The organism is Gemmatimonadota bacterium (assembly GCA_026387915.1).
Lineage (GTDB): Bacteria > Gemmatimonadota > Gemmatimonadetes > Gemmatimonadales > Gemmatimonadaceae > Fen-1231.
Map to the genome: position 1 here is coordinate 57,672 of JAPLKS010000022.1, position 57,671 is coordinate 115,342.

Genomic DNA, 57,671 nt, shown 5'->3' on the forward strand with positions numbered 1-57,671 from the left:
TGAATCACAAGATTTCCGGCCGTCGTGAGGACGCCACCGCCAATGAACTCGGTGAGCCCAATCGGCACACGCCACCGTTCCTTCTGCGCCACCGGATCCCACGCGAGCAGAAACTCTTTCACCGCCATAGACGGTTCCCCGTCCACGGCCTTCCAGAACGCCGCCGCCTGTTCTTTTGAAACCGGAATAGGCATGCCGTGGTTCGCCTTGAACTCGTTCGGCAGATCATTAAACATGGCGCCCGATCCCACATTCGCGTCGCCAGGCATCCAGCGATACGTGTCTTGGCGGAAAATCATCATCCCTTGATCGCGCGCCGGAATGTAGACGAGTCCGGTCTGCGGATTGAACGCCATCGGCTGCCAGTTGTGCGCGCCCGCCTGCGTGGGGAACACCACCTTCGGGTCCTTATTGTAGTTCCCCTTGCCGGTGGGAATCGGGCGCCCAGTCGAATCCACTCCCTTCGCCCAGTTCACGTACACAAAGGGCTCCGCCGAAATGAACTGCCCCGACTCGCGATCAATCACAAAGTAAAAGCCGTTCTTCGGCGCCTGCATGATCACCTTGCGCGGTTTTCCTTTGATCGTGAGATCCGCAAGAATCATGTTCTGCGTGGTGGTGAAATCCCACTCTTCGCCGGGCGTGGTTTGGTAGAACCACTTCATGCGCCCATCATCGGGATTAATGGCGAGGATGCAATCGAGATACAGATTGTCGCCGCCGCTCGGGCTACGGAATGCCATGGGATACGGCGAACTGTTACCGGTGCCAACGTAAAGCAGGTTCAACTCGGGGTCATAATTCATTTCGCCCCAGACCGTGCCGCCCAGCCCCGACGCCCAATCAGACTTGGGATCCCACGTCTTGCGAGCCGTGGTGACTTCGGGATGTTCGTCCGGTCCCTTGGCGGGATCGCCCGGCACCGTGAAGAAGCGCCACTTTTTCTCGCCGGTGTTGAGGTCATACGCCGTGACATAGCCGCGCACGCCGAACTCCGCACCGCTGTTCCCCACCACTACGACGTTCTTCGCCACAATCGGCGGACCGGTGATCGTATAGAAACGCGAATCGCGCTCAATAAACGTGTCCGCGCGCCACACTTCTTTTCCGGTCGCGGCGTCGAGCGACACCAGCCAGCCGTCGAGCGTTGCCACATACACATGGCCACCCCACACCGATAATCCGCGGCTCACCACATCGCAGCAGGCGCGACGGCCATAGCTACCGTCCACCTTGGGGTCGTAGCGCCACTTTTCCTTACCGGTTTTGGCATCCACCGCAAAGGCGCTTCCCCAGGGGCCAGACACATAGAGCACGCCGTCCACGACAATCGGCGTTGCTTCCTGACCGTGATCCACGCGGCCACGATGCGACGGCGCCGAATATTCCCACGCAAAGCCGAGTTTAGTGGCGTTTGCGGCGCTCAGCTGTGTGAGCGGCGAAAAACGGTCGGCCTTGTAGGTACGTCCGAGCCCCAGCCATTGCCCCGGTTCGGCGTCGCCATGCGTCCAGCGGTCGAGGGTCACATTGCCTGGCGCTTTGCCACACGCGGACAAGGCCACCAAGAGCAACATCGTGAACGAGCGTCCGCGCATGGAAGGAACCCCTTGAGGGTGAGGAATGAGCATGGCCGCCAGCAGCTGGCGCCGAACAGCAGGCTCCGGGGGGGGCCGCTACAACTTAGAGTCGGTGGGAATAATGGCGCGATCTGAACTCCACCGCTATACGCGCGGGTAACCGTTACTCCCGCTGGAGGGGTCGTGGCGGAGACGCAGCGGAGCTACATTCGCCTCCAGCCGTTCACTTCCATTCGAGATGAGGCGCTATGCATCAGCCCGGTGTCGTGCTCCGCAGGTTTATCGTCGTGGCAGCCGTTACAATCGCCGGCTGTCAGCCAGCGGCAGCTCCAGCCGGCGGCGGTGATGCGGCCGCGCAGGCAGGCGACATTAAGGCGGTGGAAGCGGTGCTTCACGGCTGGTACGATGCCGCCGAACGCCAAGACTCCGTTGCGTGGAAAGCGGCGATGCTGCCGGAGTTCTTTATTGTCGAAGATACGAACGTGTTCGACAAAGCGGCGATCACCAAGATGGTCGTAGAAGGATTTCCCGTGGGCAGGGCGCGGGCCACGTTGAGTGACTTCCGCACGCAGGTGCGTGGCGACGTCGCGTGGTCGACCTTCCGCAACACGGAAGACTGGACGCCGAATGTCGGAAAACCCGACGCGCCACACCGGTTCATCGAGTCGGTCGTCTTTCGCCGAGTAGATGGCGCCTGGAAGATGGAACGCTACCACGCCACCGCGATCAATCGCCGCTAACCTTCGTGGATCTCGATATGCGAAAACTTTTCATTGCCACTTGTCTGCTTGCGACGAGTTTCTCCCGCGCGGCATTCGCGCAGGCTGCGCCTACAGCGCCGGGGGCACTGGCTCCAGAAATTCTCTGGGATACCTGGGGCGTCCCACACATTTACGCCGCCACCGATGCCGGCGCCTTCAAAGCCTTTGGCTATGCGCAAATGCAAGCGCATGGTGACCTCATCTTGAAACTGTACGGTCAGGCGAGAGGGCGCGCCGCTGAATACTGGGGCGAGTCGCATCTCACCACCGACCGCTTTGTGCGCACGCTGGGAATCACGCAGCACGCTGCGCAATCATATCGCACAATGTCGCCCGCCCTGCACGCCAACGTCGCGGCGTTCGCGGCGGGCATCAACGCCTACGTCGCCCAGCACCCCGACAAGATCGCGGACAGCGTGAAGGTGGTGCTCCCGGTGACGGCCACCGATGTGGTCGCGCATACGGAACGGGTCATCTACTACTTGTTCATGTTACTCGGACAGGTGCAGATGCCCAGCAAGTTCAACGATGCATCCAAGCCCGGTTCGAACATGTGGGCCATCAGTGCCGGTCGCTCCGCGTCGGGGCACCCGATGTTACTGGGCAATCCGCATTTGCCATGGAGTGATCTGTACCTGTTCTTTGAATCGCAGATCACCGCCCCCGGTCGTGATTTCTACGGCACCACGCTCGTCGGCTTTCCTGTACCAGTCATCGGATTCAACAACAACGTGGGCTGGTCGCATACCGTCAACACACAGGACGGCGTGGACGACTATACCCTGACCCCGCGCGGCAACGGCTACTTGCTTGACGGGGCTGAACGGGCCTTCACCACGCGGAACGAGATTCTCAAAATCAAAAGCGCCACCGGCCTGCGCACGGAGACAATGCGCGTCCGCACCTCCGTCCACGGACCAGTATTCGACGACAGCACCGGCACACTCCGCGCCGTGCGCATTGCGGGCCTCGACGACCCGAACATGCTCGAACAATGGTGGAAGATGGGCGCGGCAACCTCCATGAAGGAGTTTGAATCCGGCGTGCGCGGCATGCATGTGCCGTTCTTCAATATCATGGCCGCCAGCCACGATGGTCACATCTACTATTTCTTTGGCGGAAAAACCCCTAAGCGCGTGCGCGGTGACGGCGCTTTCTGGCGCGCTCCCGTACGCGGCGACAGCTCGGCGCTCATCTGGAAAGAGACCCTCGCCTACGATCAACTTCCGCACGTGATGGACCCGCCGTCGGGCTGGCTGCAGAACGCCAACGATCCGCCCTGGACGGTGACCTGGCCCCTCGTGTTCAAGCCGGATGCCTATGCCGCCTACGTGGCGCCGCGTGAAATGTCGTTCCGCCCGCAGCGTTCCGCGGCCATGCTGATGGCCGATAGCAGTATCACTTTTGACGAGCTCGTGCAGTACAAGCACTCCACGCACATGTTGCTGGCGGACCGTGTGCTTCCGGAACTCCTCGCCGCCGTACGCATCACGGGCGACGCCGACGCCAAGCGGGCGGCCGTTGTGCTCGCGGCGTGGGACGGCAACGCGAACGCCGACAGTCGCGGCGCCGTGCTCTTCAGCGCGTGGGTGCAGCAATGGCTCGGACCGGTGGGCGAAAAAGCATTCGCGCGCCCATGGCGACTCGAGGCGGCGGTTTCCACGCCGTCCGGCATCGCCGATCCCGCACGCGCAGTGAAAGCATTGAGCGCCGCCGCGCTCCTCACCGAAAAGAACCACCATGCGCTCGACGTCGCATATGGCGACGTCAACCGCTTGCGCTACGCGGGCAAAGATCTTCCGGGCAACGGCGCAGCGGGTGACCCGTTTGGCGTATTCCGCGTCGGTTACTACGCGCCGCAACCAGACGGCAAGTCGGTGTTCAGCGCGGGGGACAGCTACTATCAGGCCGTGGAATTCGGCACACCCCTCCGCGCGAAAGTGCTCACCGCCTACGGCAACGCTTCGCAACCGAGTTCACCGCACCGCGGCGACCAACTCGAACTCTTTGCCGCCAAGCAAATGCGCGATGCGTGGCGCACGCGGGCAGAAGTGCTCAAACACCTCGAGTCAAAGGACGTGATCCGCTAGGGATAGCGCAAGAACGAATCACCGTCGGGACCGGCTCCGCTGCGATCACACGCTGCGCACGCTGCGCACGCTGCGCACGCTGCGTGTGATCGTCAACGCGACGCTTCAGTTTCCTATGGCACCACGCTGTACAAGAACCGGAGCCCTCGCACCACCGCCGTTCCGTATGAATCGCCGTGCCCCAAGCCGGGGTTGATGTCGCTCTGTAAGCGAAGCCCGGGGTAATGTCGCGACGTGAGCGCCGATGCCAAGCGCATCTGGCCACTCACAATGCGCCCAACGCCCTCAAGAAACGGATCGCTCATCTCAAGACTCCCGGACGCCAAGTAGATCCCAACTTTGAGATCTTTGTGCGAGGCAGCCCATCGCGCTTCCTGCCGGTCCATTTCGCCATCGCCGTACGCCATGGCCGGACTCGAGATGATGTACTTGGTAAAACGCGAGCCCGGCTGAAAAATTACATACGACGCAAAGAAGCCACCGGCTGATACGCCGACCAGCCCGAGCTGTGTGGTGTCTACCGGAAAACGCTTTTGGAGCCCAGCAACAAGTTCGTTATTGATCGCCGCCAGAAACTTCTGTGCGCCACCCGTGCAGGGACCAGACCACGCCGCTTTCATTTTTTCGCACGTCTGTTGCACCACCTCACCGAACGGATCCTTCATCTGCCAGTCCGGCGGCGAAAACTCGTAGACGCGACGGCGCGTAAATACTTCCTCACCCAACGCGAGCGGTGCCCCGATGCTGGCAATCATCAAGTCGCCAATCGCGCCCTGATTTCGGAGCGAACGCACTGCGTCGAGCGTCGCGTTGAATGCATCGTTCCCGTCCGTCACCACTAACAACGGAAGCGTCTTCCCGCCCTCGGCTTTGAAGGTGGGCGGCACCCACACCGACACCTCGTAGCGCACGCCCATGGAGGGCGAATCAAAGACAAATGCTGAGACGCCCGGCACCACATAGGGAACCGACTGCAGCGATTGCGCGGCTACTGGCGTGACGGTCGTCGCGAGTACAAACACCGCGAGTGCGGAGACCCGATAAAACAGACGCATTCGTAAAATGGGCTTGAGGAATGAACGGGAACGACGCAGCGATAACCGCTTCACCAGCATTACGGCTTCGCCGGCTTGATGCGTGTGAAGACGATCGGCTTCACACTCGCCTCGATGGGAACTGACACCGACGTGACGCCTCCCTTTTCATCCAGCGCAAAGGTGACGCGTCCGCTCAGCATAGCCTTCGGTGCAACCGCGAACACATCGTAGTGCACATGCTCAAGCGGCACTTTGATGTCATCAAGCGCCATGTCGAGCCCTTTCGCGCCAGCGTGAATCTCCAGAACGCCGTAGCCGGGGTGCTCATATCGACCCGCAAAGTCCGCCAACGCGCGCGACGGGGTCGTGCCAGCCACGCGTGTCTTGATGTCTGCCGCTCGCATGGCCTTCATCGCAGAGTCGGCCATCTTCGTCTGCTTGCGAGCCGTCCCAGTCCAGTCGAGCGGGGGGAGACCCAACATCCGATCTACCAGATACAGCGCGAGCGCGTTCGGCAGTGGATTCCCGCCACCATCAGTGTTTCCAGTGTTCGAGAGAATCACAAAACCAATCTTGTCGTTCGGCAGCCACCCCATCTGCGAAATGAATCCATCAATACCGCCGCCGTGAATCACCACCTTGTGGCCACGGTAGCCCACCACGCCGAGTCCGAGCGCGTACGTGTCCGGCCCGAGTTCCGGCACACCGGCAAACAGCCATGCGCCGGGCACCACCGCGCGCGACGTCTGCATCACCGAGTCCTGCTTCGCCGAAACGAGTTGCTTCCCTTCCCAAGCGCCGAAGTGCATCCGGAAGGATACGTACTTGAGCATGTCGTCCACGCTCGCATTGATCGATCCCGCCGGACCAACGGCGTCAATCTGACGGAATGGAATGCGCGCCACTTTGCCGTCGGTATAGTCGTAGGGATAGCTGAAATCATCCGCCTTCGTCATCTCGGAAACCGACGTGGTCGAGCGCGTCATCCCAAGCGGCGCAAAGAGGCGCCCACGCACCTGCTCCTCCCAGCTTTTTCCGGTAATGCGTTCGCTGAGCACGCCGGCACTCAAGAACATGAGGTTGTTGTACTGCCACACATTGCGGAATGACGTATTCGGCTCCAAATACTTGAGCCGCTGAAAGATCTGATTGCGCGTAAAGGCACGTCCGTACCACACCGCATCGTGCCGCGGCAGTCCGGAGACGTGCGACACCAAGTCCATTGGCGTCATGTTGCGGCTCGCGTAGTCATCATACAGCTCAAAATCCGGCAACCAAGTGCGCACCGGTTTATTCCAGTCGAGCTTGCCTTCGTCCACCAGCATCGCGAGGAGCGTCGTGGTGAAGGACTTGGAGTTGGAACCAATGGCAAAGAGCGTGCGCGAGGTTACCGGCTTCGCGGCCTCCACATCGCGGAAGCCATAGCCCTTGGCCATCACAATCTGGCCGTCTTTGATAATGCCCACGCCCAGCCCAGGCACGTGGAAGTCGGCCATCATCGTTTCGATGACCTGGTCTACGCCTCTGAGGTCGGGAGCGGCAGCCTTGGACTGCGCCGAAATCGGCGAGACCCATAGCGCGCCCTGAACAACCAATCCAACAGCAACGGACAGTACGCGGGTACTGCGCATGCGCAAACTCCTGTAGTGAACATGACTATTGGGGGGTTGGACGCTGGGAATTGTGGCGCCCGCCCTCACGACACGCTAGCCCTGTCGGCGCGGCGCGTGATTGCTGGGTACACCCCACAGAGACTAGCGAAGAACGGCTCCAACCATCACAATTGCTCCAGCCGCCGCGACCAGTAACCACACCGCCGGAGTGCTTTTGACAATCTGGATCTTCGACGTGATGTGGACCCTGATGCTGTTCGGCGTGGCACTCTTCACCGGCTGCTGCATCGTCTTCAATCCCGCGATTCGCGGCATTCGCACGATGGGCATTCTCTCGTCCTATGCAGTGGGCATTTGGATGCTGATCGTGCTCCCAGCGAAAATCGCGATTGGCACCTGGTGCGTCTTTGCGTCAGCGGGTGGCGTGATCGCCTTTGCGTACGAACTGTGGGCGCGCCGTCGTTATGCCGCGGCCGGACGTAAACCACGGCCGTTGATATTGTTGCAAGGCTTCATCCTCTGGCCTGGGATGATCCCTGATGCCATTGAGGGCGTGCTCGTGGACACCGGTATCCTCGAGCCAAGCGGGCCGAGGGAAGCAAACGGCTCCACGGAAACGAAAGCTTAAGCGCCGCTGTTGTTCGAAACCGGCAAGCACACGACGCCTCGTTTACCGGGCGCAGCGCCACGCACGGCTTCCTCACCCATCATTGTAACGATCGCGTTCTTCCCCCGGAGAGCATTGTGCCAAAACGAATGCAGGTGCAGGGCGTGCATCACATCACGCTCGTCGGTTCCACGCGCCAGAGCGCCATCGATTTCTGGCAAGGCGTGCTCGGCATGCCGTTCATTCTCGAGCAGCCAAACCTCGGCAAGGGCGACGAGAATCACCTGTACTTTGATCCCGGCGACGGCCGATTGATCACCGTCTTTACCAGCGAGAGCACACCGGATGCCCGCCGGCATGCGCCACGCGAGGTGGGGTGCGTGGAGCACATCGCGTTCAACGTTTCACGCGCGACGTTCCTGCAGGCGCCCGCGCGGCTCACCGAGCATGGTATTGAGTTCATTCAGCGCGATCGGGGCTTCATGGACTCGATCTACCTGCGCGATCCTAATGGTCTCAAGGTGGAACTGGCCTGCTACAAGTTCGAGACGCCCGAAGGCTTTCGCGCCGCAGATGTGCTCATGACGGCGCAACGCCTTCGCGTGGAACGCGAACATCATCACATCACCGAGGAGCATCTCGCCGACGCGATCGAACTCCTCATGGCCCAACGCGACCGCCTGCCAGGCTAGTTCGCGCACTGTCTGTAGTGATTGAGGAAATCCGAAAGCACCCCCCACTTTCTCAGGAGATCCGTACGATGATCGAACTCATGATCTTGCGCGTCATCCATATTGTCGGCGCCGTGGTGTGGGCCGGCACAGGCGTGTTCGTCAGCTTCTTCCTTCTCCCCGCCATGGGGATGGCGGGCCCGGCCGGAGCGCCCGTAATGGGCGCCCTCATCAAGCGTCGACTGTTTGTCATTATTCCCAGCATCGCAACCATCACGATGCTCGTCGGCGTGCGCATGCTCTGGTTGGCATCCGCTGGATTTTCGTCGGCCTATTTCATGAGCAACGGAGGTCGCACGTACCTGTTCGGCGCCCTCGCGTCATTGACGGCATTTACCATCTTCATGACCGTCAATCACCAGGCCATCGGCAAGATGGGGCTGCTGCAACAGCAGCTCGCGCAAACCCCGGAGGCCGACCGCGGGCCGTTGATGGCGCAACTCAATGCCGTGCGCGCCCGAGCCACGGTGGGAGCGCGGGCGAGTGCCCTCCTCTTGATCGCCACCGCGATGGCGATGGCTATCGCCCGTTACATCCCGTAAGGCGAGACGGGCGGGCGCGTGGTGTGAGTGGTCAGTTGGTGACGAATCGCGGTTAGCGCTTCGTCACCAACCGCTCGATCGCGCGCAGCCCGTCATCTCCCACATCGAGACTGAACGCATTCACGTAGAGCGCGATGTGCTGCGCGCACACCGCATCGCTCATTTCCTGCGCGTGCGCCCGCACATAGTCGCGGCTCGCCTCGGGATGATCGAACGCATACTGCACCGACGCCCGAATCGCGCGCTCAACGGCGGCAACCGTCTCATCGTCGAGATCGGATCGCGCGCAAATGCCCGCGAGTGGCACGGGCAACCCCGTCTCCTGCTTCCACCAATCACCCAAGTCCACAGCCTTTGACAATCCGTGTTCGGCGTACGTAAACCGGCTCTCGTGAATGATGAGCCCTGCGTTGACGTCACCGTCGGCCACCGCCTTGAGGATGCGGTCATAGCGCAGTTCAACGACTTCGCCGAGCGTAGGCGCCGCGAGCTGTAACAAACGAAAAGCGGTCGTCTCACGCCCCGGAATCGCCACGCGGCCGCGCACCGCATCGGCCAGCGACATCGGCGTGCGCGTGACCACCAGCGGCCCCACGCCTTCGCCGAGTGCGGCACCGCTGCGGAGGAGGCGATACCGCGTCCCCACACCAGCAAAGGCGCCAACGCTCAACTTGGTCAGTGCGAACGCGCCGTCATGTGCGCGCCGGTTCAGTTCCTCGATGTCGAGGAGTACGGGCGTCACGCGGAACGGCAGGTCAATGAGTCCGTGCGTCAACGCGTGAAACGCAAAAGTGTCGTTGGGGCAGGGCGAGTAGCCAAAGGTTAGCTCACGCATGGTCGCCACCTGCCACCGCGCGCATTAATGCTGCCACGAGCGCCGGCGTTGCACGCGTGATCGCCGCGAACGCGTCATCAAAGTGCCAGCGCGCACGGTCAGACTCTTCGACTTCATTGGAGATGGCGCGCACCTCAATGGCGGGTACTCCGGCATGCTGTGCTGCGCGGAGCACGCCAAAGCCCTCCATCGCCTCCACGTCGCACCCGATGCCGCCGCCAATACGGGCACTCGTTCCAATCACGAGCGAACGCGCGGCTGGTAAGACGTGCTGCGCCGCGGCAATAAGCGCTGGCGCGGTGTCCACGGTGTTCGGCGCCCAGTCCGCGGTCACGCCGAGGTCGCAGTAATGTGACGCCGTGCCAATAATCATCGTGGTGGGCGCAATGCCGCTCGCGCGCCGAGCGCCAGCGATTCCCACGTGCAGAATGGCAGACGGCCGAAGCCGTGCGATTTCCGCCGCGGTCGCAGCGGCGGATTCCACCGGCCCGACCCCACACAAGAGCGTGCGCCAACCTTGCGGCGTTGCACATTCGCGCGCGGTGGCGCACACGACTAAAACGGATGGTGATTCGGCCATATGCAAGAAGTCTAGAGACGGTGCCGCTCGCTCACAATCGCGACCTTTTCATCTTGGCGAGACATACCCAGGCAGACCGGTTCCCAGCCTGCGAAACTGGCGCCAGCACGCGTGCGGCGGCATCGTTACCACCGACGACAGCGGACATCACCATCGCCCATCATTTCTTCTCGGAGAATTGCCGTGCGCATCAGCCGTACCGTACCGATATGGCTTGGTGGCACGATGCTGCCGTTGATGTTCGGCTGCGCTCCCTGGCGCGCGCCCGCAGCATCCGCAACGGCGGCAACGGCGGCAACGGCGGTGGAGCCGTTCCGCACCGATCTCGCCGTGAGTGGCGAGGGCGCTCCGCACTATCGCATTCCCGCCTTGATTGTGACCACGGCAGGCACGGTGCTCGCGGCCTACGACGCACGCCCCACACTCAACGACCTGCCAAGCAACATCTCACTCGTACTGCGCCGCTCCACCGACAACGGCCGGACGTGGGGTGTGCCCATCATTGTGCGGCGCGACACGGCACCAAACGGCTACGGCGATCCGTCACTACTTGTTGATGACAGTACGAAACGCATTTTCCTCTTTCACGCGGCCGGTGTGCTCCAAGGCTTCTTCGGCTCCCACACCGGCAACGACGAAGCCAATCCAAACATCTTGCAGGCCGACGTTTCGTTCTCCGATGACGACGGTCTGACGTGGCGCCACCGTCGCATTACCAATCAGATCAAGCGGCCGGCATGGGGCGGCCTCTTCGCTTCATCTGGCGCGGGCATTCAACTGAAGCGCGGTGCACACGCTGGCCGACTCGTGCAGCAGTACGTCATTCGCATCAACGGTGCCGTCTGGGCCGCCAGCGCTTTCAGCGACGATCACGGTGACAGCTGGCGAATGGGCACTCCCATCGGCCCGGGCGCAGATGAAAACAAAGCCGTCGAACTCGCCGACGGCCGTCTGATGCTCAACAGCCGCGCCAAGCCCGTGCGCAAAATCGCTTGGTCCAACGACGGCGGCGAATCGTGGAGTGGCTGGCGCGATGAACCACAGCTGACCGATCCGGCAAACAACGGCGCCATCATCCGCTACGCCCCGGACGGAGCGCCGACCGCGCGGGAGAGCCACTGGCTGCTGTTTAGCAACACCGAGCATCCCAGCGAACGACGTAATCTGGTGCTGAAGCTGTCGTGTGATGATGGCTCCACTTGGCCGGTGCGGACCGTCGTGGACGCTGGCCCCGCAGCCTACTCAACCATCGCGATCCTCAGGGACGGCGCACTCGGCGTCCTCTACGAACGAGGCGACTACGCCACCATCACCTTCGTACACCAACCGCTCCCGCGGTCTTGCCCCACCCCGTAGCGGTCAGAAGAGGCGTGACACGACCTGACTTGCTACATTTCACTCCTTGTCACGCGCCTTCCTCCGCGACGATCCCCCGGATCTCCGCCCGCAACTCAATCACCGCCTCCCGCCCCGCGATGACCCGGGCTATGACGCGGCCGCCGCGCGCGCCCTGCTCGATGGCGCGCGGGTCAGTGAAGTGCTCGCAGCGGAGGAAGCCACTGGGCTGCGCTGGGGGGAATCGCGTTTGCGCCCGCACGTCGAGCGCATCCTTGAGGAAGCCCGCGCGACACGCGATGACCGACTCGAACAAGTGGCGGAGCGCTTTCTTCGGCAGCCGGTGTAACGCAGCCGTGCGCCCCGCACTCCGATCGCTCAGCGTGTTTGTGCTCTCTGCGACGCTGCTGCCCGGCATGTTCGCATCAGTTGAACTAGACTGCCACAATGAGGCAGAAATCAGCTGCACCGATGAGAGCTGCCGAGTCGCGGACCAGTTCACACCAATGCAAATAGGCTACACCGCGCGTCAGCTTCGAATTTGCGCGTACTCCGGCTGCTGGGTCGGCAAGCCAGTGAGCACGACCTCGGGCTCACACCTGCACGTCTCCGCGCACGCCATGCGTTGGGAAGGCGCCGGTACTAATCCCACCGACGCGCTCCTGAGCATCGACCTGAATGGCACGGTCGGCGTCCTACGCGTTGCGAGCTTTGCCCTTCCCATTCGGTGCAAGGTCACGCGTACGGGGCATCATTGAACCACGCGCACGAATCGGATTTTTGACACGCGGTTGCCGTCGAGCTGGAATCCCGCTGACTTCCCGCGCACGGGGGCGTCAAACTGCACCAGCAACCCCGCGCCATCCGTATACCGATACGCTACGTCGGTAGCCGGTAGCGTCGTCGGACGATTGCGAGGCCGGCGGATCTGCAAGGATGCCCCGTCCGCCACGACCTCCCATACGGCATCATTCAGCTCCACGCTCGTGTATCGGCCGACGATCGCCGCCTGTTCCGCCGGGCGCGGCGCGCCGGCTGTTCTTGCATTCGCGGCACCCGCCCCTGCCCCGCGCGCCGTCACAGCCACGGGGCCAAGCGCATCGCGCAACACGATGTCGGCCATGCGCAGCGAAAGCGCACCGGTGTTCGCCGTACTCGCGTTACACAACATGGCGACGCTGGTGTGCTGCTCCGGAAATCGATACAGTGCCGCGCGATACCCGCCCGTGGCGCCGGTGTGTTGCACGAGCTTGAGGCCACGATAGCTCTCGACCGTGAGGCCAAAGGCATAATCATTGGCCGTACCGCTCGTGAGCGGCTCCGTCGTTTGCATCAGGTCAACAAAGGCGCGGCCACCCACCTTGGCATCATAGAAGTTCTCGTCCCAGCGCTGCAGGTCGGCGAGCGTGGTCACAATACCGCCCTGCCCCACAAGGTCGTTGTTCCAGATATCCACGCGCCACCCACCGCCATTCGGCGAATACGCTGCGGCGCGGCGCGGAATGATCTCGTTGTGATCGTCAAGAAACAGCGTCTCGCGCATACCCAGCGGACGAAAGAACGCCGAGTCGGCAAAGCGGCGCAGTGACTGCCCTGTCACACGCTGCACCAATACGCCCAACGTGAGATAGCCCGTGTTGCTGTACCGATATTCACTGCCAGGCACAAAGTTGAGCCCCTTCTGGCGCGCGGCCAGCGCGAACATGTCGTCCACACCGTAACCGTCATCATTCCGCATTCCCGCCAAACTGACCAATTCCCAAAAATCGCGAAGCCCACTCGTGTGATGCACCAAATGGCGAACCTTCACCGCCGGCGTGTACTCTGGAAACTCAGGAATGTATTTGCGTACATCATCCTCGAGCGAAATGCGCCCCGCCTGCACGAGCAGTGCAATACTCGCTGCCGTGAACTGCTTCGACACCGACCCTACCGTGAATCGCGTACTCGGCGTAATCGCCACGTCGTACGTGAGGTTGGCAAACCCGTACCCGCGCGAAAACGTCATCGCGCCATTCTGATAGACCGCCACACCGCACCCTGGCGATCCAGAGTGCGCATACGTCGAGAACAAGGTGTCGATGGCAGCCGCGGAGCGTGAAGGCAGTGTCGCCTGACTAACGGCCGGCGCGGGAACGAGCAGCGTAGTGACTATGACGCCGCACACGACGAACTCATGGAAGGCTGGGCGCACGTCAAACTCCTCAAGCAACGGTCAATGGAAATGCAGGGATGGACGGCGGAACGTGACAGAGTATGGCGCCACTCCGGGCCGAACGCCATATCCGTACGGCAGGCGCTAAGCATTGCCGACGAGCGGTTGGCCATGTTTCGGTAGCGGGTCAGAGCGCGTACCTTCACACCGTCCTACTGACGGTGATACATCTCGGCGTGACTGGAGGGTCTGTCATATATGCAACTGCGTCGCACTCTGTACCTCGCCACCGTAGCGTCTTTCGTGTGGAACCTCGCACTGGTGGTCGGCGTAGTCCTCGACGCTTCATACGCGTACCGCCGAGCGGCAGGCGGACAGTTTTCTGGCTTTCCGCTGGCCGTTCGCATCACCTATGTGGTGATCACGGTCGTTGTGACGTACCAACTGCGAACGTTTCATAGACTTTTCCGCGGCGATCGCATCTCGCCAGCATGGTTACCGCGCGCATTCTTCTTTCTGAGTCTCGCCAGCGTTCTCGTGAATGCCATATCGCCTAGCTCGGCGGAACGGTTCAACGCCATTCCCGCCGCCATTATCGCGTACGCCTTCTGGCGTCTCAGACCGACCGCATAGCCAAACTCACGCGCGCTTTCCGTAGGGCGTGCGCTAGCGCAGCTCCTGCATTGGCAGGCCGATGTATGACAGCGCCCGCGCACCGCGCTGCACCGTCCATGTGGGGGCCGCGTGCGCAGGAATCATCGCAAACATTGGGCGGTCTGCCCCGCTCAGCGCGAGTCGAATACGATGCCCCGCTTTGAGCCGTACCGACGTGGCAAACAACTCAAATGGTATGTCTGCCACTGTTCCCGGTACCAACGGCGCCGCACTTGCCGCGTCGTACGGATGATACGGGCCAAAGAGACGGTACGGCGGCGCATCCGCCGACACTCGACGATGCCGCGCTCGAAGCATCCCCTCGGTGAGATAGGTGACCTTTCCGTCCGGCGCCACATCCTCCAGATACGCAAAGAACGCACCGTCATCGTGCGTTGAAGCCACCTTCAGCCAGACCACCGGCACACCCGTGATCTCCACGTCGTTGGCAAGCGGAACGCTGGTGTATGTCAACAGTTTGGCGTCAGACTCCGCACGATCGTCATAAATCACATCGCCACCCCCGAGTTGCGTGTGCCAGCGCGTGGCATCCCCGGTCGTGGCAGTGGTGTCCACGGTGTAGCGGTCGCTCGCGTCAGCAACGGTGGGAGCGCGTGGCGACAACGTATGCGCCGAGTCGAGATACCAACGCGTGGTAGTAATCCCCGCCGGCGGCCACTGCGTGGTGGTGCGCCAGCGTCCGTCGTTCATCGTGTAGTAGCGAATCTCGTGTGTCGGGGTGACCGCGGTGCCTTTGAGAAATCCATCGAAAAACGCGAGCAGCTGTTGCTGTTGCTCACGCGACGACGGAACCGTTGCTGTGGTGTCTGGCAGAAATGGATCAATGTGATGACCACCGCCGTGGCTCCACGGTCCAATCTCCAACTGTTGCGGCGTCTTCAGCGAAAAGAAACGACTGAGCGCCACATTGACGGTGCCAGCATCGAGCCACCCGACGCGCACGAGCATCGGGGTCGCCAACGACTCGACCGCGCCACGCATTCCGTAGGGCGACACATCACCAAAGGTGCGGTGCGACGACGGAAAGCTGTCGCGCGGGTTCACGAGCTTTCGCATTTCGGTGAGCACGTCGTAATTGTGGCGCGCGGCCACAATAGCCTTGAGCTCACGGCCGTCGGCATCGCCGTCGACGGGCTTAATGCCGCTCACGAAGAGCCGCAACATAAAGCAGGCAAAACCCGAGGCACCGTCAGCGGCGCAATAGTTATTGGCATCGAGTGCGTTGTTCGCACCGCCCCACTCTTGCAAGAACGCCTCAGCCAGCACGCCGCCGGGCATCGCGAGGTCGAGTGCCGGGTCGTAGTCGTCATACAACGGTGCGACCGCCTTCACTGCCGAACGGCCCGTGGCGGCGAGCATCTCTGCGGTATTCCCCGCGTACGACACACCCCAGCCGCCTACGCGCCCGTTGGACCACGGCTGCCGCACGATGTGATCCACGATCTCGCCGTAGTCCGCGAGTTCCTCCGGCGACCATTCGCTCGTGCGCGTCCCCGACGACGCTCCGCTCCCTCGCGCGTCCACCAGTACGACCGCGTATCCCGCGTCGAGAATCGCCGCCACACTTGGCCGGAGCGAACTGTATTGACCGATGGACGTCGAGGCGCGCGAGAGAATCCCCGGCAGCGTTGCCCGCACGTACCGCGTGGACTGAATCAACGTTGGAACCTTCTGCCCCACTGCGAGTGAGGCGGGATACCAAATGTCGACCGCGATCCGCGTGCCGTCGCGCATCGTCACATACCGCGACTCATTGCGCTTCATCCCCGCCGGTACCCGCGCATCGCCCACGTCCTTGGCCGTGTACGCCAGCACCGTGACGACACCACTGAGAAGCACCACGAGCGCAATGCCGATCAGCGCGATTCGCTTCAACACGAGACTCTCCGAGAGTGGGTCAGGCAGGACGGCGTGTCGCCGCTCCGGTAAAGCGGAGCAGACCACGACTCGCACGATGACGCACACGCGGCGGGTTCGTCCCCAAGAGCGCGCGGTACCACAGCGTGGACAAAAACTCGGCGATCGCTTCGTCCGTCGGCGCGGTCGCGGCAATCAGGGGACGTAACTGCTTCACGCGCGCCACAAACAACTTGCGCACCATCTCATCCATCATCGCTCCGAGCGCGTGCACCGCGAGCAGGAGCGTCGCTTCGTCGGTGCCCGACGCCGGAAACCGCCGACGCAGATTCTGCGTCACATGCAAGAACCATTCATGGCTCAGCCGTTCGTGGAGCGCCATGAACTCCGGCACCTGATCGCCAAGCTGCAGCAGGCAACGCATGAGCCCCGCATTGGCGCGCGCCGAGGAGACCCACGCAAGATTGGCCGCGTAGAGCGCCTCAAAGAGCGGACGGGGCGGCGCGGCGGTGCGGCCCGTATGAAAAGTGGACTGCAGAAACCCCGTGAGCACTTCGATGGTAATGTGCTCGGTGTTGCGGAAATACTGATAAAACGTGGCCGGTGAGGTCTGCGCCCGTTCACAAATGTCACGCACGCGCAGGCGCAGATACCCGCGCGCCTCAAGCGCCTGCACAGCCGCCAACGTCAGGCGGTCGCGCGTCCGTTCACCTTTGCGCTTATCGGCGCCCGCCGCCCGCTGCTGGCGACGAAGGATCGTCGCGTACGAAAGCGTCATAACACGCACGATAACGCCGCCGCCCGTCACTCTGCCACCCCTCGTTTGCGGAAAACTGACATTGGTGTCAGTTTTCTCAGAGACGCCGCTCCCGCGGATTCCGCCGTCACGACCTACCGCCCCGCTGAGGCCACTGCTTATGCCGCCCGAAACGCCCGCCCCGCGCTCCATTCAGTCCTTCGAAGCGGGCCGCGACCTCGGCACCTCCGCTTGGGTGACCGTCACGCAAGCCATGATTAGCAGCTTCGGTGATGTCACCCAGGACCGCGATCCCATGCACGTCGACCCTGCGTGGGCCGCCAAAGGGCCGTTCGGCAACACCATCGCCTTCGGCTTCCTCACGCTGTCGCTGCTCACGCACATGATGCACAACGCGATGGGCACCGACTCGAGCCACTACGATCCCACGCAAGGCTACTATCTGAACTACGGTTTCGACCGCGTACGCTTCATTACGCCCGTGCTGGTAGGCACACGCATTCGCGGCCATTTCCGGGTGGTCGAACTGCGGGCCGACGCCGGGAATCGCAACATCGTCAAGTTTGCCGCGACCGTCGAAATCGAAGGGAACGACCGCCCCGCCCTCGTCGCCGAATGGCTCAGCGTTGCCGTACCCGCCGCAACGGCGTAAGCCACCCATGGCAAAGCCACTTCCCAAGCCCGCCATACTCGGCTTCGCGCTCGGCTCGCTGGGCTCCGGTGTGTACTCCACGGTCCCCACCGTACTGCTGCTCTTCTACTGCACGGAGGTGTTGCACATCCCGCCGGCCTTCGCCGCCACGATTGTGTTCATCCCCAAGGCGTGGGCCATTGTGTGGGATCCGCTCGTCGGCGCCTGGAGTGATCGCAGTCGGTCGCCCCGCGGCCGGCGCGCGCCCTTCATTCTGGCAGGTACAGTTGGCATCTCGCTCACCTTCGCCCTGCTCTTCAATGCGCCGGGCACCTCGACGATGGCCGCGGGCGGATACGTCATGCTCGTCTATTTCGTCATGGCGTCATCGTACTCGGTGTTCGCCGTGCCATATGTGGCCGTGCCGGCTGAGATCACGGACATCGCGGCCGAACGCGAACAGTTGATGGCGTGGCGCATGACCACGGCTATGGTGGGCGTGCTGGTCGGCGCCGGCGTGGCGCCGATGCTCGTCTCCGCCGCCGGCGGTGGACGCGGTGGCTACAGCGTGATGGCGTTGATCATCGCGGCCTTCTGCGCCACAGCAATGCTTATCACGTACTTCACCGTACGTCGGTATCACACCAACGACCGTGGTCATTCGCGCCCTGCCGCAGACCTGCGCGCCGGACTCCGTCGCGTGGCAGCCAACGCTGACTACGTACGGCTCTGGATTGCCTACTTGCTCGCGATGAGTGGCACGGCCGTTTTCACCGCGATGGTGCCCTACTACGTGACCCATGTGCTCGCACGGCGCGAAGCCGATACCGGCACCGCACTGTTTGCCCTGCTCATTGGCACCATTCTCTCCATCCCGCTCTGGACCAAAGCCATGAAGCGCTGGGGCGGATGGCACGCGCTTACCGGAGCCTTTGCCGCGTACGCGGTCGTGGCGGCTGTATTCGCTGTAATGCCGAGCGGACTTTCGTTCGGCGCCGTGGTGGCAGCGATGTTTGTGCTCGGTGCTCCGTTCGGCGGCATTCAATTGTTGCCGTTTACTCTCCTCGCGCACATTGCGCATGCTGAAGCGGCAGCCGGCGATCGACAGGAAGGGCTCTACACCGGCGTCTGGACAGCGGGCGAGAAACTCGCGCTCGCCATTGGCCCCGCCGTCGCGGGCGGCGGACTCGCACTCACAGGCTACGTTTCAGGTGCGGCGCAGCAGACCGAAGCGGCGCGCCACGGGCTCCAATTATTGATGGCGCTGGTGCCAGCCGTCTTTTTGGCGCCGGCCATGGTCATGCTGCTGCGACGCCGCGGGGCGAAGCACACGGAGCACGCGCATCATGTCTGATATGGTGTTGCGCCCAACACCGGTAGCGCACCGCGTCAGCGACTTTGTCACCTGGTACGCCGAGCGAACACCGCAGGCGGAAGCATCGGTGCACGAGGCAGATCGACTGACCTACGCAGCGCTCGCCGCGCGCGTCGACGCCGTCGCGCGCGCCCTGCTTGCTGTCGGCGTAAAGAAGGGCGATCGCGTCGCCACACTCGCTCCGCCGCACCCCGATTACCTCATCACCTTTCTGGCGAGCGCATCCATTGGCGCGATCTGGATGGGGCTCAACCCACGGTATCGCACCGACGAGCTCACGTACGTTGTGGCTGACGCCGAGCCAAGCGTGCTCTTTGCGCGCACCTCGTTCGGCGACCGGCAGTACGACGCCGAGATTGCCGCGATGCGCGCAGCGGCGCCGTCCGTTCGACAGGTGGTAGCGCTGGATGACACGGGAGCCGCTGGCACAGAATCCATCGCGGCATTTCTCGCACGTGGCAGCACAGTGCCTGACGACCGCCTCGCCACCGCGCGTGCGGACTGCGGCGGACGCGACGCCTGCCTGCTCGTGTATACCTCGGGAAGCACCGGACGCCCCAAGGGAGCACTGCTCGCCCACGATTCCATTGTGCAGTTCTCCAATGGGCAGAACCGCGCCTGGCCCATCAACGACCAACGATTCCTGAACTACTTCCCGATCAATCACGTCGGGTGCGTCGTTGATATGTCTGTGCCCACCCTCGCCGCCGGTGGCTGCCTCATCTTTATGGAGCAGTTCACTCCTGACGCTGCGCTCGCCCTGATGGTGCGCGAACGCGTCTCGGCGTGGGCCTCCGTGCCCACGGTCTTTCAAATGCAGCTCGAGCTCCCGGATTTTGCGAGCTACGATCTCTCGGCGGTGCGCCTCATTATTTGGGAAGGGGCGGCAATGCCCGTGGAGGTGATTCGTCGCCTGCGTACGATCGTGCCATTGATGGCCACGAACTACGGCATGACCGAAACCACGAGCGCCATCACCATTGTCTATCCCACAGAAGACGAAGATGTGCTCGCCAACTCCGTAGGCAGCGCATTCGAAGGCGTGCAACTGCGACTCGCCGACGAACATGGCAAAGCCGTAGCGGACGGCGCGCCCGGCGAAGTGCAGACACACTCCATCTACAACACACTCGGCTACTGGCGGCGCCCCGACGCAACGGCGGCCGCCTTCACCGCCGATGGCTGGTTTCGCACCGGCGACCTCGCCGTGCAGCGTCCCGACGGTCGTTATCGCATTGTCGGCCGCATCAAGGAGATGTACAAGTCCGGCGGCTACAACGTCTATCCGCGCGAAGTCGAGGACTGCATCCAGTCGCACCCCGACGTCGTGATGGCGGCCGTGGTCGGCTGCCCAGACCCACTCTGGCAGGAGGTAGGCGTCGCCTTCGTGGTTGGACGAGGCGCGCTCACCGCGGATGCACTCGAGAAGCACTGCCGCGAACATCTCGCCAACTATAAGATTCCAAAGCGATTCGTGCTCTGCAGCGAACTCCCGCTCTTGCCCATCGGCAAGGTAGACAAGGTTGAGTTAGCTCGGCGCGCGCAGCAGGACGCCACCGCGTAGCAGAAAAACTGATCGACATTCCCGCCCCACCCATCACACGGAACCGCTCATGCGTCTCACCGTCAACGGCACCGCTCGCACGTACGATGGCGATCCCACCCAGCCACTCCTCTGGTATCTGCGTGATGAGCTGACACTCACGGGCACCAAGTTCGGATGCGGGATTGCCGCGTGCGGCTCCTGCACGGTGCACGTAGACGGCGAAGCCATTCAGTCGTGCGTGACACCGATGAGCGCCCTCGCCGACAAAAAAGTGACGACCATCGAAGGCCTCAGCGCTAAGGGTGATCACCCCGTGCAGACGGCGTGGGCCGAGGCCAACGTGCCGCAATGCGGCTACTGCCAATCCGGTCAGATGATGGCCGCGTCCGCGTTACTTGCCAAAACAGCCCATCCCACCGACGCAGATATCGACCGCGCCATGTCGCTCGTCATCTGCCGCTGCGGCACCTATGATCGTATCAAGTCCGCGATCATCGCCGCCTCCAAGGGAGGGCGCTAGCCATGACAACGCCAACCAGTATGGAACGCCGCGCTTTTCTCCAGCGCTTGGCGACCGGCGGCCTTGTGCTTGCCGTGGGCGTGAACGGCGTGCGTCACCTCGAGGCGATGACTGCATTCTTCACACTTGATCCGCTGCAACCGTCGGTACATCTCAGCATCGGCGAGGATGGCCTCGTCACCGTGGTCTGCCACCGTTCTGAAATGGGCCAAGGGGTGCGCACCGCACTCTGCATGGTGATGGCTGACGAACTCGAAGCAGACTGGACCACCATTCGCATTGAACAGGCGATCGGCGACAAAAAGTACGGCGATCAGAACACCGACGGCTCCACCAGCATTCGCGCGGGCTCGTACGACCGCTTCCGGCTTGCCGGCGCTGCCGCGCGCGCGATGCTCGAACAGGCAGCCGCTACAGAGTGGGGCGTGCCGTTGGCCGAGGTCACCGCACGCAATGGTGCGGTGGTACACGACGGCAGCAAACGCTCGCTCCCCTTTGGCAAACTCGTGGCGCGCGCACGGACACTCCCGGTGCCCACCAAGCCCAAGCTCAAGGACGAATCGCAGTTCCGTTTCATCGGCAAAGAAGTCGCCGGGCTCGACCTACACGACATTCTCACTGGCAAGGCCATCTTCGGGCAGGACGCGAAGATGAAGGGAATGAAAATCGCCGTCGTGTTGCGTCCGCCGGTGTACGGCTCCAAGGTTGCCACGCTCGACGCATCGGCCGCACTGAAGGTGAAAGGGGTGGAGCGTGTGATCACGCTGGCCACCACGCCCGTGCCGTCCGGCTTTCAGCCGCTAGGCGGCGTGGCCGTTGTGGCCACGAGCACATGGGCCGCGCTGCAGGGACGGCGCGCGCTCAAAGTCACATGGACGGCGAGCCCCAACGACGGCTACGATTCCGACAAGTACCGCGCCGAACTGCAAAAATCCGCACGCGCGCCCGGACGCGTCATTCGTCGACAAGGAGATGCAGCGGCCGCACTCGCGAACTCCACACGCAAGGTGACCGCCGAGTATTACGCGCCGCATCTGGCGCAAGCGCCCATGGAGCCGCCGGCCGCCGTGGCGATGGTCACGGCTACTGGATGTGAATGCTGGGTCTGCACTCAGAATCCGCAAGAAGTGCGCGACTCGGTGGCAACCGCACTCAAACTTCCAAAAGAAAAAGTCATCTGTCACGTCACCATGCTCGGCGGCGGCTTCGGACGAAAATCCAAACCCGATTACGCGGTGGAAGCGGCACTGCTCTCCAAAGAAATGCACGCGCCGGTGAAAGTCATCTGGACGCGCGAAGACGACATCCAGAACGGCTATCCGCATACGGTGGCGTTCCAACATTTTGAAGGGGCGCTCGACGCGTCGGGCAAGGTCACGGCATTGCTGCACCGCGTGGCCTCGCCGTCGATCAACAGCACCTTCGCCCCTGGCGTCACCGACCTGAGTGACGGCGAGGCCACCGCCGGACTCCTCGATTCTCCGTACGCGATCCCCAACTATCAGGCCGAGTCGTGCAAAGCCATTCCGCATGTGCGCATTGGCTGGTTTCGCTCGGTCAATAACATTCCGCACGCTTTTGCGATTTCGTCCTTCCTCGACGAACTCGCCCACGCCGCCGGGCGCGATCCGCGTGACTTTCTGCTCGAACTACTCGGCCCCGACCGAATTGTGGATATGAAGCAGGTGGGTGCCGTGAATCCGGTGGACAACTACGGCGGCACCTGGGAAGAGCACCCGCTCGACATTGCGCGGTATCGCAAAGTGCTCGAACTAGCCACCGCCAAGGCCGGCTGGGGCAAGCAACTGCCCAAGGGCGAAGGGCTCGGCCTCGCCGTGCACCGCAGCTTCCTCTCGTACGTGGCCGTGGTGGTGCATGCGAAAGTCAGCGCCAAGGGTGAGATCGTGATCCCACGCGTGGACATCGCCATGGATTGCGGCTTCATGGTGCACCCCGAGCGCATTCGCTCGCAGGCCGAGGGCGCCGTGGTCATGGGGCTGAGCAACGCCATCACGAGTGAACTCTCGTACAAGAATGGGCGCGTGGCGCAGTCGAACTTCAACGATTACCGGGTGCTGCGCATGAGCGCCGCGCCGCGCGAAACGCATGTGCATCTGGCGCCGAGTGGCGGTGCGCCGGGCGGTGTCGGTGAGCCGGGGGTGCCGCCAGTCGCACCAGCGCTCGCCAATGCGATTTTCGCGGCGACCGGCAAACGTATTCGCTCGCTTCCGCTCGGCAAAGAACTGACCAAGAACAACGGGTGAACCCATGAAGGCGCTCCTCCTGATTCCGCTCGTCGCGTCCGTCGCGTCCGTCGCACTGGCGCAGCGACCAACGGTTACCACCGCAACGTACGCCAAGGCGGAGCAGCGATTCTCCAAGAATGCCGATGCGATGGTCCTCGGTGATCGCATCGCGCCTAACTGGATCGCGGGAAGCGATCGCTTTTGGTATCGCGTCACCACGTCACGTGGCGCCGCGTTTATGTATGTGGATCCCGCACGGAAGATTCGCCGTGTGGCCTTTGATCACGCACAGCTATCAGTCGCACTCGGTCGCGCGGCCGACACGACGCTGGTGGCCGACTCATTGCCTTTTCAAACATTGGAGTGGCAGGAAGAGGGCGCACTGACGCGCGTGCAGGTGATGCTGCGAGGAAAGAGTTGGCGCTGCAACATCAGCGCGGCGTACGAGTGCGCGAGTGTCACGCCCCCCAAGATTGATCCATCTGAACTGCGTTCGCCGGACGGCCGTTGGGCGCTGTCGTTGAAAGAGCATAATCTCTGGCTCCGCAATACCGCGACTGACGAAAGCAAAGCGCTCACCACCGACGGCACCGCACGCTATGGCTATGCGCGCGATCCCGAAGCCAACACCACTTTTATCACCATGCAACGGGCTGGCATGCCTGTGGTACCGGTCGCCAGTTGGTCATCCGATTCCAAGCGCATCGTCGCGCAGCGCATTGATCAGCGCCGAGTGCCACTGTCGTACCTGCTGCAGTCGTCGCCCGACAGCGGCGTCCGGGCAAAACTCTGGACGTTCGCCTTTCCCTTCCCTGGTGACTCCGTCGCGCAGGGCACCTGGCAGCTCTTCGACGCCGCGTCAGGACAGCGCATCAGCACCGATGCGCACCCAATGCCGACACCGTATGGTTCGTCGCTCACGTTTCAGGAAGCGTGGTGGAGCGATTCGGCCGGTACGCAGCTGTACTACATCGAGCATGAACGCGGCGGCAAAGCCTGGTGGCTCAAGGCGATAGACGTGGCTTCTGGCACCACGCGCACGGTGGCCGAAGAGCGCGGCCCCACGCTTGTGGAAGCAACGCTCGAACTTGGCACACGTCCTGAAATACACGTGACACACGATGGCCGCGAGATCATCTGGCCTTCGGAGCGAGATGGCTGGCAGCATCTGTACTTGCTCGACGCCGCGACCGGCCGCGTCAAATCGCAAATCACGTCGGGGCCGTGGGTCGTGCGGCGTATTGTTCGGGTGGATGACGCGACGCGACGCATCTGGTTCCTCGGCACCGGGCGCGAAGCCGGCCGAGATCCGTACCTCACCCATTTGTACGTCGTCGGTTTTGATGGGCGCGGGCTCACGCTCCTGTCGCCGGAAGATGCCCACCACGAAATCACGCTCGGGGCCAAAGGCGACTGGGTGATTGATCGGTACAGTCGCGCGGATGTCGCACCGGTCACGGTGGTGCGATCGCTCGACGGCAAGAGCGTGTTGCCACTCGAGCGCGCGGATGTGTCGCGCCTCCTGGCCACCGGCTGGCGCTGGCCCGAACGGTTTTCAACAAAAGCCGCGGACGGGGTGACCGATCTGTTCGGCCTCCTCTACAAGCCCGCCGATTTTGATTCGACCAAACGATACCCGGTGATTGAAGAGATTTACCCCGGGCCGCAAACAATCGAAGTCCCCAAGGCCTTCGTTGCCGGTGGGGATATCAACGCGTTGGTCGAACTCGGCATGATCGGCTTTCGGGTGGATGGCCGCGGGACGCCGTTCCGCTCGAAAGCCTTCCATAATTATTCGTACGGCCACCTCGAAAACGGCGGTGGACTTGAGGATCACGTTGCGGCGCTACGTGAGATTGCAAAAAGCCGAGCGTATGTAGACCTCGATCGCGTTGGGATCTATGGCCATTCCGGCGGCGGCTTCGCCTCCGCGCGCGCGATGTTTCTGTATCCCGACCTGTACAAGGTGGCGGTTTCGTCCGCCGGCAATCATGACCAGCGCGGCTACCTCTCGCTCTGGGGCGAGACCTACCAGGGGATGCCGCAGGGCGACAACTATGCGGCGCAGGCCAATCCGTCGATTGCCAAGAACCTCAAGGGCAAGTTGATGCTCGTGTATGGCGACATGGACGACAACGTGGCGCCCGCGCTCACCCTGCAGGTGATGAACGCGCTGACCAAGGCCAATAAATCTTTTGATATGATGGTGGTGCCCAATGGATCGCACGGCATGGTGTACAACATGTATTTCCGCCGGCGGCGCTGGGATTACTTCGTGGAGCACTTGATCGGCGCCACGCCCCCGCGCGACTACCTCATTACCACCGCGCCTGAGCTTCCGCCGGCGATCGTGGGGACGGGAACGCTGCCGTAATACGGATTGAAGTGGCGCGCTCTAGTATTGCTCGCGCGGGGTTGAGGGTCCGACTCGACGGCGAACATAGGCGGCGAAGCAGAAAAAGTGGCCTGTCCCAATAAAGGGACGCTGCATTTGACGTTTTAACTGAAGTTGGAAGAAGGCGGCTCCTGACAAGGGGGTCGCCTTATTCTTCTCCGGCGGAAGCTATGGTAAGATGTTGCCATGTAATGATTTACGATGACACTGGTCAGTGACCAATGTCATCATTTCTGCATTGCTTGGTATACCAGTCGACCACACCCTCAGCACCCATCACACCCAAAGAAATCGCGAGCGAACATTCGAACTGGACTGCCGCAGGAATGCTTCTATATATAAGGTTGTGAAATAGCGTTGTGTTTGTGTTGTTACAGGACTCACGGTACACCAACCCGGTACCCCCTTTATGAAGAAACGAGTTCTCCTGCTGCTAATGGGAACATTCCTTTTTGCTGCGCAAGCGTTCGCGCAGCAAAAAGCCATTACCGGCAAAATCACCAACGAGCAGGGATTCCCGCTCGGTGGTGTCCAAGTGGTCATCAAAGGCACCACCACTGGTGCGGTGAGTAACACCGACGGTGGCTACTCGGTGCGTGCAACGGTCGGTCAGCTGTTGCAGTTCCGCCTGATCGGTATGCAGATGGTGGAGCGCACGATCGGCGCCGAGAGCGTGATCAACGTGCAGTTGATGCGCGCGACCGCGAAGCTCGACGCGATGGTCGTCACCGCGCTGGGCCAGACGGCACAGCAACGGTCGCTCGGCACCTCGCAGCAGCAGGTCGAAGGGGCGGCGATTGCGCAGACTCAGCGCGAAAACTTCATCAACGCCATTCAGGGCCGCGTGGCCGGCGTGGACGTCACGAGCAGCTCCGGCGTTCCGGGCGCGTCGTCGTCCATCACCATCCGTGGCATCAGCTCCATCAGCAGCAGCAACCAGCCGCTGATGATTGTTGACGGCCTCCCGCTCGACAACAAGACGACGAACACGAACTCCCTCGCGTCCGACGCGCCGGGTTCGCTGACCGCCTTCAACAACCGCGGCATCGACTTCACGAACCGCGCGGGCGACATCAATCCCGAAGACATCGAAACGATGGTCATCCTGAAGGGACCGGAAGCCTCGGCTCTTTACGGCATCGACGCGGCCAACGGCGCCATTGTCATCACGACGAAGCGCGGCAAGGCAGGCACCGGCGGGTTTGAGTACAGCAACAACTTCCGCGTCGAAAGCACGAACGCTCGGCCGGCCGTGCAACATCAGTACGGCCCGACGTCGATCAACGGCAGCACGCTCGGCTCGTTCCAGTACTTTGGCGCGCCGTACGCTGCGAACACGACGTTCTATGACAACATCGATGGCTTCTTCCGTACGGCGGTCAGCCAGCGCCACAACTTGGCGTTCAGTGGCGCGGCGCCGGACGATAAGGTCAACTATCGTGTTGGCGTGTCGATTGACAAGCAGCTCGGTGTGATCCCGAACGCGGACTATACGCGTTTCAATATCACGGGCGCGTCGGCGGCGCAGGTCAACCGCTGGCTCAAGACAGACTTGTCATTTGCGTTTGCGAACGTGAATAACAACCAGCCGTACAAAGGTGACGCTGGCCCGCTCCTAGGGCTGCTCCTCTGGCCCGCGACGGACCAGGCATCGAGCTACCTCACCCCAGCTGGTGGCCGCCGCCGCATCACGGCCCTCACGCAGACGGGTGAAATCGACAACCCGTACTTCAACGTCAACAAGAACAACAATAACTCGATCAACAACCGCATGTTGCTCAACTTGGGCTTCGTGCTAACGCCGCTCTCGTGGGCGGACTTGAAGACCAACATCGGGTATGACGGCTACACCAACGCGAGCACCATTATCCGCAACCCGGAAAGTGTGCTCGGCTTTACGTACAACGGTGTGCTCGACCTGAATACCGACGTCACGCGCAACATCAACATTCAGACGTTGTTCAACGTCCATCCGCGCGCATTGACGAAAGATCTTTCGATTAGCGGTTTTGTTGGCCAGTCCATGCAGGATGCCAAGTCCGAAATCGACGGCATCGAAGGGTTGAACTTCTTGGACCCGAACTTCGTGTCGATCAACAACACGAGCTCGCGCTCGAGCCGTACGACGATCAGCCAGCGCCGCCTCGTGAGCGCATTCGGCAGCGCGTCGCTCGATTTCCGGAAGTACCTGTACCTGAACGTCACGGGCCGTAATGACTGGACGTCGACGATTCCGCTGGCGCACAACTCGTTCTTCTATCCGTCGGTGTCGTCCAGCTTCATCTTCTCCGACGCCTTCCCGTCCGTTGCCAAGTACGTGACCGGCAAGGTGCGTGCGGGCTTCGCCGAGGTGGGCCGCGATGCCCGTCCGTACGCGTTCGCGCCGTCGCTCGAGTACAAGACGACATCGGGTGGCGGCTACGGCTCCACGTTCTACGGCCCGAACATCGATCTCAAGCCGGAGTTCGCGAAGTCATACGAGTTCGGAACGGAACTCAGCTTCTTCGACGACCGCCTTGGTCTCGATGTGACGTACTACAAGAAGCAGACGCAGGACCAGATCGTGAACGACATCCGCGGCTCGTACGGCACCGGGTTCATTCTGTTCAACCTGAACGGCGCCTCCACCGAGAACCACGGCATCGAGATCACGCTACGCGGTACGCCGATCATCAAGCGCGACTTCACGTGGGATGTGCAGGCCAACTTCACGATGGCTCGCGGCAAGGTCGTCTCGCTTCCGCACGCGCTTCCCGAATCGTATGTGTCGGACACCTGGCTCTACGGCAATGTGCGCAACGGCACGATGCCTGGGCTCTCGACGATGTCGCTCACGGGCTTCTTCTACCTCCGCGACACCTCGAGCACCAACGGGCACAAGGGCGAACTGCTCATTGACCCGACCTCGGGACTCCCGCTGCGGTCGAGCGTGTTCATCGCGGGCGGCTATGATCGCCAACCCGATTACACGATCGGTCTCTCGAACACCTTCAAGTACAAGCGCTTCACGCTCGACTTCCTGCTCGACATCCGGAAGGGCGGTGACATCTTCAACGCCACGGAGCATTATCTCACGGTTCGTGGTCTCGCCACGAGCACGACCGACCGTGAGAAGCCCCGCGTCATCCCGGGTGTTGTCCGCGACGGCAAGGAAAACACGGCCACCCCGACGATCAACAACATCGTTGTGGTTCCGGCGGTGCAGACGGGCTACTACACGAACATGAGCGAAGAGCTCTTCATCGAGAAGAACATCAACTGGCTGCGCCTCCGCGACATCACGTTGCGCTACAACATCCCGGATAACTGGATGCACACGCGGAACGCCAGCGTCTTCATCACGGGGACGGACCTGTTCCTTCTCACCAACTACACCGGACTCGACCCGATCGTGAACGGCAATACCGCCGCCGTCGGTGGATCGGGTGGCACGGGCATCGACTTCGGAAACTTCCCGATCCCGCGCGGTGTGAGCTTTGGCCTCAAGGTGGGCTTCTAACCATGAAACAGATCATGAAATCCAAAGCGCCCATGAAGGTCGTGCGCGTTGCGCTGCTCGCGGGGATGCTGGCCTTCACCCCGAGCTGCCGCCAGTTCCTCGATGTGAACACGAATCCCAATGCGCCCCAGACGGTCACCGCAAATCTGTATCTGCCCGCGATGATCCACTGGATGTTTACGGCGCCGCAGTATGACGGCCGCTTCATCGGCCGCCTGACGCAGGAGTGGATGCTCGCAAACGGCCAGACGGCCCTGAGCACCTGGGACCGCATGGGCTATGACCCGGGCAGCGACAACGGCGCCGAACAGTGGCGTGACGTGTACTGGTCGCTCGGGCAGAACCTCGTGGACATGATGTCGAAGGCCGAAGCAGAACAGCGCTGGGACTTGCTCGGCGTCGGCCAGATCATGAAGGCGTGGGGCTGGCAGGTGCTCACCGACATGCACGGCGAGATCATCGTGAAGCAGGCGATCGATCCGTCGCGCTTCTCGTTCGACTACGACACGCAAGAGTATGCGTACACGGAAGTTCAGCGGCTCCTCGGGCTAGCCATCACCAACCTCTCGAAGACCGACGGCGCCGTGGACGCGACGTATCTCGCGCGTACCGACAAGATCTACAACGGCGACCGCACGAAGTGGCTGAAGCTCGCGAACGCCATGATGGCGCTCAACCTCAACCACTACTCGAACAAGTCGTCCTACAAGCCGGCCGACATCATTGCCTACGTCGACAAGTCATTTGCCAGCAACGCCGACGAGCCGTTGATGTTCTATACCAACGTCGATCCGGCCTTCGCGGACCGAAATTTCCTCGGCGTCTCGCGCGGCAATTTCAACAGCTACCGTCAGACGCTGTTCGTGCTCGGCTTGATGAACGGCACCCAGTTTGGCGGCACGGTGGATCCGCGTATGAGCCGCATGCTGTCGCCGTCGCCTGACGGTCAGTACCGCGGCGTGGACGTGAACGTGATCGGGTTTGGCGCTATGACCACGGCGCAGCAGCCGATGAATTTCTTCGGCTACACCGGCTCGACCGGTGTCTCGGGCACGCCCAGTCGCTACATCTTCGACGACAAGACGAAGGTGCCGCTGATGACGTATGCACAGATGCAGTTCATCAAGGCCGAGGCGGCGTACCGTGGTGGCGACAAGGCCACCGCGCTCACCGCCTACAAGAACGCCATCTCGGCGCACCTCGACTTTGTGAACGCCCGCAACAGCGACAACGGCCAGACGCCGACGCAGATCACCGCGGCGGAAAAGGCTGCGTTCCTCGCCGACCCGAACATTGTGCCGGCAACCGCTGCGGGCTTGACGCTCACGCACATCATGAGCCAGAAGTACATCGCGCAGTGGGGTTGGGGACACAACGAAATCTTTATGGATATGCGCCGCTACCACTGGACCGACATCGATCCAGCCAGCGGGAAGCAGGTGTTCCCAGGCTTCACCCCGCCGACGAATCTGCATCCTGACAACGGTGGCAAGGTCGTGCAGCGCATCCGTCCGCGATACAACTCCGAATACGTGTGGAACGTCCCCTCGCTGTCCGCCATTGGCGGACTCGCGCTGGACTACCACACGAAGCCGATTTGGATCACTCAACCGTAACCCGGCCATGAACAAGCATACTTCCCTCGCAGTGCTGCTCTGTGCCGCGGTGTTGACGGCCTGCGGTACCAAGCAGTTTCAGGACATCACGTCGCCGCCCGCCCAGTCGAAGATTCGCTTCTTCAACTTCGGCGTGAACGCGCCCGGCGTGAACTTTTATGCCAACACGACGAAGATGACGGCTATCAGCTCGACATCGGGCGTCGAATCCACCACCGGCGTCGTGTACGGTGCCGGTGGCGTCTCGTCCACCGGCTACTACACGGCGATCGCGCCGGGATCGTACACGTTTTCCGGCAATATCGCCGCCGCGACCGACAAGGATCTTGCGATCTCCAAGGTCACGTCGTCGCTCACTGCAGGCAGCGCGTACTCGTTCTACATGAGCGGGTTCTACGACGCCACGGCGAAGAGCGTCGAGGGGTTTGTTGTCGCGGACAACTACCCGGCGACCATTGACTGGACGCAGTCGTATGTGCGGTTCGTGAATGCCGTGTCGAACGCCAATCCGATGGTCCTGTACGCCAAGAATCAGACGACCACCACGGAAAGTGCCGTGGGTGCCGCCACGGCGTACAAGGCTGCTGGCGCGTTCGTGGCCATTCCGTCCGGCGTCTATGACTTGACCGCGCGCTTTGCGGATCAGACGACGGCGTTCCCGGCCCGAATCGGTGTGTCGTTTGTCGCCGGCAAGGTCTACACGGTCTCCGCGCTTGGTGACATCACGGTGCAGTCGACGACGCTCACGAACAGAGCCCGCCTCGACAACACGGCCAACCGGTAGTTCGCTCGGTAGGTCGCTGGGTACCACTGGTACCACTGGTACCACAGTTCAAAAAAGCCCTCGGCAGTTGCCGAGGGCTTTTTTGTTGGCCGCGCCGCCTAACCGTCGCGACAAGAAGATCGTACTTTCCAGACGAGGACTCGGGTCATCTCATTCGAACAGGTCGGGGTCATCATGAAAGTGCTCAGGCATTTCCTCGCACTCTTGGTTGTGATCGGCAATCAACATCCGCTGATCGCGCAAAGCACACCCGTGGCACCATCGCGACCGCAGATCATCGCTGCGGCTCGCGAAATTCTCGAACAGGCGCACTACACCTCACTCGTCACCATCGGCCCCGACGGCCAGCCGCAAGCGCGCATCGTCGACCCCTTTGTGCCGGATTCAGCGTTTACTATCTGGATTGCCACCAATCCGCTGACGCGCAAAGTGCAGGACATTCAACGGGACGCGCGCGTCACCTTGCTGTACTTCAATGCCGCCGCGTTCGAATACGTCACCGTGTATGGCACAGCAGTGCTCGATACGACGGCGGCGCAGAAGGCGATGCACTGGAAAACCGAATGGGCGACACTGTACAAAAACCAGAATCGCGGGGACGATTACGCGCTGATTCGCATCCGTCCGTCGCGGCTCGAGGTGGTCAGCGTGCGACGCGGGATTAACAATGATCCCAAAACGTGGCGCCCGGTGACGATTGATCTCCCTCGGTAGTGCGCGACGCACGACGATGCTTTCGTGTGCGGAAAGTCCGCCGCGCGTATCCATTCGGACCACTCCTTGCCCCACCGTCATGTCTCGCCGCACTTCTATTCTGCCGTTGCTGATTGGCGCCACGCTCCTCGTGTTGGACGCGTGTGTGTCGATCGCCCCATCGGTCGGCACGGTGGCGGCCGATGTCGGCACCACCGCCACGCGCCGCGCGCTGTTACTCGATCCCGCGAATGCCGCGTGGCGTGCAGCCGCACCACCCGTGTCGCGGCTGCGTTTTGAAACCACTAAGGGCGTTTTCGTCCTTGAACTGGTGCGCAGTTGGGGCCCGATCGGTGCGGACCGGTTCTACAACCTCGCACGGCTCGGGTATTACGACGACACGCGGGTGCACCGCATGCGCACCGGCTACATCGCGCAGTGGGGATTGCACGGCGACTCAGCCGTCAACGCCGCCTGGAAGGGACGCTATCTGCATGATGACGCACCCCGCTCCAATAATCGCCGCGGCACCTTTGCTTTTTCGTACGAGGGGCCCGGCCATGATAACACCCGCAATACGCAGCTCTTTGTGAATCTGGCCGACAACGTCCGCAACGACGCCGAACCATTCACGGTGCTGGGCACGGTCGTCGAAGGGCTCGCCGTGCTGGACAGTCTGTACGGCGGATACGGCGAGAACTCGGGGAGCGGCGTCCGGCAGGGCAAACAGGGGCCGCTTGAGAGGGGCGGCAACGCCTTTATGGACCGCGAGTACCCGAAGCTCGACCGAATTTTGCGAGTGACGGTGACGGTTCCGCCGCCGCCCCGCCCTGGAGACTGACCGGTCCCACCGTCCGGTCTGCCTAGGCCCGTAAACCCACCATTCGAGCCCTGCCTCCATTAGCATTAACACAGTTCCCCGCTGGTCCCTTTTCGTCCATTTCGGAGTTTCTGTGATGCGGCGCGCGCTCCCCCTTCTGCTCCTCTCCTCAGTCGTTATCGGCTGCGTTTCTAAAACACCAGAGCCGGCTAAGGTGCCGCTCGATCAGGCACCCGTCGCGGCAGCCGCGGCTGGCGGTGATGATCTCTCGGGACCCGTCCTCGAGGTGCTCAATGCCTCGCCATACGTCTACCTGCGCATCAAGACTGCCAAAGGCGACGCCTGGGCTGCGGTTCCCGAAATGAAGATCGAAAAAGGCGCGACCGTGACGGTCTCGAACCCGATGCTGATGTCGAAGTTCGAATCCAAGTCACTCAAGCGCACCTTTGACGAGGTCTACTTCGGCACGATCGCTCCGGCTGGTGGAGCCCCCGCCGCTGCTGGCGCCCCTGCTCCCGCTGGCGCCCCTGCTCCCGCTGGTGCCGCTGGTGCCGCTGGTGAAAACCCGCACGCGACCGCTGGGCAGACCAGCGCCGCAGTCACGGCTGGCTCGGTTCCGAAGGCCTCCGGCGCAGACGCTCGGACGGTGAGCGAAACGTGGGCCCAAAAGGCGAGCCTCGCAGGAAAGTCCGTCACCATTCGCGGCATTGTGGTGAAGGTCAACATCGGCGTGATGGGAAAGAATTGGATTCACCTGCAGGACGGCAGCGGCGATGCCAAGCTTGGGACCAATGACATCACCGTGACCTCCGCCAGCGCGGCATCCAATGGCGAGACGATCACCGTGACCGGCACCGTGCGCACGAATAAAGATTTTGGCGCGGGCTACGTCTACGCGATCATCGTTGAGGATGCGAAGATCACGAAGAAGTAAACGCACTCGTCGCAACGCAAATGGGGTGGTGCCGCTCACGCGGCACCACCCCATTTTCCGTTCCCACCGTCAGTGGTGACTTAGCGCGGATTGACGATCGGCAATTCCACAAAGCTTGCCTGCCCCGGCGCATGATAGATGCGCTGCGTGGCCTTGCGATAGTCCTCGGGCTTGGCGTTGAAGATGTTCGGCACAAACGTCTGCGGATTGCGATCATAGAGCGGGAACCACGCCGACTGCACCTGTACCATGATGCGATGGCCGGGGAGGAACACGTGATTCGTGGTCGGCAGCGCAAAGCGATACACGAGCGGCGTGTTGGCGGTAATCGCCTTGGGTGTCTCAAAACTTTCGCGATAGCGCCCGCGGAAAATGTCCATGGCCACCGCGAACTGGAATCCGCCCATCGCGGGCTGCACGGGTACTTCGTCCGGATACACATCGATGAGTTTCACGACCCAATCCGCATCGGTACCGCTGGTGGACGCCACGAGATTGGCCATCGCTTGGCCGCTGATCTTCACCGGTGCGATCAGTACATCGGTCGTAAACGTGAGCACATCCGTGCGTCCTGACATTTCACGCTGATCATCGGCGAGCCAGTCGGCCCATCGATTCGCCGTGTCATAACCCGAGGAGCGCGTGGGGCGCGCACGGAACGGCACCGGCTTGGCGGGATCGGAAATGTATTCGTCAAATCCCGCTGCCGTCGGTGGGGCAAAATTCAACCTCGACCCAGCCTGCATATACAGTGGCGTGGGGCGCACCGGGCATCCACTCGCGCACCCTGACGGCCAGGATTGCAAACGGCGCCACGTATTGGTCCCACTCTCAAACGCGGTGACCGGTGCGACGTCGGCCGGCGGCGCATCGTCCTTGAGATAATGGTCGAGAAACGGACGCAACACCTCGCGCTGAAACGTTTGCGACGTATTGCTCTCCCAACGAATGGCGCCCAACGAACTGCCGTCGGCGATTTCGCCGCCGTGATGCCAGGGACCCATCACGAGAAAGACTTTGTCGTTGCTGGTGTCTTTGGGCTTGAGCGCCTTGTACACCGCAATCGCACCGTAGCTGTCTTCGGCGTCCCACAGGCTATGCACAATCATCACTGGAATCTTGAGCGGTTGCGCCGCGAGGATTCTATCCATCGCCTGGTCCTGCCAAAACGCATCGTACGAGGGGTGCGCGAGTACTTTGCGCCAGAACCCGATCTGCTCCATGCCGCGCTGCCGCGCCATGTCGCCGGCGGAACCAGCGCGCATGAAGGCGTCGTATTCGTCGTAGTTCGTGGTCCACCACCGTTCGGAGTTATCGCGCGTGCCCACCTGCTCATACATGTACGCGAGGTTGTACTGCCGGAACGCGCCATTATGGAACCAGTCGTCGCCCATCCACCCATCCACCATCGGATTCATTGGCACGCTCACCTTGAGCGCAGGGTGCGGATTCACGAGCGCCATCAGCGGCAGAAAGCCGTCGTACGAAATACCAAGAATGCCAACCTTGCCGTTGGACTCCGGAATATTCTTCACGAGCCAGTCGACGGTGTCGTAGGTATCGGTGGCGTGGTCGACGTTCGTGGGGTTCAGCGGCCCACGCAACGGGCGGTTCATCACGTAGTCGCCTTCGGAGCCGTACTTGCCGCGCACGTCTTGCACCACGCGGATGTAGCCGCCACCAATGATCACGTCGAGAGCGTTATCGTAGCCGTCGATGGCCGTACCGAGGTGGGCGCTCGGTGAATAGGTGGTGAGTGCGGTGGCGTTGTACGGGGTGCGCGTGAGCAGAATGGGAGTGTGCGCGGCGCCCTTCGGCACGAGAATCACGGTGTGCAACTTTACGCCGTCGCGCATCGGGATCATCACATCGCGCCGGACGTGGTCGAAGCCTGCGAAGGTTGGCGTGAGCTTGGCCGGTGTTTCGGCGGGAAGCGTCGGGACCTGCGCGTGGAGCCCAACCGTGCCCGACACTGCGAGCAGTAAGCCGAGCACCGTGGCGGGAATCCGGCGGGCGATCGTGGAGAACATGGGCGACTCCGGAGCGGTGGCGATCATCGACTGGCGGTGAATGGGACTCATTCACGCGCGGGCGTGGCGGAGCAGACGATACATGAACCTGCCAGACAAGCCGGTAACGCGCCAGCTATCGTCGATGAAGTTGGAAACTCCTCGAGAGCGTTCAGAGCCGTCGCGCGCCACCAGCAGCGCGTAGCCGGTACGTGGGATACGACCTATCTTGCGCCATGATCTCAACCGCCCGTCTGCTCGCGGCCGCCTCGGCCGGCTTCGCGTTCGTCGCGTCCGCTTCGCTGCATGCCCAGGCGGTCACCCCCGCCCTGCTCGAGGCGCGCGAGGTGCCGCGCGCCGACACCACCGTCGCGCTACGCGTCGGCGGGCGCGAGCTGATGGCCGAACTTCGGGTGCCTGCGGGACCGGGACCGCACCCGATTGCGATCATCATTCACGGCGGTTGCTGGGTCACCAAGTTCGCCGACGCGCGCTACATGCGGCCGATGGCCGAAGCTGTGCGGCAGGCGGGCATCGCGACGTTCAATATCTCATACCGCCGAGCGGACGAAGTTGGCGGTGCTTGGCCGGGAACGTTTCTCGACGTGGCGGCCGCCGCCGCGATGGTGCGCGAACTGGTGCCGCGCTATCACCTCGACCTCACGCGCCTCGTCACCACCGGTCACTCGGCGGGCGCGCATCTCGCACTCTGGCTCGCGGCGCAGTCGAAGCTTCCGGCGACGAGTGCGGTGCGCGCGGCCGGTGTCCCGCTTCCGATCAAGGCGGTCGTCGCGCTCGACGGGCCCGGCGATCTCGCCGGCGCGAACGTGGCGATCACCTCGATCTGCGGCGGCCCGGTGCTCGAACAGCTGCTATCGAGTAAGCCGGACGAGAACGTCGAGCGCTGGCGCGATGCGTCACCCTCGTCGTGGCTCCCGCTCGGCGTGCCGCAGACCATGCTTCGCGGCGGACTCGACGCGCGGGTGGCGCCGCTCGGCTCGCCGACGGGCACGATGACCAACTACGCACGGCGTGCTACCGCCGCGGGGGATCTCGTCACCGTCGCGACGGCCGACACGACGAGCCATTTCGCGATGCTCGATCCGCAGAATCCCGCATTCGTCGTCGTGTTGCAGGCGCTCCGATCCGCCGTCGCGCCACGGCGCTGACCGCTACCGCTCGCGAAGCGCGGTTCCTTTCTCGGTCGCGAGTGGCGCTGACGTCGGCGCGAATGTTTGCACCGCTACCTTCGTCACGTAGAGCGCCGTCGGCACCCCCACCCCCACGCCGATCAGGCTGAGGTTGGCGGCGAGGACCGCACCCGTCCAGCGATTCACGAGCGCGCGACTCTTGGTGGTCATGACCGCGGCCGCGGCCGTCGTGTCGACGGCAATGAGGGCGATCGTGCACGTCCAAAAGACGAGCGGTCCGACCCGATCAAGCCACGCGACAAACGCATCGAGCATGCGATTTCTCCGGTAGACGGCAGATGGCAGGCTGGGGCGCTCCCATTACCACCGGATGTAACCTTTTTTGGGTCCCGTGTCCACCACCTGCCGGACGTCAACGTCCCCTCTCCCAGCACCGTAGATTCTCATTGACCCGTACTCTCCACCCGTACCAGGACGCCAGGATGAGCCCCGCTCTTCGCCGTCTCCCAGCGGCTGCCCTACTGTTGGCCGCCGCCCTCTTCCCCGCCGCCGCATCCGCTCAAGGGCGCGGTGCCGCCCGCGACTCCGTGCAGATCAATCGCTCGGCGAACCCCGTGCTGCAGAACTTCAAGTTCCGCTCCATCGGACCGGCCGTCATGGGCGGCCGCATCGACGACATCGCCGTGTCGGAGAGCAACCCGAACATCATCTACCTTGGCTACGCCGTGGGCGGCGTCTTCAAGTCGGAGAACAACGGCACCACGTGGGCGCCGGTGTTCGAAGAGCAGAGCGTGGCGTCGATTGGCGACATTGCCGTGCATCCGCGCGACCCGAATGTTGTCTACGTCGGCACCGGTGAACCAAACAACCGGCAGACCTCGTCATTCGGTGACGGCATCTACAAGACCACCGACGGTGGCAAGACGTGGCAGAACATCGGCCTCAAAGAAACACAGACAATCGCGCGCATTGTGATTGACCCGCGCAATCCTGAGGTCGTGTACGTCGCCTCACCGGGCCATCTCTTTGGCCCCAACGCTGAACGCGGCATCTACAAGTCGACCGACGGCGGCAAGACGTGGAATAAGATCCAGTACATCGACGAAAATACCGGCTTCACTGATATTCAGATGAGCCCGAGCAACTCAAGCGTGCTCGTCGCCGCCAGCTATCAGCGTCGCCGGAGCGGCTGCTGCTTCAACGGTGGCGGGGCCGGCAGTGCGCTTTGGCGTAGCGAGAACGCGGGACGCTCCTGGACGAAGATCACGGACAAGGGGCTGCCGACTGGCACGTATGGCCGCATTGCCGTGGACATCGCGAAGTCGAACTCGAGCGTCTGGTATGCGCAGATCGAAGCGGGGAGCACCGGTGACGCGCCGGCGGTCGTACCGGCGGCCGTTGCCGCTGGCGCGGCTGGTGCCGCCGCGGGTGGTGGCGGTGGTGGCGGGCGCGGCGGATTCGACTGGTGCAACAATGGTGCGCCGGCTGGGCTCGGTGGCCGAGGCGGAGAAGCCGATACCACGAAGCCACCAGCGCTTGATGCGGCCAAGGGCGGCATCTTCCGCTCCGACAACGCAGGTCGTAGCTGGCACCTCGTGACCAACTGCAACGCGCGACCGATGTACTTCAGTCAGCTGCGCATCGATCCGCAGAACGAAAACACGATCTATGTCGCGGGACTGCCCGTGGCCAAGTCACTCGACGGCGGCAAGACCTTTACCGTCCTCGACGCGGCAGGCGGCACGGGCACGGCAGGCCACGTGGACCAGCACGCGATTTGGATTAATCCCAAGAACTCGAATCACGTCATGATCGGCAACGATGGCGGACTCGACATCAGCTACGATCAGGGACGCAACTGGCAGTTCGTGAATACGATGGCCGCCGGCCTCGCCTATGCGGTGAGCGCCGACATGCGGCATCCGTATCACGTGCAGTTCGGCTTGCAGGACAACAACGCGTGGGGCGGGCCGAGCAGCAAGCGCGGCAGCGTCGGCATTATGAACTCCGACTGGTATCCGCTCGCCGGTGGCGACGGCTTCTGGACGCAAGCCGATCCGAACGATCACCACATCGTGTACGCCGAATCGCAGGACGGCAACACGACGCGCTTTGATCTGTCGACGGGGCAGCAGAAGAGCATTCGTCCGGCGCCGATGGCCGCAGTCGCCGGTGCCGCAGCGGCGGGTGGCCGTGGTGCTGGTGGTGCCGGGCGTGGTGGTCGAGGCGCAGGTGCAGCAGCTGCGGGCGCCGCGGCGGCGGCTCCGGTTGCAGCAGCGGCTCCGGCCGCCTGTGTGGATGGCCGCGTTGGTGGCGGTGGTGGCGGTGGTGGTGGTCGCGCCGGTGGCGCGGGGAACGTGGTTAACTCGCAGCCGGGTGACAGCTACCGCTTCAACTGGAACACACCGTTCCTGCTCTCGCCGCACAGCGGCAGCATCGTCTGGCTCGGCGGCAATCGTCTGTTCAAGTCCGTCGATCGCGGCGACCATTGGGTGGCCAGCGCCGACCTCACCAAGCAGATCGATCGCTGCAAAATTGCGCTGATGGGTGCGGCGGGCACGCAGCAACAGCTCTCGAAGAACGACGGCGTGGTGTCGTACAGCACGATCGTCTCGGTGAGCGAATCGCCTGTGATTCCGGGCATCGTGTGGGCCGGCACGGATGACGGGCTGCTCCAGGTGAGCCGCGATGGTGGCGTGACCTTCACCGAAGTCGGCAAGAACATTGCTGGACTGCCGGCAAATCACGACTACTTTTTCTCGCGCGTCGACGCGTCGCACTTTGATGCCGGCACCGCCTACATCGCGGTTGACGGGCACCGCAGCGACGATCTCAAGCCGTACGTGTACGTCACCAAGGACTTCGGAAAGACGTTCACGGCGATCACCAACGGACTCCCCGCCTCCGGCAATGTGCAGGTGGTGCGCGAAGACCCGAAGAATCGCGACCTGCTGTACGTGGGCATGGAGTATGGGCTGTATGCCTCGCTCGACGCCGGCGCACACTGGGAAAAGTTCATGAATAACTATCCCACGGTGCGCACGGATGACATTCTCGTGCACCCGCGCGATAACGACCTGATTATTGCCACGCACGGCCGCAGCATCTTCATTGCCGACGACATCACGCCGCTCCAGCAGCTGACGGCCGCGGTCAAGGAATCGGATGCGTTCTTGTTCGACGTGCGTCCGGCGATCAATTACCTCAACGATCGTCAGCTGCAGCAGCACTCGGGCGGCCAGCAGTTGTTTGTCGGCGACAACGCGCCGCGCGGCACGTCCATTAGCTATTGGCTGAAGTCCGCGGCGACGGGCGATGTGAAAATCTCGGTGACCGACGCCGCGGGCCGCACGCTCTGCACGAGCGATGGCCCCAAGAGCGCGGGCATCAACCGCGTGCAGTGGGCGTTGATTTCTCCGCTGCTCAACGCCGCTGGCCGTGGCGCGGGCGCGGCTGGTGGTGGCGGCGGTGGTGGTGGTCGCGGCAACGCTGGTCCGCCGAACAACAGCTGCTCGGGCGGCGGCGCTGGACGCGGAGCCGGTGGTGGAGGTGGCGGCTTTGGTGGTGGTGGTGGCGCACTCGAAGCGGGGATGTACAACGTCTCGCTCACCGTCAACGGCAAGACGATCATCAAGCCGGTGAAGGTGCTCGAAGACGTGTGGATGAACGAACGCTGACGACCCTCGCCTCTGGGCGTGCGCACGGCACGCCCAGAGGCGAGATTTCCACGACCGACGCCCCACTTCCCCACGAGGACAGCCGTGACCAATCCCGAAGAACTGCTTGACTTGATGGAACAGGACCTCCACTCGGCGGACTATGACGACGAGGCATTCGGCGGGATGGACCGTCGGCGTTTTGTGTTCATGTCGCTCGTCGCAGCGGCGGCCACCACTTTTGGCACCGAAGCCGCGCGCGCACAGGGTGGCGGCGGAGCAGCGGCGGCGGGCGGTGCCGCGGGACGTGGTCAGCAAGCGCAAGCGGCCGCGCCGCCACCACTGGGCAACGGCGAAGCGCCGGCCTTGCAGTTCCAGCCTTACCCAGGCGGCACGGGCGCGATGATGGAAAAGCTCGCGCGCGAACGCGGCCGCGCGGCATTCGATCGTGCGGTGTTTACGGTGGAACCGTGGAAAGGCGCCGTGCCCACCAACCCCGACGACATTGCGTATCTCCCCGCGCATCGCCTCTCGGCGCTGATCAAAGCCAGGAAGATCACGTCGGTGCAACTCACCGACATCTATTTGAACCGGCTCAAGCGACTGAATGCCACGCTGCTCTGCGCCGTGACGATTATGGAAACGTCCGCGCGCGCCGAAGCCGCAAAGGCAGACGCCGAGCTGGCGGCCGGTAAGTATCGCGGCCCGTTGCATGGGCTCCCCTACGGCGTGAAGGATCTCTTCAATACGAAGGGCGTGCCCACCACGTGGGGCGCGAAGGATTTTGAAAACCGCATCATCGACGAAGACGCCGAAATCGTGGTGCGCCTACGCGAGGCGGGTGCGGTGCTGATTGCGAAGCTGGCGACGGGCCTCTTTGCGCAGAACGATCAGTGGTTCCGCGGTCGCACCAATAATCCGTGGAATCTTGTGCAGGGCTCGAGCGGTTCGTCCGCAGGCCCGGCTTCGGCATCGGCGTCGGGTTGTGTGGCCTTCGCGATTGGCACGGAGACGCAGGGATCGATCGTGTCACCGGCGATTCGTTGCGGTGTGAGCGCTCTGCGCCCGACCTTCGGTCGCGTGAGCCGGAGCGGTGGTATGGTGCTAGCGTGGAGCCAGGATCGCGTGGGGCCTATCTGCCGGACGATCGAAGACTGCGCGATGGTGTTCAACGCCGTGCACGGTGTAGATGAAAAAGATCCCTCGACGGTGACGACGCCATTCCACTACAACCGCGCGCTAAAGCTGTCGTCACTCCGCGTGGGCGTGGACGCCAATGCTCCCAAGGAATTTGTGGAGCAGCTCAAGGCCATCGGGATTGTGCCAACGGAAATCGGTGCGCGCCCCGCTATTGCGGGTGCTGGATCCGGCGGCTTGAATGTTGAATACGCTGCGGCGTTCGATGAGTACGTGCAGCGCAAGGCCAAGGAGATTGGGCTCGATCTCAATGCGCTACCGGAACCGGGACGCGGTGGTGCGGCATTTGGTGGTGGCCGAGGAGCTGGCGTTGATACAGCGGCAGCTCGCATTGCCGCGGCAGCCGCCGCGGCGAATCCGATGGCGCCAGCAGATTGGAACCCGCGTTTCGTGGCGGGGCGCACGGTACGTGCGTTCGACTTTATTCAGAGCCAGCGTCGGCGCTACATGCTCGTGTCGCAGTGGGGCACGTTCATGAAGGATCTCGACATGTTCGTCGGCAATCCAAATGGAGACGTGGCGGCCAACGCACAGACCGGACATCCGTGCGCGGTGTTGCCCTATAAGTTCGACGTGCCGCAGGCGTTCGGCGGCGGTCGTGGTGGCGCGGCGGCACCGCCGGCCCCAGAACTCAAGCCGCAGCCGATTTGCGGCGTGATTGTCGGCAACTTGTTCAACGACGATCTGATTTTGTCCGTGGCGCATCAGGTGCAGGAACACAACAAGTTGCACCTCAAGCGTCCAGAACTCGCCTAAGGTGGTCAGCGCCGCGACGTCACCACACGTCGCGGCGCGGCCCACTTGGCCATCAGCGCACCGCCAAGGAACCCGCCAAGGTGCGCTTGCCAGCTGATGCCGGGCTGGCTCGGCAACACGCCAAACACGAGTCCGCCCCAGAGCGCGGTGACTCCAATGCTCAGGACAATCGGCCAGAAGGACCGCGCAAAGACGCCGCCGAGCACCAGAAAACCTAGATAGCCAAAAATCACGCCGCTTGCGCCGATGGTCACGCTGTTCGGTGCGGCAAAGGCCCACGCCACGAGTCCGCTCGTGAGCGCCGCAACAGCGGTGACGCCAACGAAGTGCCGCACATCGCGCAGCATCACCAACCAGCCGAGCACGAGAAAGGGGACGCTGTTTGAGGTGATGTGCTCTAGGCTACCGTGAAGAAACGGGGCGTAGAGAATGCCGGTGAGCCCGTCGGTCGTGCGCGGGTGGATGCCGTAGCCATCGAGGGCGCCGCCGAGCAGCGAGTCCACGCCAAAACTGAGCCACATTGCCGCGAGGAGCGCGCCCAAGAGGGTGGCGTGAAGTTTGAGCGTGCGAGTAATTGCCATGGAGTAGGAACGTAGTGCGACGGTGCCAAGAACGCACCGTCGCCTCACCCTCACCCGCCCCAGCTATGCGCGGCAAGCCACCGATCACCATCTCCGACGACGCCCGCAAACGGGCCACGGCGTCCATTCGCCGGTATTTTCTCAACGATCTCGAGGTCGAGATTGGCGATCTCAAAGCGGGGATCGTCCTCGACTTTGTGCTCTCGGAAATCGGCCCGTCGATCTACAATCAGGCGATTGCCGATGCGCGCGGGTTCATGGAGGAGCGAATTGCCGACCTCGGGGCAGTCGCGGAGCACGCGGAGTTTCCGTACTGGAAGCCGGGGCCGAAACGATAGGCTGATGGCGCGCGCCGTTTATGGAACCCGCAACCATGGCCAGCACCAGTTGCCATGGTTGCTGCCCTGCCCGATCTTCCATTCATCCCACACCGCGAGCAAACCGCCGTTCCTACACCAGCCATGACCACACCGCGTCGCCGACTCGTTGTCATCGGTGCCGGCGCGGCTGGCACCATGGCCGCGATCTTCGCCGCGGCGGGGGGCGCTGAGACCGTCCTGCTGGAACGCACCAAGGACGGCGGCCGCAAGATTCTCGTGAGCGGTGGCGGTCGCTGTAACGTGCTGCCCATGCAACTCGACGAGACACGGTTCGTGACCGACTCGTCGGTGAATACGTTGCGGCGCATCGTCCGTTCGTGGCCGCTGGCGGAACAGCGCACGTTCTTTGAGAACGACGTCGGCATTCCGCTCGTGGACGAGCCCGAGTCGCGCAAGACATTCCCCGCGTCGCATCGCGCGCGCGATGTGCGCGATGGCTTGATGGCGCTCGCGGTGCGGAACGGCGTTGCGTTGCGCATGGAAACGCAGGTGCGCGATGTCGTGCCGGTCGATCAGCGTTGGCGCATTGATCTGCACGACGGCGAATCGATGACCGCCGACGCCGTGATTCTTTCCTGTGGCGGCCTGTCAGTCCCCAACACGGGAAGCGACGGCGCTGGGCTCGACATTACGCGAGCGCTCGGGCACACGATGCACGAGACATATCCCGCACTCACGCCGTTGCTCGACCGGTCGGGTGCGTTCGCCAGTTTGTCCGGCGTGTCGCTGACCGTCACGCTCACCGCGCGCTCCGGTGCGCGCACGGCGACGGCGACCGGAGGTTTTCTCTTTACGCATCGCGGGTACAGTGGGCCGTCGGTGCTCGACATTTCGCACGTCTTTACGCGCCGCGGTGACGCGGGCGTAGCGCCTGGGCGACTCCTGGTGAAGTGGACCGCGCTCGACGACGCCCAGTGGGAGGCCGTCCTCAAGCCGCAGGGACCGCAGGGAGCGCGTACCGTGCTGGCCACGCTACGCGAGGAACTTCCCGACCGGCTCGCTATGGTATTGATGGGGATCGCCATTGTAGAGCCCATGCGCACACTCGCTGAGCTCCGGCGTGACGAACGGCTCCGGTTGATCGAGGCGCTCGTGCGTGGCGTGCTGCCGTGGAGCGGCGACGAGGGCTATCAAAAAGCTGAAGTCACAGGCGGCGGGGTGAGTCTCGCGGAAATCGATCCGCGCACAATGGAAAGTCGTCGGCACCCTGGACTGTACCTCTGCGGTGAGTTACTGGATGCGTTCGGGCCGATTGGAGGCTACAATTTTCTCTGGGCGTGGGCGACGGGACGCGCGGCTGGCTCCGGCGCGGCTGCCCAGCGCTGAGTGGCATTCGCAGCGCCGCATCGACGGCGCGGCGGAGTGCTTGGCCATGATACCTGCTATTTCAATTTGAATTTTCCTCAGTTCGGAGTTTGCCCGATGCGTCAGCCGTTTATTGCCGTCGCGCTTTGCCTTGCTACTGTGGCGCACGCGCAAGACCGTTCGCAGTCGCGCTCGACCATCACCTCCACGCACGGCATTGTCGCGAGCGAAAGTGTGCTCGCCTCCCAAGTGGGCGCGTCAATTCTTGAGCGCGGTGGCAACGCGGTGGATGCGGCGATCGCGACCAATGCCATGATGGGGCTCGTCGCCCCAATGAACGACGGCATCGGCGGTGATCTCTTCGCTATCTACTACGAGGCAAAAACAGGAAAACTGTACGGACTCAACGCCTCGGGCTGGGCGCCAAAAGCGCTCACCGCCGACTACTTGCTCGCCAAGGGTCTCACCACCATGCCGCAGCGCGGCATTCATGCCGCCACGGTGCCGGGCGCCGTGAACGGCTGGGCCAAACTGCTCAGTCGATTTGGGCGCCAGTCATTTGCGCAGGTGCTCGCACCGGCTATTCGCTATGCCGAAGCGGGATTCCCCGTGGGTGAAGTCGTCAGCGTGTATTGGAAGGACAGCGAGAAAGACCTTCGCGCCGACGCGCCGACGGCGCAGACCTACCTCCCCGCGGGTCACGTGCCGGTCGCCGGTGAGCTCTTTCGGAATCCGGATCTCGCCTGGACGTACAAAGAAATCGCACGCGGCGGAGCGGCCGCGTTTTACAAAGGCGCCATCTCCAAAAAGATGCTGGCTACCTTCGAGAGCCATGGCGGCACCATGACCGCGGCCGATCTCGCGGAGTTCGACGGCGAATGGGTGGATCCCATCTCCACGACCTACCATGGGTGGACGGTCTACGAACTGCCGCCCAACGGACAAGGCATTGCCGCACTCGAGATGCTCAATATCATGGAACAGTTTCCGCTCGCCGAGGCGGGACACAATTCGGTGAAGGCCCTGCACCTGATGATTGAAGCCAAGAAGCTCGCGTATGCCGACATGCAGCGCTACGACGCCGATCCGCGTTTTGCAAAAATTCCAGTCGCCGCCATGCGCTCCAAGGCGTACGCCGCTGAACGCGCCAAGTTGATTGATGCGGCGCATGCGACCTGCAATGTGCCGGCTGGTACGCCGCAGGGCACGGACAACGGGACGACGTATCTGAGCGTCGTGGATCGCGACGGCAACATGATTTCACTGATCCAGAGCAATTACTCAACCGTGGGCTTTGGCTCTGGCATTGCTGTGGGCGGTGCGGGATTTGTGCTCCACAATCGCGGCGGCGGCTTCACGCTCGACAAGAATAGCCCGAACGTGCTCGCGGGGCGTAAGCGTCCGCTGCACACGATCATCCCAGCATTCATGGAAAAAGATGACGTGCGTGTGGCCTTTGGCATCATGGGCGGATGGAATCAGGCGCAGGCCCACGCGCAGTTTGTATCGAATGTCGTAGACTTTGGCATGAACGTGCAGGCCGCGCTCGACGTCCCACGCTTTTCCAAGGAGACGTTCGCTGGCTGCGATGTCAACTTCGAATCACGCGTGGCCGAATCAACGCGCAACGCCCTCGCGGCGCTCGGTCATGTGATTGTGATGCGTGGCGACTATTCGTCCACTCGGATGGGCTCCGGTCAGGTGGTCATGCGCAACTATACAACGCGCATGAACTCCGGCGCGTCCGATCCACGAAAGGATGGCGCCGCCGTGCAGGAGCTCCTCGGCGCCAGCATCAAAAAGCATTAACAACGTCCTCCGCGGTGCGTGAGCACTACAGCACTTCTCCTTTTCGAGACCATCACCTCATGAGCCGTTCGCTCAGCTTTGCCACGCGTGCCGCGTTGTCCGCTGTCACCGTGCTGTCCGCCTGCTCGGCGCCGCCGCAGACACAGCCTGCGCCCATCGCCGTCGCTGGTACATCGATCGCCGTGTCCGTGCGCACCGACACGGTGTTCGACGTTGTGATTCGTAACGGACGCGTGCTCGATGGACAGGGCAATCCGTTTATTCTCGCCGACGTTGGCATTCGCAATGGCCGATTCACCAAGATCGGGGTGATTCCGCAGCGCGGCACACGAGAGATTGACGCGCGCGGACAGTACGTCTCGCCCGGTTGGATCGACATGATGGATCAGTCCGGCGGCGTGTTGCCGCAGAGCGGACTCGCCGAGAACAAGCTGCAAGAGGGCGTGACGACGGCCATTGGAGGCGAAGGCGGCACCCCGGTGCCGGCGACCGGCGTCAGAGGCTACTTCGACAATCTTGAGCGGCAGGGAATCAGCATCAACTTCGGTTCGTATTTCAGCGAGACGCAGGCCCGTCAGGCGGTGATTGGTGCCTCGTCACGCGTTCCGACGACGGCCGAACTCGTGCGGATGCGCGCGATTCTGGATACGGCGATGCGCGGCGGTGCGATGGGGATGACGACCGCGCTCATTTATCCGCCGAGTAGCTACGCGACGACGCCGGAGTTGATTGAGGTGGCCAAGGCCGTGGCGGTGTATGGCGGCACCTATGCCAGTCACATTCGCGGCGAGGGGCCCGAGGTGCTCGACGCGGTGAAAGAAGCGATTGCGATTGGCGAGGGCGCGCATTTACCGGTTGAGATATTTCACCTCAAGGTATCGTACAAGCCGGGCTGGGGCATTCTGATGGATAGCGTGCGTCAGGTCGTGGACGCGGCGCGCGCACGCAACGTCGACGTGGCGGCGGACATGTACCTCTACACCGCCGGCGGCACAGGACTCGAAGCGACGATTCCCAGCTGGGCGTCTGACGGCGGCAATGATTCGCTGCGCGTTCGTCTTGCAAACCCTGAGATTCGGGCGCGACTCAAGCGCGAGGTTCAAAGCGGCTCACCCGGTTGGTTCAATATCGTCGCCGCTTGCGGGGGCTGGGATAAAATCGTGCTCGTGAACGCGCGCAACGCCGCGAACGCGAAGTACGAACAGCGCAACCTCGCCGACATCGCGAAGGAACTCGGGCGCGACCCCGCCGACGTTGCGTGGGATTTTGTGGCGCAGGGACGCGGGCGCGTGATGGCGATTTACCACATGATGAGCGAGCAGGACATTGAAACGGCGTTGCGCTTTCCGTGGACGAGCATCGGGAGCGATGCCGGTGCCACGGTGTCGGTCGGCGCCATCGACCAAACAGGACTGCCGCACCCGCGTGCGTATGGCAACTTCCCACGACTCATTGCGAAGTATGTCAAAGAGCGCCACGTGCTCACATTGCCCGAGGCGATTCGCAAGATGACCGGCTGGCCCGCCACGCGCATGAAGCTCGCAAACCGCGGAACGATTGCGGTGGGCAACTGGGCGGATGTGACGATTTTCGACTACGACACCATCGAGGACCGTGCAACCTTTGAAAAACCGATGGCGTTGCCACTCGGCATTTCATACGTGCTGGTCAATGGCGTGGTCACGATCGACAAGGGCACGCACACGAACGCCAAGGCTGGGCGGGTGCTCTGGGGGCCAGGGCGGCGCAACGACTAACTGAGAGCACCGAACTGGCCCGTGGACTGAACGGGCCAGTTCGTGTGTTCAATGCGCATCAGGGCTGGGTCGCCAGCGCGAGCCACAGCTAGAGCAACGACCGCACCGCTCCACCATCGACACAGATCGCCTGACCGGTGACGAACCCCGCGCCGTGCGAGGCCAAAAAGGCGATCACCGCCGCGAGTTCGTCGGGGCGACCGAGTCGCCGTGCGGGCGTTTCGGCTTTCCACGCATCGTAGATCGCCTCGCGCGTCGCGCCGGTGCGCTTGGTTGTGGCTTCGGCGAGCGCCTCGAGACGCTCCGTGTCGGTGTAACCGGGGAGCACGGTATTCACCGTGACACCGTCCGCCGCCACTTCGTCCGCGAGCGTGCGATAATAGCCGGTCACCGCCGCGCGGAGCGCATTCGAGAGCACGAGCGAGACCACCGGCCGCTTGACCGCGAACGACGTAATCCCCACCACGCGCCCCCACTTTCGCGCCTGCATACCGGGCACGAACGCACGCGTCAGCTCCACTGCACTCCGCAGCAACAGCTCCGACGCCCGCTCCCATGCGCTCCAGTCGTGCCCCATCGCGGTACCGGTGGAGGGACCGCCGGTATTCGTGATCAGTACGTCGGCCCGTTCATAGCGGCCCATGGTCGCGTCGATGGTCGCGCGGATCCCTTCGGTGGTGCTCAAATCCGCCACAATCGGGAGGACCGCGGCCTTCGTTGGGGCGAGTCGCGCCACAGCGTGGTCGAGCGACTTGGGGTCGCGCGACACAATCGCCAGCTGCATTCCCTCTTGGGCGAACGCCTCGGCGGCGGCGAACCCGATCCCGCGGCTCGCCCCGCACACCAGCGCCACTTTCCCCTTCAGCCCTAAATCCACGCTACTTCTCCTTCCGGAGATAGGCATCACTCCCGTTCAGCCAGTCTTCGCGCGGCGGGTTGAACACGTCCAGATCGAGCGTATCCTCGAGCGCCTCGGCGCGGTGGCGCAGGTTGCTCGGAATGAGCAAGACCTCGCCGGCGGCCACGTCGGTGTACACGTCGCCGGGGGCGTCCGCGTGCTCGCCGAGCCAGAAGCGCAGGCAGCCGCTCATGATGTAGGTGATCTGCTCATTATGGTGTTCGTGCCCGGGCACCACGGCCCCTTTGGTCAGGAACACTTGGGCGATCATCATACGGTCCGTGCTGAGCACCTTGCGCGAGAGCAAGGGGGAGAGCGTTTCGAGCTTTACATCGGTCCAAACGTGCTTCGTGGCGGTCGTGGCGGCAGGCATGGGCGGTTCGGATTAGGTTATGGGAGCGATTGTATACACTCAAAGTACGCTTCGCTGGGCTTTCGCGTTTGCACTCCGGAGTTTCGTTCCAAAACACTCCGAGCGGTAGAGGCGCCAAGCCACCGACCTCCTTCATCCTTTAGGACATCCCGTGAAGCTCACCGAAACGAAGTGGATCTGGCGCGACGGCACGTTCATCAAGTGGGCCGACGCCCAAGTCCACGTCCTTTGCCATTCCCTGCAGTTCGGCTCGTCCGCCTTTGAAGGCGTCCGCTGCTACGAAACGCCCAAGGGACCGGCCATTTTCCGCCTCCAAGACCACCTCACCCGCCTCGTCAATTCCTGCAAGATCTACCGCATGGAAGTGCCGTACAGCATCGAGGACATGGTCGAGGGGTGCCGCGAGCTGGTGCGCCGCAATGAGATGAAGTCGTGCTACCTGCGCCCGATGGTGCTCCGCGGCTACGGCGCCGCCGGCATGATCCCCTTTGATAGCCCGATTGAGGTCTACCTCCCCTGCTGGCCGTGGGGCGCTTATTTGGGCGACGAAGCGATGGAAAACGGTGTGGACTGCTGCATCTCCACCTGGAACCGCATGGCGCCCAACACCATTCCCGCGGCAGCCAAGGTGGCCGGCAACTACCTCAGCGGCCAGCTCGTGAAGATGGAAGCGCTCCTCAACGGCTTCGCCGAAGGAATCGCGCTGGGCCCTGACGGCATGTTGAGCGAAGGCTCGGGGATGAACGTATTCGTGGTGAGCGGGGGCACGCTCTACACGCCGCCAGTCGACGGCACGTTGCTCCCAGGCATTACGCGCTCGAGCATCATCACTCTCGCCAAGGAAGCGGGGATTGAGGTGATTGAGCGCGCGCTGCCCCGTGAAAGTCTCTACACGGCCGACGAAGTGTTCTTTACCGGCACCGCCGCAGAGATCACGCCGGTCCGGAGCGTAGACAAGATTACGGTCGGCAAGGGGAAGCGCGGACCGATGACGTTGTTGTTGCAGACGGCGTATATGGAGACGGTCACCGGCAAGCGCGCCGACCCGCACGGCTGGCTCACGCTGGTGTAGATCGCAGCGCGGCGACGCGCGTCACCCAAGGAGGACGTTGTGGAGCACGAGCAACCGCAGACCCCGGGCGTCGACGGCGAATCTTCTCGCCCCGACGCCTCGCCTACCGACGCGGCCGTCTCGCGCCGCCGCTTTCTCTCCGTCGCGGGCTCGGTAGGTGCCGCGCTGACGTTCGTCGCTCCGCGCTTTGCGCGCACGCTGCACGCCGAGTCCGCTCCTCCGCTCCCCATGCCACTCGGCACGGGGGCGGCGGTGAATGCGGCACCAATGGCAGCGGCCGATCTCGCAAGTTTTGCGAGCGGCGTGCAATGGCGCATGCTCGGCCCCTTCCGCGGCGGGCGTGTGCCCACGGCGTGTGGCGTCCCGGGCCGACCAAATGAATTTTATTTTGGCGCCGCCAATGGTGGCGTCTGGAAGTCGATCGACGCCGGCCGCGTGTGGACGCCGGTGTTCGACGGCCAGCCCGTTGCATCGATTGGCGCCGTCACGGTGGCACCTTCGCATCCGGATACCGTATACGTGGGCACCGGCGAGAACACGCTGCGTGATTCCATGGGCTACGGCAACGGTGTGTACAAATCCACCGATGCCGGCAAGACGTGGACGCACTGTGGTCTCGACGACACGCATCACATTGGCAAAATCGCCGTGGATCCGCGCAACGCCGACATCGCGTTCGTGGCAGCCATTGGCAATCTCTATACGGCCACGCCGCATCGCGGCGTGTATCGCACGCGCGACGGCGGCAAGACGTGGCAGAAGGTGTTGTTTAAGGACGACAACATTGGCGCGGTGGAAGTGGTGATTGATCCCACCAACTCGTCAATTGTGTACGCCGGACTTTGGAATACCCGTCGTCCACCCTGGTACACCTACTCGCCCACCAATGGCCCAGGTGGCGGCATTTACAAGAGCACCGACGGTGGCAGTACGTGGAAGCCGCTCACGAATGGTCTGCCGAAGGAAGGCATTGGCCGTACGGGAATCGCGGTGGCACCGAGTAATCCCAAGCGCTTGTACGCAGTGGTGGATTGTCTCGTGCCCGAGCCCGGTGCCGCGCCCGGTGCCGCGCCCGCTGCCGCTCCCGGCGGCGGACGCGCTGGTGGTGGCGGTGGTGGCGGCGTTCCACAACAGGGTGGCTTCTTCCGCTCTGATGATGGCGGCGCGTCGTGGACGCGCATCTCGAGCGATCAAGCGCTGTGGGGACGCGGGTGGTATTTCGAGAAAGTTGCCGTCGATCCCAAGAACGCCGACGTGGTGTACGTGCCGAACGTTGCCGTCAGCCGCACGATGGACGGCGGAAAAACATGGGTCGCATTGCGCGGATCACCCGGCGGCGACGACTATCATCAGGCGTGGGTCAGTCCAGATGACAGCAACACGATGATCGTCGCGAGCGATCAAGGCGCGATCATCACGCACAACGCCAAGGCTGCCGACCCGCGCGATGTGACGTGGAGTTCATGGCTCAATCAGCCCATAGCGCAGATCTATCATGTGTCGGTGGATTATCGCTTTCCGTATTGGGTGACGGGCGCGCAGCAGGATTCCGGCGCCGTGGCCGTGCGTTCGCGCGGCAAGTTCGGACAAATCTCCATGCGCGACTGGGAACCGATTGGCGCAGGCGGTGAAAGTGGGATGACCGCCGGCGATCCGCTGCACCCGGGGCACGTGTACGGCGGTACGGGGACGTGCTTTGATCTCGAGAGCAATGCGGCGGTCGCGGGTACCACCGCGCCCGTCTCACCCGAGCCTGCGCGCGCCGACTGGACGCAGCCGCTCGTGATTTCGCACGCCGATCCGCGTGCGATGTACTACGCCAATCAATTCCTCTTCAAGAGCACCGATCGCGCGCGCAGTTGGACGCAGGTGAGTCCCGACCTCACGCGTGCGGAACCGGGCACACCGCCGAATCTCGATGCAGCGGCCGCCGCGCACGCGGACCGCAACGGCAAGCGCGGCGTGATCTACGCCGTATGCCCGTCGCCGTTGCTGGTGCCGATGGTGTGGGCCGGTACGGACGATGGGCTCATTCACGTGACCACCAACGACGGCAAGAGCTGGCAGAATGTGACGCCACCAGCCGTTGGTGCGTGGAGCCGCGTCACGGGGATCGACGCCTCGCACTTTGATTTTGCGGTCGCGTACGCGAGCGTGAGCCGTCATCAACTCGGTGATTTTGATCCGCATATTTTCCGCACGCGTGATCAAGGCAAAACGTGGCAGCGCATCACCACCGGCCTGCCGAAAGGCGTGTACGTGCACGTCGTGAAGGAAGACCCGATGCGGCAGGGCTTGCTCTTTGCCGGCACGGAACGCGGCATTCACTTCTCGGTGGACGACGGCGACAACTGGCAGCCTTTGCAGGGGAATCTGCCGGCAACATCGATGCGCGATCTTGAGATTTACAACAACGATTTGATTGTCGCGACGCATGGCCGCGGCTTCTGGGTGGTGGACGACATCAGCGCCCTCCGTCAGCTCTCGGCGGCGGTGTTGCAGGCCGATGCGCATCTGTTCAAGCCAACCGATGCGATCAACGTGACGCAGGGGAACGACAACGGCACGCCGTTGCAGAAGGATGAGCCGCAGGCGCTCAATCCGGCGGCCGGCGCGCCGATCGATTTCTACTTGAAGGCGAACGCCACCGGACCGATCACGCTCGAGATTCTCGACGCGAGTGGCACAGTGGTGCAGACATTGAGTGCCGAAGCGCCGGCCGCAGCGGCGACGGGGCGCGGAGGACGCGCGGGGGGCATTCCGAACACCTCCCCGCTTTGGCGACCGTCGCCGGATGCCTTCCCCACGACGGCGGGACTGCACCGCGTGTTTTGGATCCCAGTGGCCGGTGGCGGACGCGGAGGACGAGGCGGCGGCGGTGGTGGCGGTGGACGCGGCAGCAGCCCAACACCGCTCACCGGCACCTTCACGGCCAAACTAACGGTGGCTGGCAAGAGCTACACCCAGTCGTTCGCCGTAAAACCCGACCCGCGCTCGCACTAAGCACAGGCGGCAGGGCACTCAAGCGGACCCCGTGGCCGGCTCTCCTGATGGAGGGCCGGCCACGGTCGCATTTCCATCCGAGGGGTTGCCCTTGCGGCACCAGCGCACTATTCATACATACGTATGAATACACCCGCCACCGCCCCCGAACGCCTCCTCGCCGTTGCCGGTGACCTCTTTGCCCGCGCGGGCTTTGACGCGGTGTCGGTGCGCGACATCATCACGCGCGCCAAAGCCAATCTGGGCGCGGTCACCTACCACTTCGGCTCCAAAGAAGCACTCTTTCACGCGGTCATCGAACGCGTCGGCGGCAAGCTCGCCGATCGATTCGCAGAACAGGCCAGCCAGCCAGGGCCGCCGCTCGACCGCATCTGCGGCATTGTCACAATGGTGCTTACCGATCGCGAGTTTCCCGCCGGTGCCATGATCCTGCGCGAACTCGCCGCCACCGACCGACCGCTCCCCCCGCCCCTGCTTCGTGTGATGCAGCGCAACCTCGGCACCATCGCAGGGCTCATTCGCGAAGGACAGCGCGATGGCTCCATCTGCAAAGGTGAGCCGGAACTGCTCGCCATGAGCGTCATGGCGCAGCCATTCCTCCTTCGCGTGGTGAGTCGCATTCCGCGCGATGTCGCGGGAGTCGACCGGAACGACCCGCGCACACAAAAACGTCTCGTCACACACGTCGTTTCCATCATCCGTCGCAGCCTCGCGACACAGCCCGAGCATCGGTCATGATTCCGATTCTGCTCTTCTCCGCACTTCTGGTCACGCAACAAGACACCGCGCGCCTGACCATCGCCACGGCCGTTGACCGTGCGATCGCCACCCACCCGTCGGTGGCCGCCGCGCGCGCGCAGCGGGACGTCGCATCCGCCGATATCGATCAGGCGCGTGCCGCGTGGCTCCCCATGCTCAGCCTCGACGGCGCCATCAATCGGTTTGAAAAACCGATGATTGTCTATCCCCTGCACGCACTCGATCTGCGCAACCCGCCTACGTTCGACCGTGCGCTGGCACAAGCATCGGTCGGCGCCGCATACACACTGCTCGATTTCGGGGCGCGCTCCTCGCGTGTGCATGTCGCCGAGCGACAGCGCGAGGCCGCCGACGCCACGCTCGGCGCCACGGAACAACAGTTAGCCGCACGCACGGCGAACGCGTATCTCCGCGTCCTCACCACGCGCGGTATTCTCGCCGCGGAAGATCAGCGCCTCGCCGCCCTATCGGCCGAAGCGAAGCGCGCCCGCGACAGACTCGCCGCCGGAAAATCGGCACGGCTCGACACGTTGCGGGCGGCCTCCGAACTCGCCTCCGCGAGCGCCGATCGTCTGACGAGCGCGTCGAACGTGGACATTGCCGAACACGAACTCGCACGTCTCGTCGGCGTTGCCTATGAGACCGTGCACCAAGCGCCGCTCGCGGGCGTGCGACTCTCGCCAGCCGCGAACAACGCCGACGCCACCGTCACGCGCGGCGCCCTGACCGCCCGCGCGAACAGCGCGAACACCGATGTGGTGGCGGCGACACGGCGCGCCGACGCCGCCCAAGCCGCCATCGGATCGGCGCGCGCAACGATGTATCCGCAAGTGCAAGCCATGAGCGCGATCGTCGATCGGAGCAATATCACGGGCCGCTACCTCGCGGAGTGGCAGATGGGCGTCGCTTTCTCGTATCCGATTTTCACGGGCGGCGCCCGCACAAGCCTGATTGGTCGCGCCGAAGCAGCGGCGCGCGTCTCAGAGGAACAAGTGCGCGCCGCCAAACTCACCAACGCGCAGCAACTGGATGAAACCCAATCCACACTCGACGGATCGCGTGCACGGGTGACGGCCCTCGAAGCGGCTGTCGCGCAATCATCTGAGGTGGCGCGCATCACACAGTTATTGCGCGATGTTGGAGAAGGAACACAAACCGATTACTTGATTGCCGAAGCTAATCTTTTTCGTGCTCGTAGCAGTCTCGTGCAGGCCCGCCACGCCGTCATTGCGGCGCGAGTGGAACTGGCACGGGTACTGGGCGAGCTCTCACGCTCCTGGATTGCCAGCTCGCTGGAGACACTCCCATGAAACGCGCCCCGATTCTCATTGTGCTCGTCGCGGCAATCGCCGTTGGCGGGTATTTCTATCTTCGTCCGCGGGCGCAGAGCGACAGCATGGCGTCCAGCGGTACTGTTGAGGCGACCGAAGCGTCGCTCGGCGTACAGGTCGCTGGCCGCATCGAAGCCATTCGTGCTCGCGAAGGTGACAAGGTGCGGACGGGCGACACACTCGCGGTGATCGACCGCACCGAACTCCGCGCACGGCAGGCACAGGCCGAAGCGCAACGCGATGCGGCGCGCGCCCTGCTGACCGAGTTTGAGCGCGGCTCGCGCCCTGAGGAACTGGCGCAGTCACGCGAGGCCGATAGCGCGGCCGCCGCGCGCCTCACCGACGCACAGCGCGATCTCGCGCGCGTGCAGCAACTGTTCCGCGAAGGAGCGGTGTCGCAGGAGGCGCACGACAAGGCACGCCTCGCTTTGGATGTGGCGCGCAGTCAACGAGAGCAGGTCGCGCAGCAACTGCAGCTCGTACGCTCCGGCCCACGCAGCGAGCGGATCGCGGCGCAGCGCGCGGCGGTACAGCAGGCCGATGCCGTCGTGCGTCAGATTACCGCCCAACTGGCAAACGCCGTCGTGCTCGCGCCCTTCGATGGCGTGGTCACCGTGCGTCAACGGCAGCCTGGCGAAATCGTCGCGCCGGGCGCTCCCCTGCTCACCCTCGCGAACCTCGGCGATCGCTGGGTGCGCATTTACATCGCAGAAGACCGACTCGGCGCCGTTCAGCTCGGCGAACCGGCAACGATAACGACCGACACCTACCGCGACCGGCAGTACACGGGCGAGGTCGCCTTTATTGCGAGCGAAGCCGAGTTTACTCCGCGCAATGTGCAAACGACGGCGGAACGCGTCAAACTCGTGTATGCCGTGAAGGTGCGCATCACGGGGGACACGACCAACGCACTGAAACCCGGCATGCCCGCGGACGTTCTGCTCCGCCCCAAGCGGTAGCTGGCGATGACGACTGCCCGTCGCCCTGTCGATCAATCCGCGACTGACTCGTTCGCCATTTCGGCGCACGGCCTCACGCGCGCGTTCGGCACACTGACGGCGGTGAACGGGTTGACGTTCAACGTGGGCAAGGGTGAGTTGTTTGGGCTGGTCGGTCCTGACGGCGCTGGCAAGACAACCACACTGCGCATGCTGGCCGGTGTGCTGCCACCGACGAGCGGTGACGCGGAAGTCCGCGGCGTCAGCGTCGCGCGCGACCCGGAAGGGGTGAAGCACCACATCGCCTATATGTCGCAGCGGTTTGGGCTCTACACCGATCTCACCGTGCGCGAAAATATTGATTTCTACGCTGATCTCTACGAGGTGCCGGCCGCGGAACGCGCCGCACGCCGCGAGCGGCTCTATCAGTTCTCCAATCTTGGCACCTTTGAGCATCGCCTTGCCGGCCAGTTGTCCGGCGGCAT

The 57,671-nt window shown here is 63.0% G+C and carries 47 protein-coding genes (2 of these 47 cut by a window edge); 34 read left to right on the forward strand and 13 right to left on the reverse strand.

The features are described 5' to 3' along the window. Positions 1–1,595, reverse strand: the 5' portion of a protein-coding gene (locus NTZ43_14225; protein ID MCX5768371.1) for a PQQ-dependent dehydrogenase, methanol/ethanol family. Its footprint begins 583 nt before the window's first position; the window shows 1,595 of its 2,178 coding nt (coding positions 1–1,595); the start codon lies at positions 1,593–1,595; its stop codon lies off the left edge, out of view. 230 nt (positions 1,596–1,825) lie between these two features. Here NTZ43_14225 and NTZ43_14230 point away from each other — a divergent pair, with 230 nt between their 5' ends. Together NTZ43_14230 and NTZ43_14235 are read left to right on the forward strand one after the other, a co-directional pair. Next, positions 1,826–2,317, forward strand: coding sequence for a nuclear transport factor 2 family protein (locus NTZ43_14230; GenBank protein MCX5768372.1), 492 nt, complete (start codon positions 1,826–1,828; stop codon positions 2,315–2,317). 17 nt (positions 2,318–2,334) lie between these two features. Then, positions 2,335–4,428: an acylase gene (locus NTZ43_14235; protein ID MCX5768373.1), complete on the forward strand. Its 2,094-nt coding sequence runs from the start codon at positions 2,335–2,337 to the stop codon at positions 4,426–4,428. A 113-nt stretch (positions 4,429–4,541) separates the two neighbouring features. Here NTZ43_14235 and NTZ43_14240 read toward each other — a convergent pair whose 3' ends face one another. Further along, positions 4,542–5,483: an alpha/beta hydrolase-fold protein gene (locus tag NTZ43_14240; protein MCX5768374.1), complete on the reverse strand. Its 942-nt coding sequence runs from the start codon at positions 5,481–5,483 to the stop codon at positions 4,542–4,544. 59 nt (positions 5,484–5,542) lie between these two features. After that, complete coding sequence (locus tag NTZ43_14245; protein MCX5768375.1) at positions 5,543–7,096, reverse strand: serine hydrolase; 1,554 nt, start codon at positions 7,094–7,096, stop codon at positions 5,543–5,545. Positions 7,097–7,292: 196 nt separating this feature from the next. On the opposite strand from NTZ43_14245, the gene NTZ43_14250 reads away from it, so the two are divergent. From NTZ43_14250 to NTZ43_14260, 3 genes are all read left to right on the forward strand, one after another. Next, positions 7,293–7,706 (forward strand): hypothetical protein, encoded by a 414-nt coding sequence (locus tag NTZ43_14250; GenBank protein ID MCX5768376.1) that lies wholly within the window; start codon positions 7,293–7,295, stop codon positions 7,704–7,706. Between the two features lie 128 nt (positions 7,707–7,834). Beyond that, positions 7,835–8,377 (forward strand): VOC family protein, encoded by a 543-nt coding sequence (locus tag NTZ43_14255; GenBank protein MCX5768377.1) that lies wholly within the window; start codon positions 7,835–7,837, stop codon positions 8,375–8,377. Between the two features lie 68 nt (positions 8,378–8,445). Beyond that, positions 8,446–8,958 (forward strand): hypothetical protein, encoded by a 513-nt coding sequence (locus tag NTZ43_14260; GenBank protein ID MCX5768378.1) that lies wholly within the window; start codon positions 8,446–8,448, stop codon positions 8,956–8,958. 52 nt (positions 8,959–9,010) lie between these two features. On the opposite strand, the gene NTZ43_14265 is transcribed toward NTZ43_14260, so the two are convergent. Further along, a complete protein-coding gene (locus tag NTZ43_14265; protein ID MCX5768379.1) occupies positions 9,011–9,793 on the reverse strand; it encodes a 1,4-dihydroxy-6-naphthoate synthase in 783 nt (260 codons plus the stop codon). After that, the gene (locus NTZ43_14270; protein MCX5768380.1) at positions 9,786–10,373 is read right to left on the reverse strand and encodes a hypothetical protein; all 588 of its coding nucleotides are present in this window, start codon (positions 10,371–10,373) and stop codon (positions 9,786–9,788) included. The genes NTZ43_14265 and NTZ43_14270 overlap by 8 nt, the downstream gene beginning before the upstream one ends. Positions 10,374–10,556: 183 nt before the next feature. On the opposite strand from NTZ43_14270, the gene NTZ43_14275 reads away from it, so the two are divergent. From NTZ43_14275 to NTZ43_14285, 3 genes are read left to right on the forward strand one after another with little or no spacing between them, the layout of a single operon-like run. Beyond that, positions 10,557–11,729, forward strand: coding sequence for a sialidase family protein (locus tag NTZ43_14275; protein ID MCX5768381.1), 1,173 nt, complete (start codon positions 10,557–10,559; stop codon positions 11,727–11,729). A 46-nt stretch (positions 11,730–11,775) separates the two neighbouring features. Beyond that, the gene (locus NTZ43_14280; protein MCX5768382.1) at positions 11,776–12,057 is read left to right on the forward strand and encodes a hypothetical protein; all 282 of its coding nucleotides are present in this window, start codon (positions 11,776–11,778) and stop codon (positions 12,055–12,057) included. A gap of 7 nt (positions 12,058–12,064) precedes the next feature. Continuing rightward, positions 12,065–12,466, forward strand: coding sequence for a hypothetical protein (locus tag NTZ43_14285; protein MCX5768383.1), 402 nt, complete (start codon positions 12,065–12,067; stop codon positions 12,464–12,466). On the opposite strand, the gene NTZ43_14290 is transcribed toward NTZ43_14285, so the two are convergent. Beyond that, on the reverse strand, positions 12,460–13,902 hold the full coding sequence (locus NTZ43_14290; protein MCX5768384.1) for a serine hydrolase: 1,443 nt from the start codon (positions 13,900–13,902) through the stop codon (positions 12,460–12,462). The two genes, NTZ43_14285 and NTZ43_14290, sit on opposite strands and share 7 nt — an antisense overlap. 219 nt (positions 13,903–14,121) lie before the next feature. Between NTZ43_14290 and NTZ43_14295 the strand changes: the two genes are divergently transcribed. Continuing rightward, positions 14,122–14,496, forward strand: a complete 375-nt coding sequence (locus tag NTZ43_14295; GenBank protein ID MCX5768385.1) for a hypothetical protein — start codon at positions 14,122–14,124, stop codon at positions 14,494–14,496. Between the two features lie 33 nt (positions 14,497–14,529). Here the strand turns inward: NTZ43_14295 and NTZ43_14300 are convergent, their stop codons facing one another. Both NTZ43_14300 and NTZ43_14305 read right to left on the reverse strand, forming a co-directional pair. After that, on the reverse strand, positions 14,530–16,416 hold the full coding sequence (locus NTZ43_14300; protein ID MCX5768386.1) for a CocE/NonD family hydrolase: 1,887 nt from the start codon (positions 16,414–16,416) through the stop codon (positions 14,530–14,532). 19 nt (positions 16,417–16,435) lie between these two features. Next, on the reverse strand, positions 16,436–17,173 hold the full coding sequence (locus NTZ43_14305; GenBank protein ID MCX5768387.1) for a TetR/AcrR family transcriptional regulator: 738 nt from the start codon (positions 17,171–17,173) through the stop codon (positions 16,436–16,438). Between the two features lie 139 nt (positions 17,174–17,312). Between NTZ43_14305 and NTZ43_14310 the strand changes: the two genes are divergently transcribed. The 12 genes from NTZ43_14310 to NTZ43_14365 all read left to right on the forward strand — a co-directional run bounded on the left by NTZ43_14310 (position 17,313) and on the right by NTZ43_14365 (position 34,211). Beyond that, positions 17,313–17,804, forward strand: coding sequence for a MaoC family dehydratase (locus NTZ43_14310; GenBank protein ID MCX5768388.1), 492 nt, complete (start codon positions 17,313–17,315; stop codon positions 17,802–17,804). 7 nt (positions 17,805–17,811) lie between these two features. Continuing rightward, complete coding sequence (locus NTZ43_14315; GenBank protein MCX5768389.1) at positions 17,812–19,137, forward strand: MFS transporter; 1,326 nt, start codon at positions 17,812–17,814, stop codon at positions 19,135–19,137. After that, the gene (locus NTZ43_14320; protein MCX5768390.1) at positions 19,130–20,722 is read left to right on the forward strand and encodes a class I adenylate-forming enzyme family protein; all 1,593 of its coding nucleotides are present in this window, start codon (positions 19,130–19,132) and stop codon (positions 20,720–20,722) included. Before NTZ43_14315 ends, NTZ43_14320 begins: the two co-directional genes overlap by 8 nt. 49 nt (positions 20,723–20,771) lie before the next feature. Next, a complete protein-coding gene (locus NTZ43_14325; GenBank protein MCX5768391.1) occupies positions 20,772–21,224 on the forward strand; it encodes a (2Fe-2S)-binding protein in 453 nt (150 codons plus the stop codon). Positions 21,225–21,226: 2 nt separating this feature from the next. Continuing rightward, entirely contained in the window at positions 21,227–23,488 is a 2,262-nt protein-coding gene (locus NTZ43_14330) for a molybdopterin-dependent oxidoreductase (protein ID MCX5768392.1), read from the forward strand. Positions 23,489–23,492: 4 nt separating this feature from the next. Beyond that, positions 23,493–25,844 (forward strand): DPP IV N-terminal domain-containing protein, encoded by a 2,352-nt coding sequence (locus NTZ43_14335; protein ID MCX5768393.1) that lies wholly within the window; start codon positions 23,493–23,495, stop codon positions 25,842–25,844. 430 nt (positions 25,845–26,274) lie between these two features. Continuing rightward, positions 26,275–29,364, forward strand: coding sequence for a SusC/RagA family TonB-linked outer membrane protein (locus NTZ43_14340; GenBank protein ID MCX5768394.1), 3,090 nt, complete (start codon positions 26,275–26,277; stop codon positions 29,362–29,364). A gap of 2 nt (positions 29,365–29,366) precedes the next feature. Next, on the forward strand, positions 29,367–30,980 hold the full coding sequence (locus NTZ43_14345) for a RagB/SusD family nutrient uptake outer membrane protein (protein MCX5768395.1): 1,614 nt from the start codon (positions 29,367–29,369) through the stop codon (positions 30,978–30,980). A 7-nt stretch (positions 30,981–30,987) separates the two neighbouring features. Beyond that, entirely contained in the window at positions 30,988–31,764 is a 777-nt protein-coding gene (locus tag NTZ43_14350) for a DUF4397 domain-containing protein (protein MCX5768396.1), read from the forward strand. Positions 31,765–31,938: 174 nt separating this feature from the next. Then, complete coding sequence (locus NTZ43_14355) at positions 31,939–32,478, forward strand: pyridoxamine 5'-phosphate oxidase family protein (protein ID MCX5768397.1); 540 nt, start codon at positions 31,939–31,941, stop codon at positions 32,476–32,478. A 79-nt stretch (positions 32,479–32,557) separates the two neighbouring features. After that, positions 32,558–33,298 (forward strand): peptidylprolyl isomerase, encoded by a 741-nt coding sequence (locus tag NTZ43_14360; GenBank protein ID MCX5768398.1) that lies wholly within the window; start codon positions 32,558–32,560, stop codon positions 33,296–33,298. Positions 33,299–33,413: 115 nt separating this feature from the next. After that, positions 33,414–34,211, forward strand: coding sequence for a nucleotide-binding protein (locus NTZ43_14365; GenBank protein ID MCX5768399.1), 798 nt, complete (start codon positions 33,414–33,416; stop codon positions 34,209–34,211). Between the two features lie 80 nt (positions 34,212–34,291). Here the strand turns inward: NTZ43_14365 and NTZ43_14370 are convergent, their stop codons facing one another. Continuing rightward, the gene (locus NTZ43_14370; GenBank protein ID MCX5768400.1) at positions 34,292–36,067 is read right to left on the reverse strand and encodes a CocE/NonD family hydrolase; all 1,776 of its coding nucleotides are present in this window, start codon (positions 36,065–36,067) and stop codon (positions 34,292–34,294) included. Positions 36,068–36,456: 389 nt separating this feature from the next. Between NTZ43_14370 and NTZ43_14375 the strand changes: the two genes are divergently transcribed. Next, on the forward strand, positions 36,457–37,389 hold the full coding sequence (locus tag NTZ43_14375) for an alpha/beta hydrolase (protein ID MCX5768401.1): 933 nt from the start codon (positions 36,457–36,459) through the stop codon (positions 37,387–37,389). A gap of 3 nt (positions 37,390–37,392) precedes the next feature. Here NTZ43_14375 and NTZ43_14380 read toward each other — a convergent pair whose 3' ends face one another. Then, on the reverse strand, positions 37,393–37,686 hold the full coding sequence (locus NTZ43_14380) for a hypothetical protein (GenBank protein ID MCX5768402.1): 294 nt from the start codon (positions 37,684–37,686) through the stop codon (positions 37,393–37,395). A 167-nt stretch (positions 37,687–37,853) separates the two neighbouring features. On the opposite strand from NTZ43_14380, the gene NTZ43_14385 reads away from it, so the two are divergent. Together NTZ43_14385 and NTZ43_14390 are read left to right on the forward strand one after the other, a co-directional pair. Then, on the forward strand, positions 37,854–41,048 hold the full coding sequence (locus NTZ43_14385; protein MCX5768403.1) for a hypothetical protein: 3,195 nt from the start codon (positions 37,854–37,856) through the stop codon (positions 41,046–41,048). Positions 41,049–41,132: 84 nt separating this feature from the next. Then, a complete protein-coding gene (locus tag NTZ43_14390; protein MCX5768404.1) occupies positions 41,133–42,980 on the forward strand; it encodes an amidase in 1,848 nt (615 codons plus the stop codon). 5 nt (positions 42,981–42,985) lie between these two features. Here the strand turns inward: NTZ43_14390 and NTZ43_14395 are convergent, their stop codons facing one another. Beyond that, positions 42,986–43,561 (reverse strand): rhomboid family intramembrane serine protease, encoded by a 576-nt coding sequence (locus NTZ43_14395; protein ID MCX5768405.1) that lies wholly within the window; start codon positions 43,559–43,561, stop codon positions 42,986–42,988. Between the two features lie 65 nt (positions 43,562–43,626). Here NTZ43_14395 and NTZ43_14400 point away from each other — a divergent pair, with 65 nt between their 5' ends. The 4 genes from NTZ43_14400 (at position 43,627) to NTZ43_14415 (ending at position 48,812) form a co-directional block, all read left to right on the forward strand. Next, positions 43,627–43,899, forward strand: a complete 273-nt coding sequence (locus NTZ43_14400) for a DUF2164 domain-containing protein (GenBank protein ID MCX5768406.1) — start codon at positions 43,627–43,629, stop codon at positions 43,897–43,899. A gap of 123 nt (positions 43,900–44,022) precedes the next feature. Beyond that, positions 44,023–45,267 (forward strand): aminoacetone oxidase family FAD-binding enzyme, encoded by a 1,245-nt coding sequence (locus tag NTZ43_14405; protein ID MCX5768407.1) that lies wholly within the window; start codon positions 44,023–44,025, stop codon positions 45,265–45,267. A gap of 96 nt (positions 45,268–45,363) precedes the next feature. Next, on the forward strand, positions 45,364–47,055 hold the full coding sequence (gene ggt / locus NTZ43_14410; GenBank protein ID MCX5768408.1) for a gamma-glutamyltransferase: 1,692 nt from the start codon (positions 45,364–45,366) through the stop codon (positions 47,053–47,055). 59 nt (positions 47,056–47,114) lie between these two features. Next, on the forward strand, positions 47,115–48,812 hold the full coding sequence (locus NTZ43_14415; GenBank protein ID MCX5768409.1) for an amidohydrolase family protein: 1,698 nt from the start codon (positions 47,115–47,117) through the stop codon (positions 48,810–48,812). Positions 48,813–48,900: 88 nt separating this feature from the next. Here NTZ43_14415 and NTZ43_14420 read toward each other — a convergent pair whose 3' ends face one another. Together NTZ43_14420 and NTZ43_14425 are read right to left on the reverse strand one after the other, a co-directional pair. Beyond that, entirely contained in the window at positions 48,901–49,689 is a 789-nt protein-coding gene (locus NTZ43_14420) for an SDR family oxidoreductase (protein ID MCX5768410.1), read from the reverse strand. A 1-nt stretch (position 49,690) separates the two neighbouring features. Then, positions 49,691–50,083, reverse strand: a complete 393-nt coding sequence (locus NTZ43_14425) for a cupin domain-containing protein (GenBank protein MCX5768411.1) — start codon at positions 50,081–50,083, stop codon at positions 49,691–49,693. Between the two features lie 151 nt (positions 50,084–50,234). Here NTZ43_14425 and NTZ43_14430 point away from each other — a divergent pair, with 151 nt between their 5' ends. The 6 genes from NTZ43_14430 to NTZ43_14455 form a co-directional block, all read left to right on the forward strand. Further along, on the forward strand, positions 50,235–51,155 hold the full coding sequence (locus NTZ43_14430) for a branched-chain amino acid transaminase (protein ID MCX5768412.1): 921 nt from the start codon (positions 50,235–50,237) through the stop codon (positions 51,153–51,155). A 39-nt stretch (positions 51,156–51,194) separates the two neighbouring features. Continuing rightward, on the forward strand, positions 51,195–54,158 hold the full coding sequence (locus NTZ43_14435; protein ID MCX5768413.1) for a hypothetical protein: 2,964 nt from the start codon (positions 51,195–51,197) through the stop codon (positions 54,156–54,158). 123 nt (positions 54,159–54,281) lie between these two features. Beyond that, positions 54,282–54,896, forward strand: coding sequence for a TetR/AcrR family transcriptional regulator (locus NTZ43_14440; GenBank protein ID MCX5768414.1), 615 nt, complete (start codon positions 54,282–54,284; stop codon positions 54,894–54,896). Beyond that, the gene (locus NTZ43_14445) at positions 54,893–56,227 is read left to right on the forward strand and encodes a TolC family protein (protein MCX5768415.1); all 1,335 of its coding nucleotides are present in this window, start codon (positions 54,893–54,895) and stop codon (positions 56,225–56,227) included. The genes NTZ43_14440 and NTZ43_14445 overlap by 4 nt, the downstream gene beginning before the upstream one ends. Further along, positions 56,224–57,207, forward strand: coding sequence for an efflux RND transporter periplasmic adaptor subunit (locus NTZ43_14450; protein ID MCX5768416.1), 984 nt, complete (start codon positions 56,224–56,226; stop codon positions 57,205–57,207). Before NTZ43_14445 ends, NTZ43_14450 begins: the two co-directional genes overlap by 4 nt. Positions 57,208–57,213: 6 nt before the next feature. Next, on the forward strand, positions 57,214–57,671 hold the start of the coding sequence (locus NTZ43_14455) for an ABC transporter ATP-binding protein (GenBank protein ID MCX5768417.1). It continues 532 nt past the right edge of the window; 458 of the gene's 990 nt are visible here — the first part of the coding sequence; it begins with the start codon at positions 57,214–57,216; the stop codon falls past the right edge of the window.

What these genes read in the sequence shown, in the direction of transcription:
- NTZ43_14260 (MCX5768378.1), top strand. Translation starts at nt 8,446, where the DNA reads ATGATCGAACTCATGATCTTGCGCGTCATCCATATTGTCGGCGCCGTG.
- NTZ43_14320 (MCX5768390.1), top strand. Translation starts at nt 19,130, where the DNA reads ATGTCTGATATGGTGTTGCGCCCAACACCGGTAGCGCACCGCGTCAGC.
- NTZ43_14355 (MCX5768397.1), top strand. Translation starts at nt 31,939, where the DNA reads ATGAAAGTGCTCAGGCATTTCCTCGCACTCTTGGTTGTGATCGGCAAT.
- NTZ43_14345 (MCX5768395.1), top strand. Translation starts at nt 29,367, where the DNA reads ATGAAACAGATCATGAAATCCAAAGCGCCCATGAAGGTCGTGCGCGTT.
- NTZ43_14255 (MCX5768377.1), top strand. Translation starts at nt 7,835, where the DNA reads ATGCAGGTGCAGGGCGTGCATCACATCACGCTCGTCGGTTCCACGCGC.
- NTZ43_14375 (MCX5768401.1), top strand. Translation starts at nt 36,457, where the DNA reads ATGATCTCAACCGCCCGTCTGCTCGCGGCCGCCTCGGCCGGCTTCGCG.
- NTZ43_14340 (MCX5768394.1), top strand. Translation starts at nt 26,275, where the DNA reads ATGAAGAAACGAGTTCTCCTGCTGCTAATGGGAACATTCCTTTTTGCT.
- NTZ43_14370 (MCX5768400.1), bottom strand. Translation starts at nt 36,067, where the DNA reads ATGCGCGACGGCGTAAAGTTGCACACCGTGATTCTCGTGCCGAAGGGC.
- NTZ43_14385 (MCX5768403.1), top strand. Translation starts at nt 37,854, where the DNA reads ATGAGCCCCGCTCTTCGCCGTCTCCCAGCGGCTGCCCTACTGTTGGCC.
- NTZ43_14415 (MCX5768409.1), top strand. Translation starts at nt 47,115, where the DNA reads ATGAGCCGTTCGCTCAGCTTTGCCACGCGTGCCGCGTTGTCCGCTGTC.
- NTZ43_14445 (MCX5768415.1), top strand. Translation starts at nt 54,893, where the DNA reads ATGATTCCGATTCTGCTCTTCTCCGCACTTCTGGTCACGCAACAAGAC.
- NTZ43_14405 (MCX5768407.1), top strand. Translation starts at nt 44,023, where the DNA reads ATGACCACACCGCGTCGCCGACTCGTTGTCATCGGTGCCGGCGCGGCT.
- NTZ43_14270 (MCX5768380.1), bottom strand. Translation starts at nt 10,373, where the DNA reads ATGGCCGAATCACCATCCGTTTTAGTCGTGTGCGCCACCGCGCGCGAA.
- NTZ43_14450 (MCX5768416.1), top strand. Translation starts at nt 56,224, where the DNA reads ATGAAACGCGCCCCGATTCTCATTGTGCTCGTCGCGGCAATCGCCGTT.
- NTZ43_14425 (MCX5768411.1), bottom strand. Translation starts at nt 50,083, where the DNA reads ATGCCTGCCGCCACGACCGCCACGAAGCACGTTTGGACCGATGTAAAG.
- NTZ43_14265 (MCX5768379.1), bottom strand. Translation starts at nt 9,793, where the DNA reads ATGCGTGAGCTAACCTTTGGCTACTCGCCCTGCCCCAACGACACTTTT.
- NTZ43_14440 (MCX5768414.1), top strand. Translation starts at nt 54,282, where the DNA reads ATGAATACACCCGCCACCGCCCCCGAACGCCTCCTCGCCGTTGCCGGT.
- NTZ43_14245 (MCX5768375.1), bottom strand. Translation starts at nt 7,096, where the DNA reads ATGCGCAGTACCCGCGTACTGTCCGTTGCTGTTGGATTGGTTGTTCAG.
- NTZ43_14365 (MCX5768399.1), top strand. Translation starts at nt 33,414, where the DNA reads ATGCGGCGCGCGCTCCCCCTTCTGCTCCTCTCCTCAGTCGTTATCGGC.
- NTZ43_14305 (MCX5768387.1), bottom strand. Translation starts at nt 17,173, where the DNA reads ATGACGCTTTCGTACGCGACGATCCTTCGTCGCCAGCAGCGGGCGGCG.
- NTZ43_14330 (MCX5768392.1), top strand. Translation starts at nt 21,227, where the DNA reads ATGACAACGCCAACCAGTATGGAACGCCGCGCTTTTCTCCAGCGCTTG.
- NTZ43_14295 (MCX5768385.1), top strand. Translation starts at nt 14,122, where the DNA reads ATGCAACTGCGTCGCACTCTGTACCTCGCCACCGTAGCGTCTTTCGTG.
- NTZ43_14335 (MCX5768393.1), top strand. Translation starts at nt 23,493, where the DNA reads ATGAAGGCGCTCCTCCTGATTCCGCTCGTCGCGTCCGTCGCGTCCGTC.
- NTZ43_14350 (MCX5768396.1), top strand. Translation starts at nt 30,988, where the DNA reads ATGAACAAGCATACTTCCCTCGCAGTGCTGCTCTGTGCCGCGGTGTTG.
- NTZ43_14315 (MCX5768389.1), top strand. Translation starts at nt 17,812, where the DNA reads ATGGCAAAGCCACTTCCCAAGCCCGCCATACTCGGCTTCGCGCTCGGC.
- NTZ43_14395 (MCX5768405.1), bottom strand. Translation starts at nt 43,561, where the DNA reads ATGGCAATTACTCGCACGCTCAAACTTCACGCCACCCTCTTGGGCGCG.
- NTZ43_14360 (MCX5768398.1), top strand. Translation starts at nt 32,558, where the DNA reads ATGTCTCGCCGCACTTCTATTCTGCCGTTGCTGATTGGCGCCACGCTC.
- NTZ43_14240 (MCX5768374.1), bottom strand. Translation starts at nt 5,483, where the DNA reads ATGCGTCTGTTTTATCGGGTCTCCGCACTCGCGGTGTTTGTACTCGCG.
- NTZ43_14235 (MCX5768373.1), top strand. Translation starts at nt 2,335, where the DNA reads ATGCGAAAACTTTTCATTGCCACTTGTCTGCTTGCGACGAGTTTCTCC.
- NTZ43_14325 (MCX5768391.1), top strand. Translation starts at nt 20,772, where the DNA reads ATGCGTCTCACCGTCAACGGCACCGCTCGCACGTACGATGGCGATCCC.
- NTZ43_14230 (MCX5768372.1), top strand. Translation starts at nt 1,826, where the DNA reads ATGCATCAGCCCGGTGTCGTGCTCCGCAGGTTTATCGTCGTGGCAGCC.
- NTZ43_14310 (MCX5768388.1), top strand. Translation starts at nt 17,313, where the DNA reads ATGCCGCCCGAAACGCCCGCCCCGCGCTCCATTCAGTCCTTCGAAGCG.
- NTZ43_14380 (MCX5768402.1), bottom strand. Translation starts at nt 37,686, where the DNA reads ATGCTCGATGCGTTTGTCGCGTGGCTTGATCGGGTCGGACCGCTCGTC.
- ggt (MCX5768408.1), top strand. Translation starts at nt 45,364, where the DNA reads ATGCGTCAGCCGTTTATTGCCGTCGCGCTTTGCCTTGCTACTGTGGCG.
- NTZ43_14400 (MCX5768406.1), top strand. Translation starts at nt 43,627, where the DNA reads ATGCGCGGCAAGCCACCGATCACCATCTCCGACGACGCCCGCAAACGG.